The organism is Agrobacterium sp. 22-223-1, assembly GCF_053522385.1.
The window spans coordinates 287,035-343,409 of the sequence record NZ_JBNWCN010000003.1 but is presented as its reverse complement, the minus strand read 5'-3'; the positions used below and the strand labels follow the sequence as shown (position 1 = coordinate 343,409).

Below are 56,375 nucleotides of genomic sequence, written 5' to 3'. Positions count from 1 at the left end.
CCGGTGATCACCGAAAGCAGCGTCGTTTTTCCCGATCCGTTCGGACCGGTGACGGCAACCCGTTGCGGCCCGGTGATCTCGAAGGACAGGTCGCGAAGAACGGAGTGTCCGGCCTGATACCCTGCGGTCAGATTTTGCAGGCTGAGCACGTTTTTTGTCGCGTGCAGCCCGCTGGGCGGCAATGTGACACTGACGCCCTGCAGGATTTCGATCCGCTCACGCGCCGTCTTCAGGTCTTCCGTCGCCTCGGCTGTCAGGCGGCTGGCCAGATTGGCGTTGTCGCCGCTCGTCTTTTCGGCACGCCTTTTCATCGCACCGACAAGGATACGGGGCATGTCTCCCCTCGCCGCTTTTGCAGCACCCCTGCTATCACGGCGAGCCTTGCGCTCCAAGGCTTCCTGCGACCGGCGCTTGACATCCGACAGACGCTTTTCCGCATTCGCAAAGTCCTGTTCGGCGGCGGCCAGTTCCAGCGCTTTTTGTGCGCGGTAGTGGCTCCAGTTGCCGCCGTAACGGGTGGCGCCGAGCGTGGTCATTTCCACAATCGCATCGAGGGTTTCGAGAAGCTCCCGATCATGGCTGACGACGATCGCTCCGCCGCGCCAGCCCGCCAGAAAATCGGCAACGAAAATGCGTCCGTCCCGGTCGAGATTGTTGGTCGGTTCGTCGAGGATCAGGAAATCCGGCGCGGCATGAATTTGAGCCGCAAGTGCGGCCCGCGTGCGCTGTCCACCGGATAGCGCCGAAAGCGGTGTGGAGGGTAAGGCGTCCAACCCGACCTGCGCAAGCGCCCCGGCAATTTTCTCCTCCAGCATCCAGTCGATGTCTTCAAGCTCTTCCAGAGTGGCCGTTCCCGCCTGCGCACGGGCAAGCGCCTCCAGCGCATCGCGCGCTTCGAACAGGTCGGCGACGGTCTCGTCGGACACGACCTGCACGCTCTGGCGCAGCAGATTGACGCTGCCCGAGACGGACACCGTGCCCGCGGACGGCGACAGTTCGCCGGCGATCAGTTTCAGAAGCGTTGTCTTGCCGACACCGTTGCGCCCGACGAGGCCGGTGCGTTCAGGTCCGAAGCGAAGATTGATGTCGGAAAAGAGCGGATGACCGTCAGGTGTCGACCACGAGAGGTCCGAGAGAGTGATGGAATGCGGCATGGATATGGGTTCCCCTGATGACAAGGCGTTGCGGCTTTGTGATCGGGTGGAAATCCATGGTTCACCGTCCTGTTGGTGTTGCGCAGAACACGCCCTTACGCGAAAAAAGCGGCGTGTTCGTGGCGCGGGGTCAATGTTCGGGAAGGGAACGCCGGGAGGATACCCCCGGCGTTTCGTTTTTTCAGGCCACCAGGCCCTTGGTCAGCTCCAGCGCCTGCCGTTCGAACAGCCGGCGGTAGATGCCGTCATTGAGGCGGATCAGCGCCTGATGGTCACCCTCTTCGACAATCCTGCCCCTGTCGAAGACCAGCAGCCGGTCCAGCGCCCGGACGGTGGAGAGCCGATGGGCGATGACGAGCGTGGTGCGGCCGACCATCAGCCGCTCCATCGCCTGCTGGATCTGCACTTCGCTTTCGCTGTCGAGGCTGGAAGTGGCCTCGTCCAGTATCAGCACCGGCGCATCCGCAAGGAATGCACGGGCGATGGCGACGCGCTGACGCTCACCGCCGGACAGCTTGACACCGCGTTCACCCACCATCGTCTCATAACCCTTGGGAAGGGACATGATGAAATCATGGGCGCTGGCCTGTTTCGCCGCCTGCTCGATCTGACGCCGCGTGGCGTCCGGCCGGCCGTAAGCGATGTTTTCCGCCAGCGTGCGGTGGAACAGGATGGGCTCCTGCTGCACGATGGCGATCTGGCCGCGCAGGCTCGATTGCGTGACACCTGCGATATTTTGGCCGTCGATGCGGATCGCGCCCGACCTGATGTCGTAAAGCCGCTGGATGAGCTTGACGAAGGTTGTCTTGCCCGAACCGGAATGGCCGACCAGACCCACCCGTTCACCCGCCTTGATGGTGACCGAAAAGTCATCGTAAAGCGGCGTGGGATGCGCGCCATACTGGAACGTGACGTGATCGAAGACGATCTCGCCCTTTCCAATTTTGATAGGCCCCGCATCCGGCCTGTCCTCGATGCCGAGCGGCATCTTGTCCAGCAGCACCAGCTCTTCCATGTCGTTGACGGCGCGTTGCAGGTTGCGGATATCCTGCCCCACATCGCGCAGATAACCCTGCAGCACGAAGAACATCGCCAGCACGAAGGTAATGTCGCCCGGCGTCGCCAGCCCCTTTTGCCACATGATGAGGCCCGTGCCCAGAATGCCGGCCTGCATGGAGACCATCATGAAGCTCTGGATCGTACCGTTCAGCGTGCCACGCTTCCATGTCCTACGCGTGCGGTTGTCCCACTTCACCAGCACATGGCCCAGCCGCGTTTCTTCGCGGGTCTCGGCACCGAAGGCCTTGACCACCGAATTGCAGCTGATGGCATCCGCCAGCGCGCCGCCAAGTCTGGTATCCCAGGCATTGGCAAGCCTTGCCGCCGGCGACACATACCCCATGGAAAGGCCGACCGTGACGCCGATATAGATCAGCGATCCGAGACCGACGATCAGGCCCATGACCGGCCAGTAGCTGCCGAGCACGATGGTGGCGCCCACCAGCATGACGATGGATGGCAAAAGCGCGACGAGCAGCAGGTCGTTGAGCGAATCCAGCGCCCACATGCCGCGCGTGATCTTGCGGACCGTGGAGCCGGCGAAGCTGTTGGCATGCCAGTCGGTGGAGAAGCGCTGCACCTTGTGGAAGCCGTTATTGGCGACATCCGCCATGATTTTCAACGTCAACCGGATGATGCCGTTGAATATGAACCAGCGCAGCACAACGCTCACCAGCCCCAGCGCCACCACAATGACGAAGGCGCGCAGCGCCTTGTCTGCCCCGTTGCCACCGGCAATGGCATCGACGATCTGGCCGGAAAAGACCGGCACCATCACTTCGGCCAGCGTGCTGGCAATCACCAGAACGATGATGAAACCCACCAGCGCCGGCCGATGACGCCAATGGTTGAAAACAAAGCCGAGCACATGTCGATAGGCATCGGCGCGGAAATCGAGCTTCTTGCGAGTCATTTTTACCAGCCCAGCGCCATGTAATCGGCGACCGGTCCTCAAAACGGAAGTTGGATGGCACAGCCCGGGCGGGAGACGAAGTGATCCCGTCAGATCAATCGGGCTATGGGGGAAGTAAAACCGCATGTCGGGCGCGCGATGGCGGGCCGCGAATGGATATGACCTAGTGTCGGGTCATTCCCTGCGGGAGGGTTTCGAAGAATGCTGGTGTCATGCAACGCCTCCCTTTGTTCGATCTGACGCGGTAGTGAGATTTGTAACTCAGCCGTTGGAGCTTGCCAAGCGGGTTTTTGCAACCGGCTGGTGAGTGATGCGGAATGGCCACACCGGTTGGGTGCGTCACTATGAATCGCGGCCGATGCGACAACGGCATCGGCCACGATTTCGTCAGGTCGTTATTTCCGTCCGCAACCGGCAGGATGTGTGGCGGAAAATGAGGATGGTATCTGCCGTTACCGGTCAGTCCATCTGCACATTCGCGTCCTTGACCACCGGCCCCCACTTGGCGATTTCCGCCGCAACGTGGGTCTTCAGCTCATCCGGCGAAGAGGCGACGATCTTGGCGCTGAATTCCGCCATGCGTGCGGCAACCCCCGGATCGGCAAGCGCCTTCTTGGCCGCGGCATTCAGCTTGTCGACCACCTCAGGCGGCGTGCCGGCAGGCGCAAAGAGTGCATTCCAGGTATAGGTCTCATAACCCGGCACCGTCTCGGCGATTGTCGGCAGATCCGGGAAGGACGAGGCGCGCTCCTTGGTCGTGACGCCGAGCGCCCGCAACGTGCCGGATTTGATATGTCCGGACGAAGACGGCAGATTGTCGAACATGATGGAAATCTGGTTGCCGAGCAGATCGTTGAGCGCCGGGCCTGCGCCCTTGTAGGGAACATGCTGCATGCTGACGCCGGCCATGCTCTTGAACAGTTCGCCGGAAAGATGCAGCGGGGTGCCATTGCCGGAAGAGGCGTAGGCATGTTTGTCCGGTTCGGCCTTCAAGAGAGCGATCAGTTCCGCCACGCTGTTGACGTTGAGCTTCGGATTGACGACCAGCACATTCGGCACCACCACGAGCAGCGAAACCGGCGTGAAATCCTTTTCCGGATCGTAAGGCTTGGTCTTGAGAATGAGCGGGTTGAGGGCGTGGGTGGCAACCGTTCCCATCAGGATCGTATAGCCGTCGGGATCGGCGCGGGCTACGCGGTCGGCACCGAGATTGCCGCCGGCCCCGGCGACATTTTCAACGACGATCTGCTGGCCGAGCTCATCACCCATCTTCTGTGCGATAACACGCGCGACCACATCGGTGGAGCCGCCCGCCGCGAAAGGAACGACCAGAGTAATCGTTCGATCGGGGAAGCCCTGCGCGAGCGCAGCCGTTCCCAGCATTCCGAAAGAAACCGCCGCAGCGGCAAGTTTCAAAACCATGCGCCGTTTTGAAGACCGGTAAATCATGAACCCTCCTGTAACATGGCCTCCTCGCCATGGGCGCATAGTAGCTAAAATGCACCTCAGGGCAACCCGCAGGCGGCCGGCTGCTCCGGCAGGTTTCGGGAGAAAGAGGATCGTTATGATTTCAGTCGTTCTTCGACGACCCGCCAGTTGACCAGCTTGTCGAGCACGGCGCGAATATGGTCGGCCTTGCGATTTTCATAATCGACGTAATAGGCATGCTCCCATATGTCGATGCCGAGATAGGCCGGGCGACCGACAGCGACGGGATTTTTGCCGTCCTCATATCCGATCAGCGCGAGCCGGTCGTCGTCGCCGCGCGTGAGCCACACCCAGCCGGTGCCGAAGACCGTATCGGAAACATCGACCGCGCGTTTGATGAAACCATCATAGCCACCGAAGGCCTCCTCTACCGAAGCGGCGAGATCGCCCGTCGGCCGGTTCGGCCCGCCCGGTACGAACTGATCCCAATAGGCGACATGGTTCCACGCCTGTGCGGCATTGTTGAAGATCTTGACGTCCGCCGCCTCTTTCGACTTGGCGGATGTCGTCACGATATCCGCCAGCTCCATGTCGGCATAGGGCGTGCCGGCGGCAAGCGCATTCAGCTTGTCGTAATAGGCCTTGTGGTGTTTTCCATAATGAAGACCCACCGTTTTCGCCGAAATCACTGGCGCGAGATCGGCCTCGGCGAAAGGAAGTTTGGGCTGCATCAAGGGCAGTGCGGCACGCGCGACGTGCGGGCGGGGAAAGATTGCAGCGGCGGCGGTTGCTGCACCGGCGGTGAGAATCGTGCGTCTGGTGATGTCCATCGTATCCTCCTTATGAACGGTGATACGGGACTAACCCCGAACTGCCGTCCGGGTTTCCTCACATTGAAGGCAATTCTGTCTAAGGCCATGGTGATTTGCAGCAGGGACGCTGTATTCACACCCTCCCCAAGCGCGGATGGGCCTCACCGGGCCATATGGGAAAGGCCCTCCCGACGTGGAGAGGGCCTTGCCCGATCAGTATCGATAATAATCGCGACGATCGCGGTAGTCGCGATAATCTCTGCGGTCGCGCCACTCACGCCATTCCCGTCTGGCCTGACGCTCGCGCCATTCACGGCGAGCTTCCCAGCGGTCGCGCCGGTCCCAGCCGCGCTCATAACGCGGTCCGTTCGGACGGCAATAGCCGCGCGGAGTCAAATGGAAGCCGCGTCCGCAGGCATAATCCACCTTTTGAATGTGGGATGCCGAAGGTGCAGACGGTTGACCGACAGGCATGGCGTTGGCGCCGGTGCCGAACAGGGCGCCGAGAATTAATCCGGCGGTTAGAATCATCTTGCGCATCTTATCTCCCTCCTTGTGGGATGAGGGGATTTAGCGCCCCGCCGGGTGAACTGCGGCTGAATGAATCGTGATCTTTTCGTGGCAGCAGGCCACAGTTACGCCGAACATTCCGGCCTCTCGGCGGAACCCTACGGAGGTTCGGACATTTACCAATGCAAGCCAAAAAAAGGGAGAGCACCAATGGATTGGAACCGCGTTGAAGGCAACTGGAAGCAGATGAAGGGCAAGGTCAAGGAACAGTGGGGTAAACTCACTGACGATGACCTCGACGTCATCAACGGCAAGCGCGAACAGCTCGAAGGCAAGATTCAGGAGCGCTACGGTTACGAAAAGGACCGGGCCAAGAAAGACATCGACGACTGGTATGGACGTCAGCCCTGGTAAGACAAGACCCCGCTTCGGCGGGGTTTTTCTTTGCGCCAGATTCTCCGGTCAGCTGGCCGCGGCCAGAACGGCAGCAATGACGATCAGCAGAGGCCCCATCCATCTGAAGTGACGAACAACCGGCGGCTGACTGACCGTGTTTTTTGACAGCGGCAGATAACCAAAGCCGACACATGTCATCCACAGGCCGGCGCAAAACATGATGAATTCGTCAATATAGGCTGCGATCATCGCTCCCCTCCCTCCTAATTATCGCGGTCATCCTATCTGCCCGGAAACCGCTTTGGTAGAGCCCCTGCGCCTTCGGATCACCCGTGGGCACAGAGGACGGCAAGACCGGCCGGCATCAACCGTCACGAAAGCGTTATGGAAAGACATTAGAACCGCCGCCGGCCCGTTCAAAAAATGCACGGCTGTGCAACGACCGGCCAGAGCCTTCCCCGCATCTTTCCGGGGCCAGCGCTCAGCAGTTCCACTCGCGCCGAAAACATCGGAGACATAGATGAAACGCCGCACCTTTATGATGTCCGCCGCAGGCGCCGCCGCCGGTCTCGCCCTTGCACCGCGCATGAGCTTCGCCGCTCCGGGCACGATCGACTGGTACACCAGTTCGGATACGAATATCCTCGATTTCTGGTCCAATACGATCAAGCCCGCTTTTGAAGCCGCCAATCCCGGCTTGAAGCTCAACCTCGTCGATGCCGGCGACAGCGCCGGCATCACCGCCATCGGCGAACGCGCCATCGCCGCAAAGCAGACGGGCACCGATCCGCAGGCCGATTATTTCGAAACGGCCGATCCCCTGCTGCCCACCGGCGGCATCGATGCCGGCATCTATGTGAACATGGCGAAAGCCGGCCTCTCAAACTATTCGCGCGTCAATCCGCTCGCCATCCGCAGCGAATACAGCCTGCCCTATCGCGGCAGCCAGGTTCTGCTCGCCTATGACACCAGCAAGCTCAAGCCGGCGGATGCACCGAAAACCTGGGATGAGCTCGTCAAATGGATCAAGGCCAATCCCGGCCAGTTCGTCTATAACCGTCCCGACAAGGGCGGCTCTGGCGGTAACTTCGTCCGCCGCGCCATCCATCAGGCCAACGGCCTCGACCCCAAGGCCTTCACGGTCGACAATTACACCCAGGAAGCCGGCGACAAGGCTCTCGGCAAGGCATGGGCGCTGCTCAAGGACATCGCCCCGTCGCTCTATGACAAGGGCGCATATTCCTCCGGCAACACGCAGTCGCTGCAGCTTCTTTCGCAGGGCGTCGTCACCATGACCCCTGTATGGTCCGATCAGGTGCTGAAGGCCATCGATCAGGGCGTTCTGCCGCAAGAAACCGGCCTCGTCCAGCTTCAGGATCTGGCGCTTTGCGGTGATTTTTCGCGCGCCGTGGTGCTTGCCAACGGCGCCAATCGCGACGCCGCCCTGAAGCTCGCCAATTTCGTGCTGTCGGAAGAAATTCAGGGCGCGATCCTCACCGAACTCGGCGGTTTCCCCGGCGTTTCCTGGGACTATGTGCCGGCCGAACTGCGCAAGCGTTTTGCCGACATCATCCCGCAGACCATTCCGACCTTCCCGGCCGGCAAATGGGAAACCGCCATCAATGATGGCTGGTATCGCAACGTCGCTCCCAACGTCGACCGCAAGTCGTGACCGAGGTTGCGGAAGGAGCGGTTCGCCCGCTCATCGACGATACGGCAGGCAGGAGGCCAGTCGGCCTCCTGCTCGTCGCCATCCCCGTCTTCCTGATGATCTGGCTCGTCATCTGGCCTGCCATCAACGCCATCGGCCGCACCGTCTGGCGCACCGGAGCGAACGGTGAAACGGGTTTCGATCTTTCAAGCTACGGCTTCTTCTTCTCGGACCGCTACAGCCTCGACAATCTTGCCGTGACGTTGTGGACGACCATGGTCTGCGCGATCCTCCTGCTCGTAATCTGCCTGCCGATCGCGCTCTACCTGCGCTTTTCGCAAGGTCGCCTTTCGGCTTATGTGCAGGCGCTCGCCATCTTCCCGATGTTCGTGCCCTCGATCATCCTCGCCTTCGCCTTCATCCGCGTCCTCGGGCCCAACGGCATGGTGGATATATTGCTCAATGCGGTCGACCTGCCGAAAATCCGCACGCCCTATCTCACCCCGTGGGGACCGGTCATCGGTCTCGTCTGGGACAATATTCCGCTGACCGTTCTCATCCTGCTCGCGGGGCTTGGCAGCGTCGCCAACCAGTCGGTGGAGGCGGCGCGGGATGTGGGCGCAAATGCGCTTCAGGTCTTCTGGCATATCATCCTGCCGCGCATTTCCAATTCCATCCTCGTGGCGCTTTCCTTTTCGGTGCTCGGCATTTTCTCCTCCTTCACCCTGCCCTATCTTCTCGGACCGGCCTCTCCTGAAATGCTCGGCCCCTTCATGCAGCGCACGCTACGCGAAGTGCAGGATCCCATCGGCGCCATGACCCAGGCCGTCATCGCTTTCGGTTTCTGCATCGCATTCGGCCTGTTCTACGTGCGTTCGGTCGCACGCAACCAGGGGAAATGACATGACGACCCTCACGCCGGCGCGAACGCGCATGGACTGGCCCGGCATATTTTTCGCCACCCTTCTCACCGTCGCCATCGTCGGGCCGCTGCTTGTCGTGGGCACCTGGGCATTCACCGAGGTCTGGCGTTTCCCCAACGTCATTCCCCAGCAGTTCGGTTTCCGCTTCTGGGGCCAGACGCTCGGCCGCGCCGATGTCTGGAACGCGCTGATACTGAGCCTGCGGCTGACGACTGTGGTAACGCTGCTTTCAGCGGTGATCTGCCTTCCCGCCGCCTATGCCTTTGCGCGTATGAGCTTTCCCGGCCGCAACCTGCTGTTCTTCTCCTTCCTTGCGGGCCACGCCTTCCCGAAATTCGGGCTTCTGGTGGCGATTGCCGCCATTTTCCTGCAGCTCAACCTCATCGGCACGTTCTGGGGCGTCGTTCTCATCCAGCTCGTCGGCACGCTGATGTTCATGATCTGGATTCCCGTGGCGGCATTTCAGGCTGTCGACCGGCGCATGGAAGAGGCGGCCCGTGATGTTGGCGCCAGTCCGCTCAGGGTCTTCTGGTCGATTACGCTGCCGCAGGCGGGACCGACCATCGCCGCCGCCGTGCTGCTGAGCTTTGTCGGCACTTTTTACGAGACGGAAGGCGCATGGCTGATCGGTGCGCCCGGCATCCGCACGATGCCGGTGCTGATGATCAGCTACATCAACAACCAGATGGTCATCCAGTATGGCGCGGTCCTCTCCGTCCTGCTCTGGGTGCCGTCCTTCATTGCCCTCATGTTCGCCCGCCGCGTCATCGGTGGCGGCGCATTCGCCCGCGGTTTCGGCGGTTAGGAAATCATCATGTCCGTACTTCACATCCGCCAGGTCACGAAAACCTATTCCGGCGGGACCAAGGCAGTCGACAGCTTTTCGCTCGATGTCGCCGATGGCGAACTCGTCTGCCTTCTCGGCCCCTCCGGTTCGGGCAAATCGACGCTGCTGCGCATGGTCGGCGGCTTCGAGCAGCCGACGGGCGGGCAGATCACCATCGATGGCGAAGATGTCACCCACCTGCCGCCGGAGCGGCGGCCGACCGGCATGGTGTTTCAAAGCCACGCGCTCTGGAGCCACATGAACGTCTTCAAAAACCTCGCTTTCGGCCTCAAGCTGCGCCGCATGCCGGCTGCCGTCATCAGAGAGAAAGTGGAGGCGGTGCTCCAACTCGTCGGACTTTCCGGTTATGGCGAGCGCGCCACCGGCCAGCTTTCCGGCGGCCAGCAGCAGCGCGTAGCGCTCGCCCGCTCGCTGGTTCTCGAACCGAAAATACTCCTGCTCGACGAGCCCTTCGCCAGCCTCGACCAGCATCTGCGCGAGCGGCTGCGGGAAGAGGTGCGCGATATTCAGCAGCGTCTCGGCATCACCACGCTGTTCGTCACCCACGGTCAGGATGAGGCCCTCTCCATGGCAGACCGCATCGTCGTGATGGCGAACGGCAAGACCGAACAGATCGACCGGCCGAGCGTCATCTACCGCGAACCGCAGACCCCGTTCGTCGCCGGCTTCATCGGCACCATGAACCTGATAGAGGGCGCGGTTTCAGACGGAAATTTCATGCGCGCAGACTTCAGCCTGCCGCTCCCGGTCTCCGACGGACCGGCCATTCTCGCCGTTCGCCCTGAAGCCATCGATCTGACGATTTCCGAAACGCCGGAAGCAAGTGTGCACCGGGTGACGGATTATGGCACCCACGGCCTTGTCGACCTTGATCTTGCCGATGGTACAAGGATCAAATCCATGGTCGCTCACCCGGATATGTTTCAGGCGGGACAGGGCGTACAGATTTCGCCCCGTGCCGTCACGGCCTATCGCGACAACCGCCCAATCTACCGGAGCTGACATGAACCAGCCGATCCTTATCGACCGCGACGGCCACAGAACATGGCTCAAATGGCATCGCGCCCGCCGCCGCGCTGACGATCCAGTCTTTACCGGCGAGCGTATCATCGAGGCGATGCGGCTCGGTGCAAGCATCGAGGTCGATCTCGTTATTCATGCCGATCACGGCTGCGCCGTTTTGCATGACCGGACGCTGGAGCGGGAGACCACCGGCACCGGCCGGGTGCGCGACACATCCGCCGCCACCCTGCGTCAGCTCCACCTGCGCGAAAATGACGGCCACCCCATCGATGCGAAGGTAATGCTGCTCGAAGACCTTTGCGCCCTGCTTGCCGAGGGCACCGTTCATCCCGACGCCCTGCTCCAGCTCGATTTCAAGGAAGACCGGCAAGCGCTTACCCCGCAGGTGGTCGCCGGTTTCGGGGCGAGCGTTTCGCCAATAGCAAAGTCCGTGATCCTGTCGGGCGGCGATTTCGACGCCATCGCCACGCTTGCCGGCTCAGCCCCCGACCTTCGCACCGGATATGATCCCTGCCATCGCGGCACGCTAGCCGACCTGAAGGCAAGCGGAAACTATCCGGGCTTCATCGCAGACGCCCTTGCCACGGCACCCGATGCCGACATGATCTACCTCGCCTACGAGATCGTACTTGCCGCCGAGGATGCGGGTGTCGATATCATCGCCCCCATCCATGCCGCCGGCCGCCGGGTCGACGCGTGGACGATCAACAGCGTCACACCGCAATCCATAGAACAGGTGAAACGCCTCCTGCGGCTTAAGGTGGACCAGATCACCACCGATGATCCGCAAGGGCTCGCCGAGGTTTTCAGCCGATGACAGTCAATTACAGCACCATCCTCGACCATATGGTCGCCACCGCCCGCGAAGCCGGCGCATTGACGCTCGACCATTTCAGGCGCTTCCGCGAGATCGAGATCGGCGTCAAGGGACCGGGGGACTTCGTTTCCGATGCGGACAGGGATTCCGAAACGTTGATCCGCGACCGCCTGCTCGGGCAATATCCCTGGGGACTGACCGGCGAGGAATTCGCGCCCGTCGAAGGGGCGGATCAGGATCACCGCTGGCTGGTCGACCCCATCGACGGCACCACCAATTTCCTTTTCGGCCAGCACTATACAATCACCATCGCGCTTCGCCGCGGCAATGAAACGATCTGCGGGCTGGTCTACAATCCCGTTTCCGACGAGATGTTCACCGCGATCAAGGGAGACGGCGCCTATCTCAACGGCGAGCGGCTGCGGGTCAATGCCAGCACCGATGTCGCCCTGATGTGCGTCGGCACCGGCCTGCCCACGCCCAATCTCCAGCTTTATCCCGGCGCCTATCAGCGCCTAGACGCCGTTCGTGCGCCCATCGGCGCGGTCCGTGTGGTCGGCAGCGCCGCCAATTCCTGCGCTTACGTCGCCTGCGGCCGGCTGACCGGCTATTATGAGGAAACGGGCTTCGTGGACACGGCAGCCGGCATTCTGCTGGTGCAGGAGGCCGGCGGCATCGTGACCGACTGGTGGGGCCGCGGACCGGAATTCTATGAAAAGACCGGTACGCTCATCGTCGCCAATGCCGCGACCCATGCCTATCTTATGGAGCACCTGCGCGGCGTTCCGCCCAAGAACCCCGCATAGCGGTTTCCTCTTCGGAGCATCCATGCCGCAACAATCGTCTCAGGCCACCTGCACCAGGTGGCCGGGCGAAACCGTCCTGTAGTTTCGCACCGGCGTTTCATATCCCATGGCCCGTATCGGGCTTTTCAGCTCGTCATTGGATATGCCGCGCCTTATCCCGCGCCTTGCCGGGTCCGGCACCGGAACGGCGGACATCAGCTTTTTCGTATAGGGATGCTGCGGATTGTCGAAAACCGCCGCGCGCGGCCCGATCTCAACGATCTCGCCGAGATACATCACCGCCACCCGGTGGCTGACGCGCTCCACCACCGCCATGTCATGGCTGATGAACAGGAAGGCGAGGTTGAGGCTCTGTTGCAGGTCGAGCAGCAGATTGCAGACCTGCGCCTTGATGGAAACATCGAGCGCCGAGACGCTCTCATCGGCAACGATAACCTTTGGATCGAGCGCAAGCGCGCGGGCAATGGCGATGCGCTGACGCTGACCGCCCGAAAATTCATGGGGGTAGCGGCTGGCCATATCGGCGGACAGGCCCACCTTCTCGAGAAGATCGGCCGTCTTTTCCTTCGCCTGTCTGGTGCTGCCGAGTTTGTGTTTGATGAAGGGCTCGGAAATAGCCGTGCCTACCGTCATGCGCGGATTGAGCGACGAGAACGGGTCCTGAAAGATCATCTGCACGGATTTGCGCATATTGCGCAGGCCGACCGTATCGAGCCGCATCACGTCGTAACCGTCGAGCGACACGTCGCCGGCCGTCGGCTCCACAAGCCGCATGATCGAGCGGCCGGTGGTGGATTTTCCGCAGCCGGATTCACCCACCAGCGACAGCGTTTCACCCTGAAACAGATCGAAGGAGACGTTTTCGACGGCGTGAACCGCACCCGTCTGGCGTGCCAGCAGGCCGGAACGGATGGCAAAACGCGTCACCAGGTTTCGGACCGACAGAACCGGCGTCTGCCCGCTCGCAACTGTTCCGGCCACCTCCTGCGGCTCGCTCGAAAGGCCGGTTTTCATGTCGAGCACCGGAAACCGTGTCGGCCATTGCCGGTCGCGCATTGAGCCGAGCTTCGGCACCGCCGAAAGCAGCGCCCGCGTATAGGGATGCTTGCCACGCCGGAAGATGTCCTCGGTCGGTCCGGTCTCGACCTCATCGCCGCGATACATCACGATCGTCCGGTCGGCGATTTCGGCCACCACACCCATGTCATGGGTGATGAAGAGAACGGACATGCCCTCCTCTTCCTGCAACAGTTTTATCAGGTCGAGGATCTGGCCCTGAATGGTCACGTCGAGCGCCGTCGTCGGCTCGTCGGCGATCAGCAGTTTCGGCCGTGAAGCGAGCGCCATGGCGATCATCACCCGCTGGCGCATGCCGCCGGAAAACTGGTGCGGATATTCATCGAAACGGCCGGAGGCGTTGGGAATGCGAACCTTTTCCAAAAGCCGCACCGTCTCCGCCCGTGCCTCCTGCTTCGAAAGCCCCTTGTGCCGGATGAGGACTTCGGAAATCTGGCGGCCGATGGTGAAGATCGGATTGAGCGAGGTCATCGGCTCCTGAAAGATCATCGAGATATCGTTGCCGCGCACGCCGCGCATTTCTCTTTCGGAAAGCGCAAGAAGATCGCGCCCGTTGAGCAGCACTTCACCCTCGATCCGGCTGGAGGCCGGGGCAAGCAGGCGCATAAGAGACAGCGACGTCACCGATTTACCGGAGCCGGATTCGCCGACAATCGCGACGGTTTCGCCGGGCGCGACATCGAAGGACACGTTGCGCACCACGCTCTTCCACGCGCCATCGACGAGGAAGGAGGTGGTGAGGTTGCGGACGGAAAGGACTGGTTTTGTCTCCATGGTGTCACCGCCCTACCGCATAGGCCTGCATCAGCCGCGGTGTTGCAGCGGCACGCAGCAGACCATCCGCATCGCGACGCGCGGCGGTGAGCCGCCCGACCGACCATGCATCGGCAACCGTGACGCGGTGCCCGCGGCGGCGAAGCTCCTGCAAGGTCGCTTCGCCCACGGTGCTCTCCACGGTGATTTCACCCGGCGAACTGGTGCGCGGATAAAACGAACCCGGAAAATGCGCGGTATGGAACAGCGGCATGTCGATGGCGGCCTGCAGGTTCTTGCCGTGATGGGCATAACGCAGGAAGAAAGGCAGTTGCCACTGGTCCTGCTGATCGCCGCCCGGCGTGCCGAACACCATGGAGGGACGCCCCTGGTGAAGCGCAAGCGAAGGCGTCAGCGTGGTGCGCGGGCGTTTGCCCGGTGCAAGCGAAGTCGGCAGGCCTTCCTTCAGCCAGAACATCTGGGCGCGGGAATTGAGCGCGAAGCCGAGGCCCGGAACAGTGGGCGAGGATTGCAGCCAGCCGCCCGACGGCGTGGTGGAGACCATGTTGCCCCAGCGGTCGATGACATCGATATGCACCGTATCGCCGCGCTTCTCCGTCAGATGCGACATGGTCGGCTCGTAGACCGTGCCGGTGCCGCTCATCTCGGCCAGCATGGCCATGGTGGCGTCCACCTGCTTTTCATAACCCGGCACGGTGCCGGGGCGCAGCTCCAGCGAGGCCTCGCCGCTTATCAGCGCGCGGCGGCCGGCATTGTAGCCTTCGGACAGGAGATATTCCGTCGGGATCTGCCCGAATTCCGGATCGCCGTAATAGACCTCGCGGTCGGCAAAGGCGAGCTTCATGGCTTCGACGATGGTGTGGATGAAATCGGGACCGGAGGGGTCCATGGCCGCAATGTCGAAGCCTTTCAGAAGCGCAAGCGATTGCAGCAGAACCGGACCCTGCCCCCAGGCGGGCGTCTTGGCAATCGTCCAGTCGTGATAGTCGAGTGTCTGCGGCGCTTCGACGGTCGCGCTCCAATCCGCCATATCCTGCGCCGTCAGCACGCCCTTGTGCTTAGCACCGCTGGCATCCATGACTTCCGCGGTCCTCACGTAACCGTCAATAGCTTCCGCAACAAAACCCCGATAAAAGGCATCGCGTGCCGCCTCGATCTGGTTTTCACGGCCGGAGCGCGCTTCGGCTTCGGTGACGATCCGCTGATAGGTCGCGGCCAGAACCGGATTGCGGAAATTGGCGTGAGGCTCGGGTGCCGCGCCACCCGGCAGCCACGTCTCGTGGGATGTCGGCCATTCCTTCTCGAAGAAATCGGCCAGACCCTTGATGGTGGCGGAGACCCGCGGCAATGTCGGATGCCCGTGCTCGGCATAATAGATCGCGGGTTCCAGCACGTCGCGCACGCTCATCGTGCCATAGTCGCGCAGCATCAGCATCCAGCCGTCGAAGGCGCCGGGAATGACGGTGGCGAGCAGCCCGTCGCCGGGGATCAGCTTCAGCCCTTCCGACGTGTAATGTTCAATCGTCGCACCGCTCGGGGCCGGGCCCTGTGCGCAGATGACTTCCACCTTGTCCTTCTGCTTCGAATAAAACACGGCGGGCATATCTCCGCCCGGACCGCACAGATGCGGCTCGACAATCTGCAGGACGAAACCGGTGGCGACGGCCGTGTCGAAAGCATTGCCGCCTTTTTCGAGGATCGCCATGCCAACGGCCGATGCGATCCAGTGCGTTGAGGTGACGACGCCGAAGGTGCCAAGGATTTCAGGGCGTGTGGTGAATTCATTCATTCGGATATTCCTTGTAAAAGATCATGCTTCGCGCGGATCGAGCGCGTCGCGCAGGCCGTCGCCCAGAAGATTGAAGCCGATGACGACGAGGAAGATGGCGATGCCGGGCCACATCGTCATCCACGGCGCCTGGCTGAGGAAATTCTTCGCGGTATTCAGCATCGAACCCCAGGAGGGCGCCGGCGCCTGCTGGCCGAGGCCGAGGAAAGAAAGGCTCGCCTCAGCGATGATGGCGGTCGCCACCGTCAGGGTCGCCTGCACGATGATAGGGGCGAAGACATTCGGCAGGATGTAACGCGTCATGATGTCGATGTGGTTGAGGCCGATGGACCTTGCGCCTTCGACATAATCTTCGGTCTTGACCGCCAGCACCTGCCCGCGCGTCAGCCGCACGAAGATCGGCATGGCGGAAAGGCCTATGGCGATCATCGCATTGGTGAGGCTCGGTCCGAGGAAGGCGGCAAGCGCAATCGCCATGATGAGAAACGGCATGGCCAGCAAGGCTTCGGTGATGCGGGATATGACCATATCCACCCAGCCGCCGAAATAACCTGAAATCAGGCCAAAGGGCACGCCGATGACCACGGCGATCATCACCGAGACCACGCCCGCCATCAGCGAGGCGCGCGCGCCATAGATCATGCGGGAAAGGATGTCTCGGCCGAGATCGTCGGTGCCGAGCCAATGGGCGGCCGAGGGCGCCTTGCGGATCGCCGACCAGCTGGTCGCCACCGGATCGGCAATCGGCAGGATCGGCGCGGCGATGGCAAGGACGGCGAAAAACAGCACGATAACCATGCCGACAAGCGCCGATTTGTTGCGCTTCATCTTCTTCCAGGCGCGGCTTTCCTGCCGCGTTACCGCTACGGAGAGGTTTCGATCGAGAACGGTCATGATATCGGGGCCTCAGATCGTCGCCCTGAGGCGGGGGTTGAGCAGGACATAGGCAATGTCGGCCAGAAGGTTCATGAGGATGAAGCCGACGGCGGTGCAAAGAACGATGCCCTGCACGACGGCATAGTCGCGGGTGAACACTGCATCGACCGTCATCTTGCCGAAGCCGGGTATGGTGAAAATCTGCTCCGTCAGAACCGCCCCGGCCAGCAATTCGCCGAAGAGCAACGCCAGCAATGTGATGACGGGCAGAAGCGCATTGCGGAAACTATGCGACAGGATGATCTCGCGCGGAGAAAGACCCTTGGCGCGGGCGGTGCGGATATAATCGGAACTGAGCACCGCCACCATCGCCGAACGCGTATGGCGCATCAACGTCGCCGCAAGCGCGTTGCCCAGCACGAAGGCGGGCATGATCATGGTTTCGATGGAACGCACGGGATCGACAAAGATCGATTCATAACCGGATGCCGGCAACCAGCCGAGTTTGACCGACACCAGCAGGATCAGCATGATGCCGAGCCAGAAGTTCGGGATGGAGAGGCCGGAAAGCGCCACGATATTGGCCGTGTAGTCGATCCATGTGTTCTTCTTGACGGCGGCCAGAATGCCGATGGGAATGCCGATGACCATGGCAAAGAACATCGCCATGACAGCCAGTTGAATGGTGACCGGCAGCTTCTGGCCGATAAGCTCCAGCACCGGCTGGTTGGTGCGCAGCGAAATACCGAAATCGCCCGTCACGACGCCGCCCAGCCAGTTGACATATTGCAGCGGCACAGGGTCGTTCAGGCGATATTTCTCCCGCAGGAATTCAATCGTCGCCGGATCGCGCTCCTCACCAGCCATGGCAAGCACCGGGTCGCCCGGCAGCAGTTTCTGCAGCGAGAAGACGAAGATGGAGATGATCAGAAGCGTCGGGATCGCGACCAGCAGTCGCTTGCCGATATAAACAGGCATGGCATGGCCCTCGTTCGTGCCAATTCGTGAGGGCCGCACGGCAAGGCCGTGCGGCGCATGCGAAGCGTTCAGTCCTTGGAGACGCCGAGAAGGCGGATCATGCCATCCGGCGACGGCGCCCAGCCCTTGACCTTGTTGGAAATGGCATAGGCATAGGGCTGGTGACCGAGATAGATGATCGGCATGTCATCGTTGAGGATGACGCTCGCGGCATCGTATTTTTCCTTGCGCACCGCATCCTCGGTCGAGGCGCGGGCCTCGTTCAGCAGCTTGTCGACCTCGGGATTGCAATATTTCACATCGTTGATGCCGCCCTTGCAGGTGACGAACTGATGCAGATTGCCATCCGGATCGATACGTCCCGACCAGTCGGAACGGCTGAGCTGGTAGTTGCCGGCCGTCTGCTCGGACAGAAGCGTCGCAAATTCCGTGGCCTTCAGGGTGACGTTGAAGCCCGCTTCCGCGACCATCGACTGGATGACCTGCATCATCTGCGTCTGCGTCGTGTTGTTGGCGTGCTGAAGCTCGATGTCGAGCTTTTCGTAACCCGCCTCCTTCATCAGCTCTTTGGCCTTGTCGATATCGCGCGCCGGCACCGGCAGATTCTGGTTGAACCACGGGCTTGTGGGCGGGAAGGCCTGATTGCCTGCCTTGGAGGTGCCCTCGAACACGATCTGGCCGATCGCTTCCCGGTCTATCGCATAAGAAAAGGCCTGACGCAGGCGCTTGTCCTTGCCGAGCGGATTATCCGCACGCGAACCATTGTTGATATTGACATACATGGCCATGTAGCCCGGTCCGATGACATCCGCATAGGTCAGATTGGCATCGTTCTTGACGGACTCGGCATCGGAGGCCGAGATGCGCTCGGCGATATCGAGGTCTCCCGAGCGAAGATTAGCAAGCTTCACGGTCGTATCGGGGATCGGCAGATAAACGACCCTGTCGACCAGAATTTTGTCCTTGTCCCAATAATCGGCGAATTTCTCGAGCACGATACGGTCCTGCTGGATGCGCTCGACGAATTTGAACGGCCCGGCGCAGACCGGCTTCGAACCGAAATTCGCGCCCAGTTCCTTGGCCGCCTTCGGCGCGACGATCATGCCGGCGCGGTCGGAAAGCTGCGCAAGCAGCGTGACATCTGGCGTCTTCAGGGTGAATTTAACGTCCAGCGGCCCGGTGGCCTCGACCTTTTCGACCGAGGAAAGCTCGCTCTTGCGGCGGGATTCCGGCAGGGTCATGTTGCGCTCGATGGTGGCGACCACAGCCGCCGCATCCAGTGTCTCGCCGTCGTGGAATTTCACGCCGTCGCGGATCTTCATCGTCAGCACCTTGCCGCCCTCGGACCAGGCCCATTCGGTGGCAAGCTGGGGAACGATCTTCATGTCCTGCGAGATGTCGACGAGCTTGTCACACATGGCGGTGTAAACGATACGCCCGACGAAGGTGCGCGATTGCGCGGGGTCGAGAACGTCGGCGTCATCATTAAGGCCGATGCGCAATTCGGACGAGATGGCCGGCGTGGACAGGAATGCACCGGCCAATAAGGCGGCAGTCAATGTCTTGATTTTCTTCATGTTCTATCCTCTGGTCTGGTTATCTTTGTTTTCATTGGCCGGCCCGGAAAGGCCGGCAGGTCTGCCCTGCTGCCTATGAGGCCGGCGTGAGCGGATTGTCGGCATCGCCCGTGCTGCGGGCGGCAATCTCTTCTGCGGTTTTCTCCTCCAGAAAGCCGAGCGAGGTGGCGCGGATCAGCCTTTCCTGATGCATGAGAAGGTGCTGGCGCATCGCTTCGCCGGCTCTTGCGGGGTCGCGGTCGGCGATGGCATCGACGATCGCTATGTGCTGCTCGAAGGAAGCCTTGCCGTTCGTGCCGCTGCGGCGCGCCAGTTCCCGTATCGACTGCCACGCCTCGTCCTGGCGAATGCGGTTGACGACATCGAAGATGGACAGGAACAATTTGTTGCCGGCGCTCTGGGCGATCTGGCGGTGAAGCGAACCATCCCACAACTCTTTGGCGTCGGCATCCGTGCTCTGGCCGGTCTTCTGGACGAGGGCGCGCATGCGCTCCACCTCGGCGGGTTTGGCACGCATGGCCGCAAGCTGCGCCAGTTGCGGCTCGATGCGCAGACGCACTTCCATGATTTCCATGATATCCGTACCGGCGACCAGTTCCGTCACCTGGGCGGACCAATCGTCCGGCTTTTCGCCCACAAAGGTTCCCGCCCCCTGCCGTCGCCAGATCAGACCTTCGGCTTCCAGAACCTCAAGAGCACGACGGACTGCACGCCGGCCGACATTGAAGGTTTCCGCGAAGGCCCGTTCCGTCGGCAGGCGACGGTCTTTCGCAAGATCCTGCGTTTGAATGTACTCCCGCAACTTCGCCAGCGCGTAGTTGGAGTTATCGTTGGGGTTCACCGTCAAGTCGCACCATTTACTGAACCAATCTTATATTGGTTCATTTGGTGAGAAATTTTTGCCGTCGTCAAGCTTATTTTTGAGCGGCAATAATTGGCGCTCAAAATATGGGCATACGGCTTTTTTTTGAAGGTGAAGGGTGGGCGTCATAGACGCACCCACCCCTCCTAAAGATCAAGGAAGAGCCTGATGCGCCCCGACAGGCGCTCGCCGGGGGCAACCGTCCCTAGACCCTGCCCTTCCCGCTGCGCCTGCGGCAAACCAAGCGCTCCGGCGGCCATGGAAACGGGCTCAAGACAGAGATAGCGCTCCATGCGGTGCACGGCGAGATGGCCGAAAACAGGATCGGCCTTAAGCCGTAGTGAAAACCTGCCGAAGTCGACCTGTGCGCTTGACCAATCGGTGAAATGCAATGTGTATCCCGTTGCGGCGGGAATGGCGGGTTTCGGGCGAGGTGCCGGCGGCTGGCCGGTTGGCACGTTCTGCGCATCCAGTGGATGTTGCAGTTTGGCGTCCGTCCGCGCATCGCAACCGAGCCCGGCCGCCAGATAAGGATGCCAGCCCAGCGACATCGGCGCTGGCCCATTCGCGCGATTGGTTATCGACAGTTCGACGGTAAGGCTGGCATCTTCCAGCAGGAAAGACTGCTCGGCGCGGAAGGAAAAAGGCCACTCCCGGTCAGCCTCATAGTCCAGTACCAGTGAGACCCGATCCGAAGACAGATATGAAATCTCCCACGGCCGCCGATGAGCCGGGCCATGCATGGCGTCAGGCGCAAGCGCCGGATGCGGCAGCAGGTCATGGCGGACACCTGCGTGGACGAAGGACCCGCCATAGAGCCGGTTGTGATAGGGAAACAGCGGATATGCGCCAGCCCTCGGCCAATTGAACGGCTCGAACTCCTGCTCCGTTGTCGGCACCAGAATATCGCCGTAGTCGAAGTGCCGCAGATGGGTCATTCTGCCACCCCAGGCGGGGCGCAGGCAGGCAGAGAGCCGCCCGCAGGCAATCACAACCGTTTCAGGCGAAGGCATAGGAGCCGTCAGGCCGTTTCGGCACCCGTCTTTGCCAATGAACATAGCCATCTTCCTGCATGGCTTTTTCATCCATCTCGACACCCCAGCCGGGGCGGTCCGGCCTCAGTTCCAGATATCCGTCCTTCGGCAGATAGGGGTCGACGACATAGCGGGTTTCATCCTCGCGTTTTTCAAGATCGGTGCCGCCATAAACGTAGCATTGCCCTTTCGGCAGCCGGTATTCGAGAATGCGGAAATTCTGCTGGGCGGCGGAGAAGTGCACATTGACGGCGGTGGCGAGCGGTCCCATCGGGTTATGCGGCGCGATGCTGACGAAATGCGCTTCCGCCAGCGTGGCGATGCGGCGCATCTCCGAAATGCCGCCGACAACGCAGATGTCGGGCTGGATGATATCCGCACCCTTTACCTGAAGAAGGCGAAGGAACTCATTGCGATTATAGAGACTTTCACCGGTCGCCAACGTGCAGTTCAGCCCCTGTTTCAGGTCTCCCCACATCTCGATATTTTCGGGACGCAAAGGCTCTTCGAAGAACAGCGGGTCGTAAGGGGCAAGCGCATTGCCAAGCTGGCGGGCGGCCGCTGGCTCGAAAATCTTGGCATGGGCGTCGAAGGCGATGTCGTAGTCGGGCCGCACCGTTTCGCGAAGCGAGCGGAAATATTCGGCCGAACTGCGCACCACCTCCCCCCAGCGATGGGCGTGGATATCGAGGCGCCAAGGGCTGAGCTTGAAGGCCGTGAAGCCCCAGTCCTCGTTCAGCCGGTCGAACTCCTCCTTCGCCGCCGGCGCGTCCGGCGCGGTATAGACGCCGGCATAGACCTTGATACGGTCGCGTACTTCGCCGCCCAGCAGCTTGTAGACGGGCACGCCCGCCGCCTTGGCGGCGAGGTCCCAGAGGCAATGATCGAGCGCCGAGATTGCCGACAGACCGAGCGCTCCGGGCGGAAAGCGGTTCTGCTGGAGCAGGAGATTATAGAGATACTCCACCCGCGTCGGGTCCTGCCCGGCAAGGAAGCTATAGAGGTAGTCCAGCACCGGCGGCAGTGCGAGATCGGGGCCGTGATTGTAACACTCACCCCAGCCGGTCAAACCGTCATCGGTATCGAGGGCGACGATGACGCGGGGGCGGTCCTTGTCGCGGGTGACGAATACCCGCATGCGATCGATTTTCATGCTTCAGTCTTCCTCATGAATTGCAGCGTGCGGCAGGCCCGGCACTATCGGGCGACGGCCCCGTTCTTGACTTCGGATGGTTCGACGTAGCGGAATCTGCGGGTACGATCCCGGTCGCGCGGGTCAGGGCGCGGAATGGCGGAAAGAAGCGCCTGTGTGTAAGGGTGATCCGGCGCGTTGCAAACCTTTTCGGCCTCTCCCACTTCCACCAGCTTGCCGCGATACATCACCCCGACGCGGTCGCACATATAGCGGATGACGCCGATGTCGTGGCTGATGAAGATATAGGCGAGCCCCAGTTCATCCTGCAGCCGCATCAGAAGATCCAGCACCTGGAACCGCACCGAAACATCGAGCGCCGAGGTCGCCTCATCCGCCACAATGATGCGCGGCTTCAGCGTGATGGCGCGGGCGATGCCGATGCGCTGGCGCTGGCCGCCGGAAAAGGCGTGCGGGTAACGTTCACGCCCGGCAGGGTCGAGACCCACCTGCTCCATTAGCGCGCAGACGCGTTCATCCAGTTCCCTGCCCTTCGCAATACCGTTTACGAGCAATGGCTCGCCGATCACCTGCGCCACCGTCATGCGCGGATTGAGCGAACCGAACGGGTCCTGAAACACCATGCGTAATTCGCGCCGCGCGGCTTTCAGCTCCGCACCCTCGATTTTCGCCAAATCGACCACCGTGCCATCCGCACGGCGATAGAGCATCGCACCGCCGGTCGGATCGTAGAGGCGCATGATCGAGCGGCCCATCGTGGTCTTGCCGGAGCCGCTTTCGCCGACGATGCCGAGCGTTTCGCCGGGAAGCAGCCGGATCGATACGCCGTCCAGCGCCTTCATCTCGCCGAAATGCATGGAGAGGTCGTTGACCTCGAGGATGGGCGCGGCCGCAAGATCGAGCGGCGGGCGGGCCAGGCGGATTTCCGCCTTCTGCTCCAGCTTCAGAACGGAGCCGATCAGCATGCGGGTATAGGGATCTTTCGGATTGTGGAATATCTCGTCGACCGTGCCATATTCCTTGGCGACGCCGTGATGCATGACCAGCACGTCATCGGCAATCTGCGCCACCACGCCCATGTCATGGGTGATGAAGAGCACAGCCATGCCGTGCGCCTTTTGCAGCCGCGATATCAGGTCGAGGATTTCGGCCTGTGTGGTGACATCGAGCGCCGTCGTCGGTTCGTCGGCGATCAGGAGTTGCGGTTTGCAGGCCAGCGCCATGGCGATCATCGCGCGCTGGCGCATGCCGCCCGAATATTGGAAGGCGTAACGATCCAGCGCCTTTTCAGGGTTAGGGATTTCCACCTGCCGCAACAGTTCGATGGCCTCGGCCAGCGCCTCTGCCTTGCTCATCTTCAGATGCAGGCGCAGGACTTCGGTGATCTGGTCACCCACGGTATGCACGGGTGAAAGCGACGACATCGGCTCCTGAAAGATCATCGCGATGTCAGCGCCGCGCACCGAGCGGATGGCCCGGCTGCGCGGATCGAGCTTTGCCAGATCGAGAGACGTGCCGTCGGCGCGGTTGAGGATGATCGAGCCGGACGCAATGCGGCCGGGGCTGTCGATGATCTGCAGGATCGACCGGGCGGTAACGGATTTGCCGGAGCCGCTTTCGCCGACGACGCAGAGCGTCTTGCCGGGATCGATGGAGAAAGACAGGTCGTTGACGGCCCGGAAAACGCCGTTTCTGACCGGAAATTCGGTCACGAGATTACGGACTTCAAGCAGCGGCTTGGCTGGCTTCATGGAGAGAATGTCGCTCATCCGGGGCCTCACTTATTATAGGGGTCGGCTGCATCGCGCAGGCCGTCGCCGAGCAGATTGAGCGCCATGACGGCAATGACGACAGCCACACCGGGCAGGAACAGCCAGGGTGCAGTCGCAATCGAGCGGATATTCTGCGCCTCGCGAAGCAGCACGCCCCAGGAAATGGTGGGCGGCTGGAGGCCGAGGCCGAGGAAGGACAGCGATGTTTCCGCAAGGATCATGGCCGGCACTGCAAGCGTGACCGAGGCGATGATATGGCTCGAAAAACTGGGCAGCATGTGGCGGAAGATGATGCGCCCTTCCGGCACGCCATCCAGCCTGGCCGCAGCCACGAATTCTTCGGTCCTGAGCGACAGGAACCGGCCGCGCACGACACGGGCAAGCTGCGCCCAGCCGGTCAGGGACAGGATGATGGTGATCATCATATATTGCAGTGTGGCAGGCCAGCCCTGCGGCAGGGCGGCGGCCAGCGCCAGCCAGATGGGAATCGTGGGCAGCGATAGCACGAAGTCGATCACGCGCTGCATGACGAAATCGATGCGACCGCCGTAATATCCCGAAATGCCTCCCAGAACGACGCCGAGCAGCAACGAGAAGAACACGCCGACAAGACCGATGGACAGGGAGACCTGCGCGCCCTGCACCACGCGGCTGAAAACATCGCGCCCGAGACGATCCGCGCCGAAGAGGAAGAGCGGGCGCGTTTTATCGGTGGAGGCCAGCAGGTGGATATCCGTGGTGAACAGCCCGAATACGGAATATTCGTAACCGCGACCGAAAAGCTGGACCGGAATTTTCTTCGCCGTATCTTCGACGAAGACCGCCGCCAGCGTTTCAGGATTGCGGGTCAGCTTCAGCGGATAATAATGCAGCCCAAGCGAGAAACCCTCGGTCCTATCGATGAAATGGACGCGCTGCGGCGGGTGGAATGTGGCCCGCGCATTCTGCAACACCGGATCGTTGATGGCGAAGAAGCCGGGCACCAGCGCGACAATGTACATGGCGATGGTGATGAACAGGGCGGCCATGGCCAGCTTGTGGCGCTTGAAGGCCCACCAGATGAGCTGCCACTGCGAGGCGACGGCGGCGCGGTCCTGCCGGGCATTGGTGGTCATGGTGATATCGCTCATGGCGCCCTCCTATTCGAGACGGATGCGCGGATCGACCAGCGCAAGCAGGATGTCGCTGATCAGCGATCCGATCAGCGTCAGCGCGCAGATCAACAGTACAAAAGCGCCAGCGAGATACATGTCCTGCGCCATCAGCGACTGCAAAAGCAGCGGCGCGGCCGTTGGCAGGTTGAGCACGATGGCGACAACCACGGAGCCCGAAATGAGATTGGGCAACAGCCATGCGATGGTGGAGATGAACGGATTGAGCGCAATTCTGAGCGGATATTTCGTCAGCAGCTTGAACTCCGACAAGCCTTTTGCCCGCGCGGTGGTGACATAGGGCTTGGGCAACTCATCCAGCATATTGGCGCGCATGACGCGGATGAGGCTTGCGGTGGAAGACACCGCGAGAATGGCGACCGGCAGCCAGATATGGGCCATGAGGTCCATCATCTTGGCGATGCTCCATGAGGCGGTCTCGTATTCGGCTGAAAACAGCCCGCCGACATCGGCCCCGAACTCCACCGCCGCGACATACATCAGCACCAGCGCCAGCAGGAACGAGGGTATGGAAAGGCCGAAGAAGGAAAAGGCGGTGAAAAGATAATCGCCAATCGAATATTTGCGCACGGCGGAGAAGACGCCGATGGGAAGCGCGATGGCCCAGGTTGCAAGAAGGCTTGCGATGGCCAGAACCAGCGTCAGCGCCATGCGCTCCCAGATGAGGCCTGAAACCGGCTGCTGCCATTCGAACGAAATGCCGAAATCACCGCGGCTGACGATGCCCCATATCCATTTCAGATATTGAACGATCATCGGGTCATCGAGGCCGAAACGTTCGCGCAGCTGCGCCGCCGTATTGTGGTCGATGACCTCGTTCGAGGCGGCCAGTGTGGCGATATAAGTCGTTACATAGTCGCCGGGCGGCAGCTGGATCAGGACAAAGGCAAGGAAACTGACGGCAAACAGGGACGGTATCATCCACAGCAGGCGTTTTACGATAAAAAGCAGCATGTCGTTCTCGCAATCACATTGTGCCGCACGCGCCGCCCTCCACCAAGGAGACGGCTGTGGGTGGTCGAAACAACCTGAGAGGCGTCGCCGCGTTGCGGCAGCGACGCCCATGTGGCGATATCAGCTTGTGAAGGTGAACTGTTGCGGCAGCGCCGGGCCGGGATTGGGCCAGGTCCAGCTGTCGGGTTCCGTTTCCGGCACATTGCGCAGATTGTTGCGGATGATGCCGAAACCGCCCACAGCAAGGCAGAGGCCGATTGTCTCGAACTCCTCCGCCGCAATGTCGAAAATCTGCTTCATCTTCTCGCCGCGCTTGGCAAGGTCGGCCGTCGAGCGCGCCTCATCGAACAGCTTGAAGCGCTGCTTCTGGCTTTCCGGCGGCTCTTCGCCCTTCTGGCCATTCGACGTGTACCAGAGCGCCCACGGAATGGCGTAACGCGACCCCTGCGGGTGGAAAGCGAAGAAATCGCGCGGATCGAGCATCGGATCGAGACCGCCGGGACCGGGCCAGACGGCGGCATCATGGGCGTTGTCATCGCCGCGTGTATAATAGAGCGCGCGTTCGATGGTGTTGACCTTGATGTCGACGCCGATCTGCGCCCATTGCGCCTTCACCAGTTCCAGCGCATCGACCAGATCGGGATAGAGCGTCGGGATGACGTCAATCGAGAAGAAGACGGGCTGGCCGTCAGGCCGCAACCGCATGCCGTTGCCGTTCTTCTTGTCGTAACCGGCTTTGTCGAGAAGCTCGTTTGCCTTGTCCGCATCGTATTCGGTGAATTGCCGCGCCAGCTTTTCATTATACCAGGGATGTGTCGGGCGTGGCCCGGCCTGATAGCCCTCGCTCTGGCCGAAATAGACGATGTCGATGATTTCCTGCCGGTTGAGCGCGATGGACAACGCCTGACGGAACGACTTGTCGGCAAACATCTTGCGCATCGCCGGGTCTTTGTGGGTGATGTTCAGGTAAATCTGGCACTGCTGTGCGGCAGACGGCACCAGCGTCAGCAGGCGGTAGTCACCCTTTTTCATGTTCTGAGACAGGGTCGGCTTGTTGGCAAGAACGCTGATATGGCGCTCCTGAATGTCGATCTTGCCGGAAATGACGTTCAGCATCAGCGATTCGACATCCTGCGAAATGCCGAAATTGATTTCGTCGATATAGGGCAACTGGTTGCCTTCGGTATCGACCTGCCAGAAGTAAGGGTTGCGGGTCATAACCACGCGTGTCGCACCGCCGGAATAGGGTTCTTTCACCACCCATGGATCAAGCGTCGGCTTGTCGACATTCGACCAGCGGGACGGAATTTCGATATCGCCGCATTTGGCGCGGAACAGCTCGGTCCAGCTGGAGACACCCGCCGCCTTCACATCGGCATCGAGCGCCGTGTTGTATTTCGGCAGGAACTTGCTGCAATAGTGTTTGGGAAACAGCGTCGGATGCTGGCCGAGCGGCGTGGCGAGGTTTTCGAGATAAAGCGCATTCGGCGCGGCGAATTTGAACTTTACCGTGAAATCGTCGACTTTTTCGACATCGACCGCCTTACCGGCCACGGAAAGCTGCGCCGGCGTGGCGCTGTAAAGTTCCTTGTTCTTGATGCAGTCCTCGATGGCGAACACCACGTCATCGGCGGTGAAGGGGTGGCCGTCCGACCATTTTGCGCCTTCCAGCAAATGGAAGGTGAATTGCGAGGCATCGTCGTTGACTTCCCATTTCACCGCAAGGTTCGGCAGAACCTCGGTGAAATCCATGTTCCAGCGGACAAGGCCCTGATTGCCGACCATGCGCAGGATGCCGTTATGGTCCGACGAACCGCGCAGGCCACGGCGCAATGTGCCGCCATAGGTGCCGATTTTCTCGTGCGGCGTCACCACCATCGGATTTTTCGGCAGACGTTCGGCCAAAGGCGGCAATTTGCCGTCCTTTACCAGCGCCTCCAGTTCCGGCGCCTGCTTGCCGGCGGCAGCCCGCGCCGAGGTCCCGATGACGGAAAGGGCGGCCACGCCGCCAACACCCGCCATAAAGGTTCGGCGCGTTACGCCCAGTGAAAATGCTTCGCCATCGCGCATCGACAATCCTCCCAAAAAATCACCGGCAGCGAGACGGCTTCCACCGAACCGCGACGGCCCTCCCGGCCAGCCAGCACGCCGATCCTCCATCGGCAGGGGCAGACCATATGAGCGTTTTCAGATGATTACAAGTATTGACAGATTTTTACATCTTTTTTATTTGTAGGCCGGTTTTCAGGATCAGGCTTAAAGAAAAAATCGGCAGGACAGCCCTCTCGCTCACAAAAACCCCGGTATTTCTGTTGCGATTGAAATGCAGGAAACCCATTAACTTCAGCGATTTGCAACGGAAGGGCTGCTGATGGACAATCACACTGCATCTGCCGCCGCTCGAGGCGAGACTCGGCTGAGCGACATCATCTACGAAAAAATCGTGGGCATGATTTCGGACGGGCGGTTTCCCGTGAACGAGCGGTTGCCATCGGAACAGAATCTGGCGTCGCTGTTTGGCGCGTCGCGGCCGGTTGTGCGGGAAGCGCTGGAGCGGCTTCGGAACGACGAGCTTATCGTTTCGCAAAAGGGATCCGGCTCCTATGTACGCCAGCAGCCGGATTCTTCCGTGTTGCAACAGGTGCCGGTCGGCTCGCTGGCCGACGTGCAGCGTTTTTTTGAGTTCAGGGCCGGATTGGAGGCTTCCGCGGCTGAGCTTGCGGCGCGCAACTGGCAGGCAGCGGACAGAGTGCGTATCGAGCAGGCGATAGCCGCGCTGGAACAGTGTCTCGAGCGCAACGATCTCGGCGCGGAGGAAGACTTCGCCCTGCACGAAGCCATCGCGAAGGCGAGCCATAACCAGTTCCACATCACGGTGCGGATCTGGTTCAAGCCCCATTTCGCCATCGGCCAGTCGGTGACACGCAGCCTCAGCCTCAAGCGGACGCCGCAGCATGTGCGCGAAGTCCAGAACGAGCACACGGCCATCGTGGAAGCGATTTTTGCGCGGCGTGAGCAGGCCGCGCATGACGCGATGAAAGACCACATATTGAAGGCGCGCGCCCGCATGTTTCAGGGCGTCGGCAGCTAGGCCGCACCCTGCAATGTCGAAAACAGAATCATAAAGGGCGGATGAGGGAGAGGAACCAGTGAGCCAGCCACACGTCATAGAACCGAAGCTCCGTTCCCTGATCGATACCCCGCTGAAGGTCGGCGAATCGCCTGCCTGGGACGAGCGAACCGGCGATCTGTGGTTCGTCGATATTCTCGCGCCTGCCATTTTTCGCCTGCATCCCGGTGGAAAACTCGACAGATACGACATGCCCGCCCAGGTGGGCTGTCTCGGCCTTTGCGACAATGGCTTGATCGTGGCGGGCCTCAAAACCGGTGTGCATCTTCTCGATCCCGCCAGCGGCAAGCTCGATCTTCTCTGCGATCCGGACGACGGGCGGCCGGACAGCCGCCTCAACGACGGAAAGGTCGGTCCGGACGGCCATTTCTGGGTGGGGACCCGCGACGAGGCCGCGATACAGACAGGCAATGCCCGCCTCTATCGCGTCGCCCCGGATGGCGGCATCGAATGCATCATCGATGGCAACATGTTCACATCGAACGGGCTTGCCTGGAGCCCGGACGGCAGGCGCATGTACCATTCCGACAGCAGCGGCCTCATGTATCAGGCGTTCGATTTCGATGTCGCGACCGGCAGGCTCGGCCCGGCCGAACGCCTGCACGATTTCGCGCCGGATGAAGGCAGGCCGGACGGTGCGGCGACTGATTGCGAAGGCTGTTACTGGAGCGCCGGCGTTCAGGCGGGACGTCTCAACCGCTTTTCACCGGACGGCGAATTGTTCGAGGTCTACAGGCTGCCGTTCAAGGGGCCGACCATGCCGTGTTTCGGCGGTCCAGACCTCAAGACGATCTACCTCACAAGTCTCGTCACCGAGACGGACGGAATAACCACCGCAGGCACGGTTGTCGCATTCGATGCCCCGGTCGCCGGCACGCCCGTTCACAAATTCTCCATCTGAAGATGACTTTTGATCTTAAGGAACCCAGTTGATGACGACATTCGATTTTCGCCAGGCCCTGCAGGGCATCTCCGGCGTTCCGGTAACGGCTTACGATGCAAGCGGCGAAGTGGAGACCGGTGTTACAGCCGAGGTTTACGCCCGCGTCGCGAAGGCAGGCATCCACAATATCGTTGCGGCGGGCAATACCGGCGAATTCTACGCCTTGACGCCCGCGGAAATTCTGAAGGTTTATGAGGCTGCGATAAAAGGCGTCAGCGGCAAAGCCCCGGTTACGGCGGCAATTGGCCGCTCGCAGCGCGAGGCGCTCTCCATGGCGCGTCAGGCAAAAGAAATGGGCGCATCCGCCGTCATGTCGCATCAGCCGGTCGACCCTTTTGCAGCCCCGCAATCGCAGATCGACTATTTTATCGGCCTTGCGGAGGGCAGCGAATTGCCGCTGGTCGCCTATGTCCGGGCGGACGGCTTTTCGGTCGATGACATGGTAAGGCTCGCCGGCCACCCGAATGTCGCCGGCATCAAGTTCGCGACGACCGACATCATGCTTCTGTCGCGCGCGATTGCCGCTTCCGATCCGAACGGCGCTCTATATGTCTGCGGACTGGCTGAAAGCTGGGCGCCTGCCTTCGCGTCGGTTGGCGCGCGCGGCTTCACATCCGGTCTCGTCAATGTCGCGCCGCAATTTTCCCTAAAGGTCCATGACGCTCTGACGGCCGGCGATTTCCCGGCCGCACGGAGGATTATCGAAAGGATCGAATTGTTCGAACGGCTGCGGACACGATATCGCAACGGCGCAAACGTGACCGTGGTGAAGGAAGCCATGGAAATTCTGGGGATGAAGGTTGGCCCCGTGCGTGCGCCGGGACTTGCCCGTCTGGACAAAGAAGACCGCGCAACACTCGAAGGACTGCTTGCCAGCTGGCGTTGATGGACGCCGTACCGGCAAGCTGCACGTTTTCGCTTTTATCAGATCATATGCCGGCCATGAGCCGGCATATGCTTTCCGGGCCTGATGGCTCAGCCGAACAGCGCAAGGCTGCTCTTCACGGTAACCCATACGCCCCACAGAAGCGGAATACCGACAGCAACCCAGGCAAGTGCCGCCTTGGTGTCCAGCCCGCCACGTCCGATGCCGAAGGAGCCTGTCGGGCCGGCATTGGCGGCCGCCGTCTTTGCCTGCAGCGTCGCGACCTCCGCATCCGACATGAACCACTTGTCCGAAAGCGGCCGCACGAAGGCATTGGCCACGAGGCCAATCGCCAGCATGCCCGCCAGAATATACATGGTGCTGGTGTAGAGCGCGGGTCCTGGCGCCACGCCCGCCGCGATCTGCGCCTCACGGATGTAGTTGACGACGACAGGGCCGGCGATGCCCGCAGTCGCCCACGCCGTCAGCAGGCGGCCGTGGATTGCGCCGACGAACTGGGTGCCGAAAATATCGGCGAGATAAGCGGGAATGGTCGCAAAACCACCGCCATACATCGACAGGATGATACCGAAGGCGAGAACGAAGAGCGCCTTGTTGCCCATCGTCGCAAGCGTCGGCGCCAGCGCATAAAGGATGATGCCGAGAATAAAGAAGCAGAAATAAGTGTTCTTGCGGCCGATCTTGTCGGACATCGACGCCCAGAAGAAGCGGCCGCCGATATTGAACAGGGAAAGCAGCCCGGTGAAACCGGCAGCAATCGCCGCGATCTGCGCCTTCTGCCCGGCATCGAGATCCGCAAATCCCACGCCGGGTAAGCCGATCAGCGAGCCCGCGAAGATTTCCTGCAGCATGGGCGAGGCCATGCCGATAACGCCGATACCCGCCGAAACGTTGAGGCACAGCACCGCCCAGATGAGCCAGAACTGCGGCGTCTTATGTGCATCGCGCAGATGCACGTGGCGATGGGTTATCATGGCGCTTTTGGCGGAAGGCGCGGTCCAGCCTTCCGGACGCCAGCCCGACGGCGGAATACGGTAACCGAAAGCGCCCGCCATCATGAAGACGAAATAGATCAGGGCCATGACCACGAAAGTCTGCCAGACGCCGACCGAAACATCCGTCTTGAAGTTGTTCATCAGCAGATTGGCGAGCGGCGCGCCGATCATCGCACCACCGCCAAACCCCATGATCGCCATGCCCGTCGCCATGCCGCGACGGTCCGGAAACCATTTGATCAGGGTCGATACGGGCGAAATATAGCCAAGGCCGAGGCCGATACCGCCGATGACACCGGCGCCCAGCCACATCAGCCACAGTTGATGCGTGATGACGCCGATTGCCGCCACCAGAATGCCGCCGCACCAGCAGCAGGCGGAAACGAAGCCGGCCTTGCGCGGTCCCACTCTTTCCAGCCAGCCGCCCCAGATGGCCGCCGAGCAGCCGAGAAGAACGAAGAAAAGCGTATAGATCCAGCCAAGATCGGCCACGCGCCAGTTGCACTCAGTGGTGAACAGCGCACCCAGAAGGGTAAGGCTGGAGCAACTGGGGTCCGTGGCCGGCAGAGCCTTCGACAGCGGTAGCCAGAACACGCTGAAGCCATAGGCCATGCCGATGCATAGATGAATGGCAAGGGCCGCCGGCGGCACCAGCCAGCGATTGAAACCCGGTCTTGCGATTATTCGTTCGCGGTCCAAAAAACCGGCTTGCGCCGCCTCTCCCGCTGTCGCACCTGCTACTGCCATTGACATTACCTCCCTCGTGGATGTCTGGACATGTCACGTTCGCCCCGCCGGGCAAACACCGATATCGCCGAACGTCCCCCGTCCGGCCGAAAGTGTGATTTTGCGGTCGCGCCGCTCAAGCCTCTGTGCTTTCCGGGACGCTCGGTTCCGAAAGGGACTCGCCAGCAATTGGTCCTTTGCCGCCCGGCGCGCCCTTCGCATCGTCGCCGAGGCCGACGGCATCGGCCGCCGGATCGTCGGGCCGCTTGATCTTCTTCGACGCGGCAAGCACAAGCGGCAGAAAATCACCGGCCCCGGCATTCACCATCTCGAAGAACCGGCGTCGCATGCGCGGTTCCCAGAACTTGTTGATGTGGGTGGCGACACCTTCGATGCGAATATCTTCCGGCTGCGACAGAAAAAACGTCGCGATCTGGTTCGCCATTCTCACCAGCTTTTCATCGGTGTGGTTGAGCAACATGACCCCTTCCCCCGCGCCGGCTGCTGGCCGACGCCTCTGTGTGTGACAAGGCCGGGCGCACCCGGCCCTCCTTATTCCGCCGCTTCGAGCTTGCCGCTGATCCGCCGCGAACGGCGGCCAAGCGCATCATATTCCTCCTGCCATTCCGTCGGCCCGTTGGAAGGCGATACCTGCACGGCGGTCACCTTGTATTCCGGGCAGTTGGTCGCCCAGTCGGAAAAGTCGGTAGTGATGACGTTCGCCTGCGTGCCGGGGTGGTGGAAGGTCGTATAGACCACGCCTGGCGCCACACGGTCGGTGATCAGCGCCCGCAGCGTCGTATCGCCCGACCGGCTGGCGAGCTTGATCCAGTCGCCATCCTTCACGCCGCGTTGTTCGGCATCGTGCGGATGGATTTCGAGCCGATCCTCCTCATGCCAGACGACGTTTTCCGTGCGCCGTGTCTGCGCGCCGACATTGTATTGCGACAGGATGCGGCCGGTGGTGAGCAACAGTGGGAACCGCGGACCGGTGCGTTCGTCCGTCGCCACATATTCGGTGCGGATGAACTTGCCCTTGCCGCGCACAAAACCATCCACATGCATGATCGGCGAACCATCCGGGAATTTCTCGTTGCAGGGCCACTGCACCGAGCCCTTCTCCTCCAGATAGTCGTAGGAAACACCGGCAAAGCTCGGTGTCGTCGCCGCGATCTCGTCCATGATCTCGGACGGGTGTGCGTAATTCCACGCAAGCCCCATAGCCTGCGCCAGCTTCTGCGTCACTTCCCAGTCGGCATAACCGTTCTTCGGGGACATAACCTTGCGGACGCGGTTGATGCGGCGCTCGGCATTGGTGAAGGTGCCGTCCTTTTCGAGGAAGGTGGACCCCGGCAGGAAGACATGGGCGTAATTTGCCGTCTCGTTCAGGAAGAGATCGTGCACCACGACACATTCCATCGCGGCGAGACCGGCCGAAACGTGCTTCGTATCCGGATCGGACTGGAGAATGTCCTCGCCCTGAATATAGATGCCCTTGAAGCTACCATCCACGGCCGCATCGAGCATGTTGGGAATACGCAGCCCCGGCTCGTTGTTAAGCTTCACGCCCCAGAGTTTCTCGAAGATGTCGCGCGTCGCATCGTCGGAAATATGCCGATAGCCCGGAAGCTCGTGCGGGAAAGACCCCATGTCGCACGAGCCCTGAACGTTGTTCTGACCGCGCAGCGGATTAACGCCTACACCGGGGCGGCCGATATTGCCGGTCGCCATGGCCAGATTGGCGATTGCCATCACCGTGGTAGACCCCTGGCTGTGTTCGGTGACACCGAGCCCGTAATAGATGGCGCCATTGCCACCCCTGGCATAAAGGCGTGCGGCACCGCGCACCTCTTCTGCCGGCACACCGGTGAAGTTTTCGGTTTCTTCCGGGCTATGCTGAGGCTCGGCGACGAAAGCGGCCCAATCCTCGAATTCCGACCAGTCGCAGCGCTCGCGAATGAAGGCTTCGTTGAACAGACCTTCCGTGACGATGACATGCGCAAGCGCCGTCAGCACCGCAACATTCGTTCCGGGCTTCAGCGGCAGGTGGAAGGACGCCTCCACATGCGGCGTGCGAACGAGATCGATACGGCGCGGATCGATGACGATCAGCTTCGCACCCTGTCGCAGCCGCTTCTTCAGCCGCGAGCCGAAAACAGGATGCCCATCCGTCGGATTGGCGCCGATCACGAGCACCACATCGGACTGCTCGATGCTATCGAAATTCTGCGTGCCGGCGGAGGTGCCGAAAGCCTGGCCGAGACCGTAGCCCGTCGGCGAATGGCAGACGCGGGCGCAGGTATCGACGTTGTTATTGCCGAAGCCGGCGCGGATGAGTTTCTGGACGAGGAAGGTTTCTTCGTTCGTGCAGCGGGACGAGGTGATGCCGCCGATGGATTCCCGGCCATACTGGCCCTGAATACGCCGGAACTCCGAGGCAACATGGGAGAAGGCCTCCTCCCATGTGACTTCCCGCCATGGATCGCTGATCTTTTCGCGGATCATCGGGTTGAGAATGCGGTCCCTGTGGGTGGCATAACCATAAGCGAAGCGGCCCTTGACGCAGGAATGGCCGCGATTGGCCTGCCCGTCCTTCCACGGCACCATGCGCACCAGCTCTTCACCGCGCATTTCCGCCTTGAAGGAGCAGCCGACGCCGCAATAGGCGCAGGTCGTGACCAGCGAATGCTCCGGCTGGCCGATCTCGATCACCGATTTCTCCGTCAGCGTCGCCGTCGGACAGGCCTGCACGCAGGCGCCGCAGGAAACGCAGTCGGAATCGAGGAACGCCTCATGCGCGCCGGGCGACACACGGCTTTCAAAACCTCGTCCTTCGATCGTCAGCGCGAAAGTGCCCTGCACTTCCTCACAAGCGCGCACGCAACGGGAGCAGACGATGCATTTGGAAGGATCATAGGTGAAATAGGGATTGCTTTCATCCTTCGGCATCCAGCGCGCGTTAAGATCGCCATCGCCAGTGCGGGCCTTGACGTGGTTGTCGCCTTCGTATCCGTAGCGCACATCGCGCAGGCCAACGGCGCCGGCCATATCCTGCAGTTCGCAATCGCCATTGGCGGCGCAGGTCAGACAGTCGAGCGGGTGATCGGAGATATAAAGCTCCATCACGCCCTTGCGGATCTGCTTCAGCCGCTCCGTCTGCGTGTGCACGACGAGACCGGGGGCGACGGGCGTGGTGCAGGAGGCGGGGGTGCCGTTGCGGCCCTCCACCTCGATCAGACAGAGGCGGCAGGAGCCGAAGGCATCCACCATGTCGGTGGCGCAGAGTTTTGGAACATCGATACCCGCTTCGCGCGAGGCGCGCATGATCGAGGTTCCCGCAGGCACAGTCACCTGCCTGCCGTCGATGGTGAGCGTCACCATATCCGTTGCGTGGGATTTGGGGGTTCCATAGTCGAATTCTGTTACAAGGGCCATGGTGTTACTCCGCCGCTTCAACACGTGGGATGGGGGCAAAATCATCAGGGAAATGCCGGAGTGCGCTCATGACGGGATAGGGCGTGAAACCGCCGAGCGCACAGAGCGAACCGAATTTCATGGTTTCGCAGAGGTCTGCGAGGAGTGCCGTATTTTTCTCCGGCTCGATGCCGAGCGCGATCCTGTCCACCGTCTCGACGCCGCGTGTGGAGCCGATGCGACAGGGCGTGCACTTGCCGCAGCTTTCGACGGCGCAGAATTCGAGCGCGAACCGGGCCTGATGCAGCATATCGGCGGTATCGTCGAAAACCACGATGCCGGCATGGCCGATCAGGCCACCGGCGGCCGTGAAGGCTTCATAGTCGAAGATCGTGTCGAACAGCGAAACCGGGAAATAAGCCCCGAGCGGCCCGCCCACCTGCACCGCCTTGACCGGGCGGCCGGTGATCGTGCCGCCACCGATATCATTGATCAGCTGCCCGAGCGGCAGGCCGAAGGCGGTCTCGTAAAGCCCGCCATGCCGGATGTTTCCGGCAAGCTGGATGGGAATGGTGCCATGCGAGCGGCCGACGCCGAAATCGCGATAAAACGCCGCGCCGCGATCCATGATGACCGGAATAGAGGCGAGCGAAATCACATTGTTGACGACGGTGGGCCTGCCGAACAAGCCCTGCAAAGCAGGAAGCGGCGGCTTGGCGCGCACGGTTCCGCGCTTGCCCTCCAGACTGTTCAGAAGCGAGGTTTCCTCGCCGCAGACATAGGCGCCGGCACCCATGCGCACTTCGAGATCGAAGGCCCGCCCGGAACCAAGCACGGATGGGCCAATGATGCCTTCGCGGCGGGCGATTGCGATTGCCTGCTCCATGACCTTGATGGCGTAAGGATATTCCGAGCGCGTATAGATGAAACCTTTCGTCGCGCCGACGGCGAGGCCGGCAATCGCCATGCCTTCGATCAGCACGAAGGGATCGCCTTCCATGATCATGCGGTCGGCGAAGGTGCCGCTATCGCCCTCATCGGCATTGCAGACGATATATTTCTGGTCGGCCACCGCATCGGCGACGGTCTTCCATTTGATACCGGTCGGGAAACCCGCGCCGCCGCGTCCGCGCAGGCCGCTTTCGGTCACTTGCGCAACGATATCGGCCGGCGCCATGGCGACGGCTTTTTCGAGGCCTTTCAAGCCCTGATAGGCGCGGTAATCCGCAAGCGACAATGGATCGGTAACGCCGCAGCGGGCAAATGTCAGGCGCGTCTGGCTTTTCAGGAACGGAATGTCCTTCGTCGGCCCGAGACAGAGACGATGCTCGCCGCCGGTGAGAAAACCCGCATCGAAAAGTGAAGCAACGTCGCTGGCCTTGACCGGCCCATAGGCAATACGGCCATGTTCGGTGCGCACTTCCACCAGCACTTCAAGCCAGAGCATGCCGCGCGAGCCATTGCGGACAATATGAACCTCGAGGTTGCGGCTGGCCGCCTCGCGGCCGATTGCTTCGGCGACACGGTCTGCGCCAACGGCAAGCGCGGCGGAATCGCCTGGAACAAAAACGGTGACACTCATCGGCACGCCTCCGCCAGAATGTCGCCAAGACAGTGCTCATCCAGTCGCGCATGAAGCTCGCCATCCAGCATCAGCGCGGGCGCCTGTGCGCAAAGCCCGAGACAGAAAACCGGCTCCAGCGTGACGGAACCGTCGGCTGCGGTTTCGTGCCAGTCAAGGCCGAGCCGGTTCTTGATGGTTTCCGCAAGAGGCTCGCCACCCATCGACTGGCAAGCCTCGGCGCGACAGAGCTTCAGCACATGCCGGCCGGAAGGATGATCTCGAAAATCGGGATAGAAGGTCACGACGCCATGGACCTCGGCGCGCGATATATTCAGCGCGGATGCGACGATCTGCTTGGCGCTTTCCGGTATGTAGCCGAATTCTTCCTGCACCGCGTGCAGAATGGGCAGCAATGGCCCCTCCAGGTGGAGAAGTTCGTCAATGATGGCGGAAACACGAGCCGCCTCATCTGCGGCAACCGCACGGATATTCATAAGCCAGTCCTCCCAAACCGACAGGGGCAGGTATGGCGAACGGCACATGTTTCAGTGTCAGCGCAGCCCCTGCATGGTTCGGGAGAATGGCGAGGTCGGCCGGATCAGGTCAATAATGTGTTTTCGTCAACCGATAGGAAATTCCTATCAAAAGCCATCGCCGCTGCGCGCTGACGCGCCTCATGAAGAAGCGCAGAAACGAGTGGCGTGTGCGGTTCACGATAGGTCGCGATCAGCCCCACTAGGTGCTCCGCATCCGGCTCGGTAATCGGTATCATTCTGATCTGTTTTGGAAAACCGAATGATTCCGCTATGTTACGCGGCATTATTGAAGCCCATTGTCCGGTTCGGATATGCGAAAACAGCACAATCATGGAGTTGGACTCCAATGTCGGCTTCACCTCAACGCCCGCTTCAGCCATATGCTTGTTGATGATGCGGCGGTTCTGCATATCCGAAGTCAATAGGCATAACCTAAGACCTGAAACCTGCTTCCAGGTAACGCTTTCCTGATCGGCGAGCGGCGTTCCGGCTGCTGCAATCAGGTGATATCGCTCCGAATAGAGCGGTACCGTGGTCACTCGGCCAAGAGGTTCATTGTCGAGATAGCTGATTCCCGCATCGATCTCGAGGTTTTCGATCTGGCTCAGGACCTGAAGCGAGGTGCGTGACGTCACGGAAAAGGTCACGTCGGGATGCCGCGCCTGAAAGGATTCCGTCAATCGCGGCACCATCGCAAGGGCCGTCGGAATGACCGCAAGGCGGATGTGGCCCGCCAGACCCTTGCGCGCCGCACGCATTTCCTCACGCATGGTGCGCGTATCGGCGACGATGCGACGCGCCCATTCGAGAACACGCTGGCCCTCCGGTGTCAGCCCCTGATAACGCGCCGCACGCACCACAAGAACGACACCAAGCTGGTCCTCCAGCTGCCGGATCGCGGCCGAGAGACTGGGTTGGGAAACGCCGCACTCCTCTGCCGCGCGGCCAAAATGCCCTGCGCGCGCCAATGCAATGAAAAATTCCAGCTTGTCGATCATGCGTCCTCCCGCGTCGCTCGCGACCCTGCGATGGTGCGAGCAGGAGAACACTAGAACGAGGCGGGGAAGCCCGCAAATGAATGCCGTTGTTTTCCTGAAACCGCACGGGGTGGCGAGACTGGATTCCATCAGGCACGGGCAGTCATGGGCGCGACGTTCGGTCAACCACTCCAACCGCACTGGACGCAGCTTTATCGCGGCATTGACCCATCCGTCGTTTCGCCTGACCTGCCGCACAGCGCCGGGAAACGAAACCAATCGTCATCGCCGCCGCGATGCCCTACCCTCTCATTTTCTCGAGTTTGCGGCGGCAGGCAAAAGGTATTCGGCGCTTCAGCCGCAGGAACCTTCACTCGCCATCCGGCTTGATGAAGTCGGTCATCGGAGGCGCCTTGAGGACGAACTGGCGATCCGAGCTGATGTAATTATCGGCATGCAGGCGCGCGATGGGCTGATATCGGTCCGGATCGACATAACGCCCTTCCGCATCGAGGCAATCCTTGTGGACATGCATGTGCACCACTTCCCCCAGAACAAGGGTACGGCGTGGATAATCGATCAGGCGCTCCACACGGCATTCGAACGCGCAGGGCGATTCCGCCGCAAAGCTTGCATCGATCTTGCTGCAGGGCATGGCCGTCAGTCCGGCAATCGAAAGTTCATCGACCTCGCTGTCGAAACCGAGGCCGCAAACGAGCATCTGTTCGGACAGAGCCATATCGACCATGTTGATGACGAATTCGCCAGTGCGACGAATATTGGCCATCGTATCCTTCTCCTCGCCCGTCACACGCGGCTGGATGCCGAGAACAACGATCGGCGGATCATGGGAGAAAACGTTGAAAAAGCTCATCGGCGCGGCATTGTTGTGACCAGCGGCCGAGCGCGTCGTGACAAGCGCTATCGGCCGTGGACCGATAAAATTGGTCAACAAACGATAACGGCTTTGCGGCTCAAGCGCGGTAAAATCGAATTCCATGGGAGCACCTGATTTATTGTATACAATAATATTTCATATTGCAGACAATTACTCAATCGTCCTCCTCACGGGATAGCCGATTTTGCTGTATCGCATTTGCGAGCAAGGGAGGAGCAGCAAGCCAGAACGCATTCTCCAACCCAATGGACGGAGCCGCCATCCACGCATCGACTATAGGCGCAAAAACTCCCCGGCCTGGAGGGGTCCGGGGAGTAAACCTGACATCATGTCAGGAACTTTGACTGGAGCTAGTGACTCACCCGTTCGGAAACGGGGTGGATCTGAGTTGTCTAACCCTACTATGCTTTTTGTAGACTATTAGAACGCGCGCTCGAGACGAACGAAACCGGTCCAGCTGTCGCCAGCACCACTGTCGCGACCTTCGCGGCCGTCGACGTCCTGATAGGTCACCGCAACCTTCGTGGAGAGGCCGGAAGTGATCTTGTAGCCAGCAGCGACGCCAGCACGCCATGCATCGCGGTTGCCTACGAAGTCGTTGTTTGCGCCGATGTCGATCGTGCCAAAATACTGGAAGCCGGGGGTGATTGTCAGCTTATCGGTTGCCTTGATGGCGTATTCAGCTGCAACGGACCATTCGGATTCTTCGTAGTAGTAGTTGGCGCCGGAAGCCCATACGCCGGAGAGGCCGAGAGTGCCCGGACCGATGTCAGCCGTGAGGATTGCACGGATTGCACCGTTTTCCTGGTTGGTGTCGTACGCGCCTAGCAGGTTGGCCTTAACGCCGCCGAACTTGCCGCCGATGATAGCACTGACGCCGACATCGTTCGTGTTGGTCTTGAACTTGCCACCCTTTGAAACGCCAAGCTCTGATGTACCCTTGCGCGAGCCTTCCAGCTCTTCAGTAGCGGCACCAACGTAGAAGGAGCCGGCGTCGTAGGTGTAACGGATGGCGTTCAGACGGGTGCGGTTGGAGCTGAGCTGGTCATACTCGCCAGAGAGACCGTCATCCCACCAGTTGTAGTAAAAACCGACCTTCAGGCCGCTGAGTTCGATGAAAGCCTGATCGAGAACGATGTTACGGTCGGTGTCGTTGTCGGCCTGGCCGCGCAGACCGATGTAGCCGCGCAGAGCGCCGAGTTCAGTGTCGGTGCGGGTGTCGATGTTGAACTGACCGCGCGTCGCAGCATCCCAGTCGGAAGTGCCGGACTGGTTGCGACCGAAGTCCGTCTGGAAACGGACGTAACCGTCGAACTTCAGGCAGGTTTCGGTGCCGGGGATGTAGAAGAAGCCGGTGCCGAAAGCGTCGCAGACGCGAACATATTCCATGGCTTCCGGCTCGGCAGCGACGATGGCGTCAGCGGCCTGTGCGCCGGATACTGCTGCGAGAGCCGCAGCGGAGCCGATGAGAAGGCTCTTGATGTTCATTTGTAATCTCCAGTCAAAAATTTTTCAACGAATGCGCAAATTTGAGGGCTGGTCTTTCCCTGCCGCCCGCTTCCCTGCGCTGATTCAGCAAATGACAGAAGTTGCCGCAGACTCGCAATTTAAATCGACAAAATACAAATACAGACAAAGTACACAATTCAATTTCGTAGTAAAATTACAACAATTTAATAGTTTAAAATATAATATTTCTTATTATTATTTCAAAATAATAGAATTTATTACTTTTAAATATTGTCTTCAATTAATAAATTATAAGACACAAAAACAACAAACGCTCCAGTCAGGATCGGGAAGCGTCAACACGCGCGGGCATGGGGAAGCAAAGTGGTTTTCATCGAGGAAGAAGAAAGGATGCAGGCCGCAAAACGTCCGCCCGGCCTCTCCCTGTAAACCATATCTGGACGATCTGAAACAACCGGTCGCCCGAGGCAGCCTATAGGCGGTGTTCGGATAAGCCGGTCGCGAATATCGTCGTCTTCGCCAGCATGTCTTCGATCGCCTCTGCCGGCACCGGGCGACTGAAGTAATAACCCTGACCGTAGGGGCAGCCGGCATCACGCAGAAATGTCGCCTGCTCGCCGGCTTCCACACCTTCGGCAATAACATCGATGCCGAGAGATCCGGCAAGCTGGATCATGATCGAGACGATGGCGCTGTCCTTGGTCTTTTCCGGCAGATGGGTCAGGAACGAGCGGTCTATCTTCATGCAGGACAGCGGGAATGTCTTGAGCATGCCGAGGCAGGAATAACCGATACCGAAATCATCCAGCGCCAGACTGACACCCATCTGTTTGATGGCCCGCATGATCCGCACCGATGTTTCGACATCCTGAATGATGAGCGTCTCGGTGATTTCGATTTCCAGCAGGGATGGCGCAAGGCCGGTTTCCTTGAGCACCGACCTGATCTGCTGCACCAGCCCGCCCTGAAACTGCCGCGGAGAGATATTGACCGCCATTTTGACGGGCGACAGGCCGCCGGCGGCCCATGCCTGTGCCTGACGACAGGCCTTTTCGAGAATGCTTTCTCCGAGTTCGACGATGAGCCCGGTTTCTTCCGCAAGCCCGATGAATTCCGCAGGACCGAGCAGACCTTCCGTGGGGTGCTGCCAGCGCACCAGCGCCTCTACGCCGCTGATCCGGCCGCTGACAAGATCGACCTGCGGCTGGAAGTGTAGGACAAACTCGTCTCTCTTTACCGCCTTTCGCAGTTCCTCGATGCGGGTGAACTTCTTTCTCAGATCATCCGCCATATTCGGGGTGAAGGTGGCAATGCTGTCGCGCCCGGTATGTTTGGCCTCATACATGGCGAGATCGGCCGCCGCGACGATTTCCGCCGTGGTTTCCCCATGCTCCGGAAAAAAGGCCATGCCGATGCTACAGGTGACCTTGATATCGTAATTGCCGATACGCAATGGCTGCGAGACAGCGGCGCGGATGCGCTGCAGGCGGTTTTCGACATCGTCCCTGCGCTCTTCGAGAATGATGACGAACTCGTCGCCGCCCACCCTGAGAACGAGATCGTTCTTCCGGAGGCTTTTCGCAATGCGCTCGGCGGTTTTCGACAGCAACGCGTCGCCGATGCTGTGGCCGAGCGTATCGTTGATCTGCTTGAAATTGTCGAGATCGAGAAAACCGATACCGACCCTTCGGTTCGCCTTTGCCGCCGCCGCCAGTATTTCCGGCAGTCTCGTATCGAGGAAACGGCGGTTCGGCAGCCGGGTCAGCATGTCGTGATCCGCCAGGAAGGCGATATGTTCCGCCGCCCTTTTGCGGTCGATCGCCAGCCCCGCCATGCGCGCCGCCGCACCTATGAATTCCACCAGCGCCGCATCCGGCTGGCGGCCGGCCAGCATGCACCAGACGAAACCATGCGCCTTGCCCTCGCTGGCGGGAATATCGACACTGAAGGCCATGTGTTCTGCCGGCTGGATAAGGCTCTCAGGATCGCTGACACTGGAGACAAGTGCGACCAGCCCCTCCTGCTGCGCAAGCGCCGGCGAGGCGTAAACGGAAGGTTCCCCTTCCGCCGCATCGAACACCCGCACCGCGCAGGCCAGTCCGGTCGCGAGATTTTCGATGGCCTTGACGAATTCCTCAAGAAAATCCTCGATACGCGCTGCCGCGACGATCATTTCCAGAATATGCGCCTGCGCCTGAAGCAGTCTTTCCGAGGCCTTTTTCTGGGTTATGTCCCGCGAGGCGCCGACCACGCCGATGATGTTGCCGGCCTTGTCCTTCAGCGGCACGCGCGACATCATGAGCCAGCGGTCGATATCCCCGCGCATGGCGCGCTCTTCGTAACCGAGATCCGGTTCGCCGGTGCGCATCACTCGCGCCTCGGTATCGGGAATGCCGGCACGCCGCGCCGCTTCGCCGTGAATATCGTAGTCGGTGAGCCCGATCAGTTGCTCGACCGTGTCAAAGCCGTTTTCGGTGACGATGGCGCGATTGGCAAAAAGAAAGCGCCCTTCCAGATCCTTGGCATAGATAAAATCCGGCACGTGGTCGATCATCGCTTCCAGAAGCGCGTGCCGGTCGGAAGGATTGCTGTTTTCGCTCATGTCACGAGTGGCGGACGGGGTGACATCGCGCTTTTTTCGCGACATCCGGTTTTCTTCGGGTGTCTTCGGGCCTTTGGAACGCACCTCTCCGCCTCATCATTTTATAAGGAAGCAGAATAGTAGGATTATACGTATTATATAAATATGAACAACGGCGGGAGATTGCCGGGAAACCCGCCTTTTGCAGCAGCCTCCCTGAAGCCCTGCCGGCTTGAATCAAAACGGCGCAACCGAAGCTGCGCCGTCAAGGCCACAGGCGGCAATTCGTTGACGGTCACACCACCGGTGTCGGCAGTTCTTTCCCGGCAAAATGGGCATCGAGATTGGCGAGAACGAGATCGGCCATGGCGCGCCGCGTCTGGTGCGTGCCGCTGCCGACATGCGGCGCGAGCGTGACATTGTCGAAGGCGAAAAGCGCTTCCGGCACACGCGGCTCATCCTCGAAGACATCCAGCGCAGCACCTGCGATCGTGCCGTTCGCAAGCGCTTCGACCAGCGCCTTTTCATCCACCAGCGAACCGCGCGCCACATTAACGAGCACACCCTGGGGCCCGAGAGCCTTCAGCACATCCGCATCGACGATATGGCGCGTTTCGGCAGTAGCGGCGGCGGCGATGATCAGCACGTCGCAATTGGCGGCAAGCGCCTCGATGCTGTCATAATAATCATAGGCGACATCGCGGCGGTTTCTGGCGGTGTAGGAAATGCGCGCATCGAAACCTTCCAGCCGCTTTGCGATTGCCTGACCGATGCGGCCGAGGCCGAATATGCCATAACGGCGGCCGGCCACGCGGGTGGAAAGCCCCATATCGCCCTTCAGCCATTGGCCGGTGCGCACATGCTGGTCGGCCTGCGGCAGCTTGCGTGCCTGCGCCAGAACGAGGCCGAGCGCGAGGTCGGCGACATCGGCGGTCAGCACGTCAGGCGTGTTGGAGACGCGGAAACCGCGCTGTTTCGCGTCAGTCAGATCGACCTTGTCGAAACCGACGCCGTTGATGGCGACAATTTCAAGATTGGGAAGTGCAGCGCCGATATCCGCCGGAAGGCCGATATGGCCGCCGGTGACGACGCCGCGGATTGAAGCACCCTTTTCAGCAAGGAACGCCGCCTTGTCAGCAGCCTCGAACAGGCGATGCACGGTGAAGCGCTCCGCGAGTTCTTCTTCCAGTGCCGGGATGAGCGGGCACAATTGCACGATTTCAGTGGTCATGAAGTTTCCTTTGCGCCGGTGAACTACTTCACATCGGCCTTGACGAATTGCCGGAGTTCCGGCGTTTGCGGGTTGGCGAAGAGTTCGGAAGAACGGCCCTGCTCCCAGATCTTGCCCTTGTGCATGAAGATGGTTTCGGTCGCCACGCGGCGCGCAAAGGCCATTTCATGGGTGACGAGGATCATGGTCATGCCGTCTTTGGCGAGGTTTTCCATGACAGTCAGCACTTCCTCAGTCAATTCTGGGTCGAGCGCCGAGGTCACCTCATCAAACAGCATCACCTTCGGCCGCATGGCGAGCGAGCGGGCAATCGCCACGCGCTGCTGCTGGCCGCCGGAAAGCTGATCCGGATAGGAATCGAATTTCTCCGACAGGCCGACGAGTTGCAGAACCTCGCGGGCAATATCCTTCGTTTCCGATTTCGCCACATCCTTGACGATACGCGGCGCGAGCATGATGTTTTCGCCGACCGTCAGATGCGGGAAAAGATTGTAGCTCTGGAATACGATGCCGACATCGGTGCGCAGCTTGCGCAGCGCCTTGGCATCTTCCCCGATGGCGTGACCGGCGATTTCGATGCGGCCCGAATTGATCTTCTCCAGTCCGTTCATGCAGCGCAGCAGCGTGCTCTTGCCCGAGCCCGAGCGGCCGATAAGGGCGAAGACTTCACCGCGGCCGACCGTCAGCGACACGCCTTTGAGGACTTCCAGAGCGCCAAAGCTCTTGTGAACGTTTTCAACGATTACTTCCGGCATGAAGCCTCCTTTCCAGCCAACGCGACAGCTGGGACAACGGGTAGCAGACGATGAAATAAAGCACGGCCACGGCGACGAAGACGCGGAACGGCTGGAACGTGGCATTGTTGATGAGCTGCCCCGCTCTCGCCAGTTCGACGAAACCGATGATCGATGCGATGGACGTATTCTTGACGACCTGAACGGCAAAACCGACGGTCGGCGGTAGCGAAATGCGGATCGCCTGCGGCAGGATGACGTAGCGATATTGCTGGGCGCGGGTGAGAGCCAGCGATTCCGACGCTTCCCATTGCTGCTTCGGCACCGCCTGGATGCAGCCGCGCCAGATTTCCGCGAGATAACCCGATGTATAGATCGTCATCGAGGCGCCGGCGGCAAAGAGCGGCGGCAGTTCCAGCCCGGCAAGGCTGAGGCCGTAATAGGACAGGAACAGGATCATCAGCACCGGAATGCCCTGGATCACCTGGATATAGGTGCCGGCGGCAATGCGCAGCGCCTTGAAATTCGAGGTGCGGGCGAGCGCCACGAAGAAGCCGACGATGCCGCCGCCGATAAGCGCAATGATCGTCAGAAGCACGGTCCATTGCAGGGCGGTCAGCAGGAAGCCGAATTCGTTCCAGCCGAAAGTTCGAAGAGTCATGACTGCACCTCCGGCATGGCGGTCATCGTCTTGCGGGCAACGCGACGGCCGAACAGCCACATGCCGACGAGGGCAAGAATGAGCCGCAGGCTGAGCGCCAGCGCAAGATAGATGAGCGTGACGACGATATAGACCTCAAAGGAGCGATAGGTCTGCGATTCCACGAAGGCTGCGGCAGCCGCAAGCTCATGGGTGGAAATGGCCGAACATATGCTCGATGCCAGCATCATCAGCACGAACTGGCTGCACAGCGAGGGATAGACTTTGGCGATGGCCGGCACGATGATGACGTGGCGATAGATCTGGTACTTGGTGAAACCCAGCGCCTCGCCCGCCTCGATCTGCGACTTGTGCACCGCCTCGATGCCGGCGCGGATGATTTCCGTCGAATAGGCGGCAAGATTGATCGTCATGCCGATCAGCGCCGCCGTATCCGCCCCTACCCTGAAGCCGAGGCCCGGCAGGCCGAAATAGACGATGAAAAGCTGCACGAGAAACGGCGTATTGCGGATGACTTCCACATAAGCGTCCACGATGATGCGGACGATGCCGCCATTGATGGACCGCAGCGAGGCCAAAAGAATGCCGAAAGCGCAGCCGAGCACGATGGACAGGACCGACAGCTTGATCGTCAGCCATATGCCGTTCAGAATCTCGTTCTGATACTGGGCGAGCGCGCCGAATTGGAATGTATAGGACATGCGTCACTCCGTTGACATTTCCCGGGCCCGCCGAAAATCTTCCCGGCGGGCGCGTTGAAAGGCTCAATCAGAAGCTTGGCAATTGCGGCAGCGGACGGCCGGTCCACTTCACCGAGATGCGGTCGAGATCGCCGGACATCTTCATGAGGTAGATGGAGGTGTTCAGCCATTGGCGCAGCTCGAAGTCCTCAAGCTTGGTCGCCATGGAGTTGCCCTGCTGGAAGAAGGTGAAACCAACCTGCAGACCGGCTTCCGGACGCTGCTTGATGATCGCCTCACCAACCGTGGACGGCAAGGCGACAGCATCCACCTGACCGGCGAGCAGTGCCTGGGCGCTGGTGGAATCGTCTTCGTAAACGACGATTTCAAGACCTTCGACATTGGCCTTGCGCAGCGCGGTTTCCTGCGAGGAACCGCGATTGACCGAAACGCGCTTGCCCTTGAGGCTGTCGAGATTTTCGAACTTCTGGTCCTTGCCGGAAATGATGTCCATGTTGAAGGCGCTGTAAGGCTGCGTGAACATCACGGTCTTGGCGCGCTCGCCGGTCGGCGCAAGCGTCGCAACAAGGAAGTCGACCTTGCCGGTCTGGAGTGCGGGAATACGCGCAGGCGGTGTCAGCGGTACCAGTTCCACCGGCAGCGACAGGTAGGAGCCGATGAGATTGGCGACATCGACGTCGTAACCGGAAGGATTGCCCTTCTCGTCCACCATGCCCATCGGCGGCGCACCGGTCAGAACACCGATCTTGACCTTGCCGCGCGCCGTAATCTCGCTGAGCGAGACGGCATGGGCGGACGTGGTTGCGGCAAGCGTTGCTGCTGCAACACCGACGGCAACGGTCATGTTCTTCAGAAATCTGGATATGCTCATGGTTTCTCCTCCAACCTTATAAGTGGCTGCCCAGAATGGAACAGCGGCCTTGCGCAAACCGAAAAATGTTCTCGATAACATTTTAACGCGATTGACTAAAAACTCCTCCCAAGAAACCGCGAAAGCAAAAAACCAGATGAATTTCCCATGAAATTCAATGTTTTCGGCTGGTTATCGATTTTCCTCTGTTCGACACCGTTTCACGTTCTTGGCAGGATCAATAATGCATGTTATCGGTATCATTGCAAGTCCGATCTACAGAACTGTTTCGGTCGGCAATCATTCGGGAGGAAACATGTATACACGCTCGGCAATTTTCGAAGGCAGGATTCACCCCGGCCGGGAGGAGGAGTTTTTCCGCATCGTCGAGGAGAAATTGCTGCCGGTCTGGAAACGCATGCCGAATGCACAGGCGGTTCGGGTGATGCGTACCGAGCGCACCGATCCGGACGCGGCCTCGATCATCATGGTGCAGGAAATCGACTATCCGTCGATGGAGGCGGTGGAGGAAGCGCTGGTTTCCCCCGTCCGGCTGGAAGGCCGGGTGCTGACGGATGAGATGATGAGCATGTGCGACGGGCGTTTTTATCATCTGGTCTATAGCCGCGTCGCATAAATCCGGTGCACGCCGCATCGATCTGCAATCATACGGCGTGCTTTCCCTTATTGTCTTCGTGTATGTCTTGTCCTGAACCGGTTCGAGTTTAGGGAGACATGCTTTGGTGGAGCGCACGCCCTTGGCCGCAGCGTTAGTCACGTCAAAAAAAGCTACCATGAGCGATGTCTCGAAACTCGCGGGCGTCTCCAAGATGACCGTTTCGCGGGTGCTGGCCGATCCCGCCCTAGTGTCGGAAGAGACACGCCAGAAGGTGATGAAAGCCATCGAGAAGCTGGGTTATGTGCCGGATCGAATCGCCGGTTCGCTCTCTTCCCGGCGCACCAACTTCATCACCGCCATCCTGCCGACGCTCACCAACTCCAACTTCGCCGATAGCGCACAAGGGCTTGCCAATGCGCTGCGCGCCGCCGATTACCAGTTGCTGATCGGCTACACCATGTACGATCTGCAGGAGGAAGAACGCGTCATCCGCACCATGATGGAGCGCCGCCCCGATGCCATCGTCGTCGCCGGCACGGTGCATACCAAGATGGCGAGCGAGGTGCTGATGCGCGCCGGTATCCCGATCGTGGAAATCTGGGATGTTCCCGAACACCCGATCGACCATGCGGTCGGTTTTTCCAACTACGAAGTGGGAAGAACTGCCGCCAAGCATCTGATATCGCTTGGCTTCAAGAGAATCGGCGCGCTCGGATCGAGGGCCGATGGCGATGTGAAGGACTGGCGCGGCGAAAGCCGCCTGCTCGGTTTTGGCGCGGCCCTGCGGGAAGCCGGCATTGCCGACGATCTCATCATCCGCGAGGGCAGCGCCCCGGTCTCCTATGACCACGGGGCAAAGACCCTCGGCTCGCTACTGGCCAAGGCCCCGGATGTCGAGGCCATCTTCGCCGTATCGGATATTTCCGCCGTCGGCGCGCTGATGGAATGTCATCGACGGGGAATCAGTGTCCCGGACCGCATTTCCATCCTCGGCTTCGGCGACTTCGATATCGGCCGGCAATGTTACCCTGCAATTTCAACGATCCGCGTCGATGCCCAGATGATCGGCCGCAGGGCTGGCGAGTTGCTGCTTTCGATACTGGAGGCGGAAAAGGATGCCATTGTTCCCGAAGGCGCAAGGGTGGATGTCGGCTTCGAGCTGATCGTGCGGGAGACGACGAAGCGGCTGGGTGGGTGATCCACTCTCTTCCCTCATTCCTGTGCTTGTCACAGGGATGAGGGAGACGAGACGTGTCCTCCTTACCGCGCACCCCACGTATCCGTCAGACGATACCCTTCCGGCCACGGATCGGACGGGTCGAGCATGTGCTGGTGGATACCGGTGATCCAGCCGCGACCGGAGATTTCCGGCAGGATGGCTGGACGGTCGCCGACCGTTGTCGTTCCAAGAATACGGCCGGTGAAGGTTGAGCCGATCAGCGACACCGCCGTCAGGGCTTCGCCCTCCTTCATTTCGCCACGCGCATGCAGCACCGCCATGCGGGCCGAAAGTGCCGTGCCGGTCGGCGAACGATCCACCTTGCCCGGCTGGATGGCGACGGCCGCCCCTGCCCGCAGGCCTTCGGCCGTGCGCTCCACCTTGCCCGCAAACAGGCAGAAGGAAAAATGCCGCCAGTCCGGGTTTTCGGGATGGTCGAAGCCCAAAGCCTTGTTGGCGGCATTGGTGATACGCACACCGAGGCGGGCAATCTCATGCGCCTCTTCCGGCTTCAGGCTAAAGCCCATCGCCTCGGCGTCGACGATGACAAAGCTGTCGCCGCCATAGGCGGTGTCCACTTTCAGCGTACCGAGACCTTCCACCTCGAGTTCGACGTCGAGCTTTGCGGCAAAGCTCGGCAGGTTCTGCACGAAAATGCGCTCGGCCTTGCCGTTGCGGCATTCGGCGCGCACCTTCACCAGCCCGCCCGGCGCTTCCAGCAGCATATGGGTTTCCGGCTCCTGCATCGGTACGATGCCGCCATCCAAAAGTACGGTGGAAACGCAGATGGAGTTGGAGCCGGACATGGGCGGCGTGTCTTCCGGTTCCATGATGATGAAGGCGGCATCCGCATCGGGATGTTTCGGCGGCACCAGCAGGTTGACGTGCCGGAACACGCCGCCACGCGGCTCGTTGAGCACGAAATTGCGCAGGGTCTCATCGCGGGCGATGAAGCGGCTCTGCTCCCAGATCGTCTCGCCCGGCGGCGGCTTCACTCCACCGACGATCACGTCCCCGACTTCCCCTTCCGCATGGGCGGAAATCACATGAACGGTCTTGATACTGCGCATTCAAAACTCCTTAGGAAAGCCATGAAGGAAGAAGGGATGGAGCACGGCCGGTCAGCGCGCTTTCCACGCAATCGGCAAGGCTGCCGAAGCGCACTGCGCGACCGCTGAGGCCGGGTCCGTAATGGGCGTATTTGCCGGAATTGGTCATCAGGGCACGGGTCTTCGTCGGGAAGACCGGCTCGGAAATGGAGCACCAGCAAAGATCAGGCAGCACCTGCACGCCGCTGTCGTGCAGGCTTTGCAGGGTGCCGTCCTGCCCGGCCGCATCGATGACCTGCTGGCCGGCTGTGACGATGACGGCGACATCCGCGTGACGCCGGCGGCCGGCAAATTCAGCCGCAAGCGCGTGGCACTCCTCCAGCGAGGCATGCGGGCTGCCGATGGCGACAAGTTGCACCTCTTCCGGTCCCTCATTGAGAAGCGACCAGCCGGCGGCCATATCGGAGGGTGAGACAGTAACGGTATCAGCCGTTTCGAGAGGCGGAAGACCGGCTTCCGGTGTTACGCCCTCTATATGAAGCATGGGCGCAGCGGATGTGGTGCCGAAAGCCGCGCAGAGCGCCTTTAGATCATCCCGAGACGGCTTCGCAGGGCCAAGGCCGCGCAGCAGCGGAATGCAATCCGGCGCGGCCTTGCCCGCAAGATAACCGACGAGCGGCCAGAAGGCATCATCCACGCCCTGCGGCAACGCCACATTGACGATGCGCTGAGGACGGCGATTTTCCTCCAGATAGACGCCGGCAAGCGGCGCCCTGCCCGTCAGCGCGATGCAGAGATCGAGAAAATCCGGGTGTTTCGCCGTGCGCGCGCCAAGCACCGTATTGGCGAAGATCACCGCGTTCGATTCGGCCCAGGCGATCATGTCGCCGGCCTGCGGCGCGCTGTCGAGCAGGTAAGGCGAACAGGTGAAAGTCGGGCGACAGCCCATGCGCACATAGGCATCCGCCAGCCTTGCGGCCGGGTCGCCGAAATCCTCCGGCATGCCCTGCGAACGCCAATGCGCCTTGTCCACCGAAATGGCGTTCATGGTCGTCGGCACCCGTACCTTCGCCCCCATCTCCGCCATTTTTTCCGCGAAGGTGAGATTGGCGGGGCTGGCATAGATGCAACCGTCAATATGGCCCTGCGTGACATCGACAAGCGCAGATGCCCCCTGCTGGGCGGCCATGGCGACGGTGATGCGCATGGCCTGCTGCACGGCGACGCCATCGCGTCCTTCGAGCATGGCCCGGTCGTCATCCCCAAGATCGAGATGCGCCGTCGCCGGCGGCGTGAGGGCAAGGGAAACGCCATCGGCTTCGATGGCCGTCTCATCGATACGGACATGAACGGCCTTGGAAAACCGGGCGAAATTTTCCGCGTCCAGGCGCAGCACCGGCAAAGGCTTGCCGAACATTTCGGCGGCGATCAGCGCGCCCAGCGTCAGCACGTCCTCGGCCTCGCAGAAGACCAGCGCCGAGGGCGCACGGCCCGTCAGGATAAGATCGAGCAAGACGCCCGAACCGGTACAGGAGCCACGGCTGGTGGGCATGAACAGCGCGCCGCCGGTGAGACAGATGCCATGCAATGGGTGGTGCACATCGATGACCCTGCCGGTGGCGGGATCGACCCCGCCCCAGAAACTCAGCGCTTCGGTCGTCGCAATCACGGGACCTTCGGCCGAACCGGCCAAAATGCTGCGGGCTTCAGGAACGGCTGTTGTCGAGAGGGAAGAAGACATCGGAAATCCCCGTCAGAAGCGTTGCGGCGAAAATGCCCTTGTATCGATGGCGGGTTTTTGCCCCGTCAGAAGATCAGCGACGATGCGGGCCGTGCCCGCCGATTGCGTCAACCCCAGATGCCCGTGGCCGAAAGCGTAGACCACCCGCGCCGTGTGCCTTGCTTGGCCGATGGCCGGCAGGCTGTCCGGCAGCGAGGGGCGAAAGCCCATCCACTGCTTGCCGCCTTCAGTTTTCAGGCCCGGGAGGAAGGCTTTCGCCTTGGTCAGCAGCGCTTCGGAACGGGCGAAATTGGCCGGGAGCTCCAGCCCGCCCAATTCCACCGCGCCACCAACGCGGATGCCGGAGGAAAGCCGCGTGACGACGAAACCATGGCCGCCGAAGGTCACCTGCGTGCGCAGATCAAAGGCGCCAGACGGCAGGGTCGTATTATACCCCCGTTCGGTTTCCAGCGGAATTTTTTCCCCGAGCGAACGGGCGATGCGATGCGAAAAGGCGCCGGCTGCCAGCACCACCCTGGCGGCCTTGCGGGTGCGCCCATCATGGCTCACTACCTCGACGCCGTCTTCCAGCGGCCTGAGCGAAGCGATATCGAGGCATTCGATACGGCCGCCAATGGTGCGGAAATGGTCGGCCAGCGCCAGCGTATAAAGCTTGGGGTCGGCGATGGAATACCAGCCGGGCGTGAACGTGCCGCAGGTGAAACGCGGCGCGATGCCGGGCTGTATCTCCGCCATCTGTTCGGCATTGAGATGCCGGAACTCGATGCCGTGCCGCTCGCGCGCCTTCCAGCCGGGAAGCGAGGCTTCGAATTCCGCCTCGCTTTCATAGACCTGGAGGTTGCCCTCCTTGCGCAGCATGGCGATGGTATCGGTCTTTTTCAGGAACGGCTCCAGCTCGGCCTTCGCGAGATCCATCAGCGCGGTCTGGGCGGCGGTGGAATGTTCCACCTTCGAAGCGGCGCAGGCCCGCCAGAAGCGGAACATCCATGGCGCGATCTTCAGTGCGTAGGAAGGCGGCACGCTGAGCGGACCGAGCGGATCGAGCAGCCACTTCGGCGCCTTCCACAGAATGCCGGGCGATGCCAGCGGCAGAATATCGGTGAAAGCGAAGGCACCGGCATTGCCGGCGGACGCGCCCGCCGCCGGTCCCTCGCGGTCGATGACCGTGACCGACAGGCCACGGCCCTGCGCCGCAATTGCCGCCGAGAGGCCGACGACGCCGGCCCCGATGACGATGACATCATTGGCTGGCATTACCGCACGCTCGCCAGGAATTTCTGCGTTTCAGCATGCTGCGGCGCGCCGAACAGCTGGTCCGGCGTGCCGATTTCCGCCATCACACCCTGATGGAAGAAGGCAACGCGATTCGAGACATCACGCGCGAAGGCCATTTCATGGGTGACGCAGATCATCGTCATGCCCTCATCCGCCAGCATCTTCAGCGTATCGAGCACTTCGCCCACCAGCATCGGGTCGAGCGCCGAGGTGACTTCGTCGAACAGCATATATTCCGGCGACATGGCAAGCGCACGGGCAATCGCCATACGCTGCTGCTGACCGCCCGACATGCGGTTCGGATAGACCTTCAGCTTTTCGGCAAGACCCACATGGGTCAATTGCTTTACCGCGATCTCCTCGGCCTGCTCCCTGGAAATCCCGAGCACCTTGCGCGGCGCCAGCATGACATTTTCAAGCACTGTCAGATGCGGAAACGCGTTCCACTGCTGGAAGACGATGCCGACCTTGCGGCGCAGCTTGTTGAGGTCCGTGGACTTCGCATGCACTTCCGTGCCGTCGATGACGATCTTGCCGCTATCGATCGGCTCCAGGCCGTTGATGCAGGTGAGCAGGGTCGACTTGCCGGAACCGGAGCCGCCGATGATGGTGACCACCTCGCCCTTGTTGACGGTGAGGTTGATCCCTTTCAGAACCTCCAGCGGGCCGAAGGATTTGCGGACGTTTTCGATCTCAATCATTGGGGGACCACCGTCTTTCGAGATACCCGCCGAAACGGGCGATGGGGAAGCTGATAAGGAAGTAGATGGCGCCGCAGATCATCAGGATCGTCAGCGGTTCCTGCAGGCGGGTGACGAGAATCTGCGAGGCGCGCAGAAGCTCGATGAGGCCGAGCCACAGCACCAGCGCCGAATCCTTCATGACACCGAGCGTGAGCCCGATCCATGCGGGCAGCGACACTCGGGTAGCAAGCGGCAGCACGATGTAGCGCATGTCCTGCGACCAGGTCATGCCCAGCGAACGGCAGGCGCGGCGCGTATTCGACGGTACGGCATCAATGCCGCCGCGCACGATCTCGGTGCAATAGGCCGCCGTATAAAGCGACAGCACCACGCAGGAGGTGGTGAAAGGCGGCCAGCCGAGCTTGGCGATCGACTGGAAAGCATTGCCGAGCACGAGCTGGATGAGCAGCGGCACGGAACGGAAAATATCCAGCACGAAAGTCAGCGGCAGCGACCAATAGGGGCCGAACTGGAAACGGATGATACCGAAGATGATCCCCATGATGGTGCCCGCCGTGACGGCGACGGCGGTGACGGCAAGCGTCATGCCGGCACCCTTGGCCAGGAAGGCGAGATCACTCCAGGTGAGAGCGGTTTCAAACATGGCTCACCTCTCTCAATAACGGAACAGACGCGCGGCCAGCAGACGGGCGGCGAGCGTGACGATCTTGGCGATCACGTAATAGATGACCGCGGCGAGCGCGAAGAATTCGAAGGTGCGGAACGAGCGCGCATTGAGCGCCTGCGTGACGCCGGCGAGATCCGTATTCATGCCGACCGTGACGCCGAGCGAGGTCATGAGAATTGCCCACACCATCTGGTTGGTGGCAGGCAGGAACGCAACGCGCAGCATCTGCGGCAGGATGATCAGCCGGAAGGTTTGCATCGAGGTCATGCCGAGCGAACGGCCGGAGCGCGTCTGCGTATCGGGAATGGCCTTTAGCGCGCCGCGGAAATTTTCCGCGAGATAACCGGCATTGTTGAAGGCGATACCGACCAGAAGCGCGGTATAGGGGCTCAAATGAATGCCGAAATTGCCAAGGCCGAAATGGGCCATGTAAATCTGGAACAGCGC

At 60.8% G+C, this 56,375-nt stretch carries 51 protein-coding genes (2 of these 51 only partly in view); 13 read left to right on the top strand and 38 right to left on the bottom strand.

The window, feature by feature from the left end; genetic code table 11:
* The 5 genes from ACQZ60_RS16940 to ACQZ60_RS16920 all read right to left on the bottom strand — a co-directional run.
* Nucleotides 1-1,154, bottom strand: partial view of an ABC-F family ATP-binding cassette domain-containing protein gene (locus ACQZ60_RS16940; protein ID WP_448735687.1) — the 5' portion only. It extends 454 nt beyond the left edge of the window; only the first 1,154 of its 1,608 coding nucleotides appear in the window; it begins with the start codon at nucleotides 1,152-1,154; its stop codon lies off the left edge, out of view.
* 181 nt (nucleotides 1,155-1,335) lie between these two features.
* Nucleotides 1,336-3,126: an ABC transporter ATP-binding protein gene (locus ACQZ60_RS16935; RefSeq protein ID WP_104680043.1), complete on the bottom strand. Its 1,791-nt coding sequence runs from the start codon at nucleotides 3,124-3,126 to the stop codon at nucleotides 1,336-1,338.
* A gap of 459 nt (nucleotides 3,127-3,585) precedes the next feature.
* The gene (locus ACQZ60_RS16930) at nucleotides 3,586-4,575 is read right to left on the bottom strand and encodes a Bug family tripartite tricarboxylate transporter substrate binding protein (protein ID WP_078053875.1); all 990 of its coding nucleotides are present in this window, start codon (nucleotides 4,573-4,575) and stop codon (nucleotides 3,586-3,588) included.
* A gap of 113 nt (nucleotides 4,576-4,688) precedes the next feature.
* Nucleotides 4,689-5,384, bottom strand: a complete 696-nt coding sequence (locus ACQZ60_RS16925; RefSeq protein WP_448735686.1) for a superoxide dismutase — start codon at nucleotides 5,382-5,384, stop codon at nucleotides 4,689-4,691.
* Between the two features lie 195 nt (nucleotides 5,385-5,579).
* Nucleotides 5,580-5,906, bottom strand: a complete 327-nt coding sequence (locus ACQZ60_RS16920) for a GCG_CRPN prefix-to-repeats domain-containing protein (protein ID WP_020810616.1) — start codon at nucleotides 5,904-5,906, stop codon at nucleotides 5,580-5,582.
* A gap of 180 nt (nucleotides 5,907-6,086) precedes the next feature.
* Between ACQZ60_RS16920 and ACQZ60_RS16915 the strand changes: the two genes are divergently transcribed.
* Nucleotides 6,087-6,290: a CsbD family protein gene (locus ACQZ60_RS16915; protein ID WP_065657719.1), complete on the top strand. Its 204-nt coding sequence runs from the start codon at nucleotides 6,087-6,089 to the stop codon at nucleotides 6,288-6,290.
* 48 nt (nucleotides 6,291-6,338) lie between these two features.
* Here ACQZ60_RS16915 and ACQZ60_RS16910 read toward each other — a convergent pair whose 3' ends face one another.
* Nucleotides 6,339-6,521 (bottom strand): hypothetical protein, encoded by a 183-nt coding sequence (locus ACQZ60_RS16910; protein WP_065657718.1) that lies wholly within the window; start codon nucleotides 6,519-6,521, stop codon nucleotides 6,339-6,341.
* Nucleotides 6,522-6,792: 271 nt separating this feature from the next.
* Here ACQZ60_RS16910 and ACQZ60_RS16905 point away from each other — a divergent pair, with 271 nt between their 5' ends.
* Genes ACQZ60_RS16905 through ACQZ60_RS16880 form a run of 6 tightly spaced genes read left to right on the top strand, consistent with a single transcriptional unit; the run spans nucleotide 6,793 to nucleotide 12,339 of the window.
* Nucleotides 6,793-7,944, top strand: coding sequence for an extracellular solute-binding protein (locus ACQZ60_RS16905; protein WP_448735685.1), 1,152 nt, complete (start codon nucleotides 6,793-6,795; stop codon nucleotides 7,942-7,944).
* Nucleotides 7,941-8,825, top strand: coding sequence for an ABC transporter permease (locus tag ACQZ60_RS16900; protein ID WP_448735684.1), 885 nt, complete (start codon nucleotides 7,941-7,943; stop codon nucleotides 8,823-8,825). The genes ACQZ60_RS16905 and ACQZ60_RS16900 overlap by 4 nt, the downstream gene beginning before the upstream one ends.
* A gap of 1 nt (nucleotide 8,826) precedes the next feature.
* Nucleotides 8,827-9,651, top strand: coding sequence for an ABC transporter permease (locus tag ACQZ60_RS16895; protein WP_271045644.1), 825 nt, complete (start codon nucleotides 8,827-8,829; stop codon nucleotides 9,649-9,651).
* Nucleotides 9,652-9,660: 9 nt separating this feature from the next.
* The gene (locus tag ACQZ60_RS16890) at nucleotides 9,661-10,695 is read left to right on the top strand and encodes an ABC transporter ATP-binding protein (RefSeq protein WP_443406532.1); all 1,035 of its coding nucleotides are present in this window, start codon (nucleotides 9,661-9,663) and stop codon (nucleotides 10,693-10,695) included.
* A 1-nt stretch (nucleotide 10,696) separates the two neighbouring features.
* On the top strand, nucleotides 10,697-11,533 hold the full coding sequence (locus ACQZ60_RS16885; protein WP_448735683.1) for a glycerophosphodiester phosphodiesterase: 837 nt from the start codon (nucleotides 10,697-10,699) through the stop codon (nucleotides 11,531-11,533).
* Nucleotides 11,530-12,339, top strand: coding sequence for an inositol monophosphatase family protein (locus ACQZ60_RS16880; RefSeq protein WP_448735682.1), 810 nt, complete (start codon nucleotides 11,530-11,532; stop codon nucleotides 12,337-12,339). Before ACQZ60_RS16885 ends, ACQZ60_RS16880 begins: the two co-directional genes overlap by 4 nt.
* Nucleotides 12,340-12,378: 39 nt before the next feature.
* Here ACQZ60_RS16880 and ACQZ60_RS16875 read toward each other — a convergent pair whose 3' ends face one another.
* The 12 genes from ACQZ60_RS16875 to ACQZ60_RS16820 all read right to left on the bottom strand — a co-directional run bounded on the left by ACQZ60_RS16875 (nucleotide 12,379) and on the right by ACQZ60_RS16820 (nucleotide 28,427).
* A complete protein-coding gene (locus ACQZ60_RS16875; RefSeq protein ID WP_174040648.1) occupies nucleotides 12,379-14,190 on the bottom strand; it encodes an ABC transporter ATP-binding protein in 1,812 nt (603 codons plus the stop codon).
* A gap of 4 nt (nucleotides 14,191-14,194) precedes the next feature.
* Nucleotides 14,195-15,979, bottom strand: a complete 1,785-nt coding sequence (locus tag ACQZ60_RS16870) for a gamma-glutamyltransferase family protein (protein ID WP_448735681.1) — start codon at nucleotides 15,977-15,979, stop codon at nucleotides 14,195-14,197.
* 21 nt (nucleotides 15,980-16,000) lie between these two features.
* Complete coding sequence (locus ACQZ60_RS16865) at nucleotides 16,001-16,873, bottom strand: ABC transporter permease (RefSeq protein ID WP_448735680.1); 873 nt, start codon at nucleotides 16,871-16,873, stop codon at nucleotides 16,001-16,003.
* A gap of 12 nt (nucleotides 16,874-16,885) precedes the next feature.
* Nucleotides 16,886-17,833: an ABC transporter permease gene (locus ACQZ60_RS16860; protein WP_020810606.1), complete on the bottom strand. Its 948-nt coding sequence runs from the start codon at nucleotides 17,831-17,833 to the stop codon at nucleotides 16,886-16,888.
* Nucleotides 17,834-17,901: 68 nt separating this feature from the next.
* Nucleotides 17,902-19,410: an ABC transporter substrate-binding protein gene (locus tag ACQZ60_RS16855; RefSeq protein ID WP_003521672.1), complete on the bottom strand. Its 1,509-nt coding sequence runs from the start codon at nucleotides 19,408-19,410 to the stop codon at nucleotides 17,902-17,904.
* Between the two features lie 73 nt (nucleotides 19,411-19,483).
* Entirely contained in the window at nucleotides 19,484-20,257 is a 774-nt protein-coding gene (locus ACQZ60_RS16850) for a FadR/GntR family transcriptional regulator (protein WP_448735679.1), read from the bottom strand.
* A gap of 161 nt (nucleotides 20,258-20,418) precedes the next feature.
* Entirely contained in the window at nucleotides 20,419-21,285 is an 867-nt protein-coding gene (locus tag ACQZ60_RS16845; protein ID WP_448735678.1) for an aldose epimerase family protein, read from the bottom strand.
* A complete protein-coding gene (locus ACQZ60_RS16840) occupies nucleotides 21,272-22,459 on the bottom strand; it encodes a galactarate dehydratase (RefSeq protein ID WP_137005748.1) in 1,188 nt (395 codons plus the stop codon). The genes ACQZ60_RS16845 and ACQZ60_RS16840 overlap by 14 nt, the downstream gene beginning before the upstream one ends.
* A gap of 44 nt (nucleotides 22,460-22,503) precedes the next feature.
* Nucleotides 22,504-24,228 (bottom strand): ABC transporter ATP-binding protein, encoded by a 1,725-nt coding sequence (locus ACQZ60_RS16835; RefSeq protein ID WP_448735677.1) that lies wholly within the window; start codon nucleotides 24,226-24,228, stop codon nucleotides 22,504-22,506.
* Between the two features lie 8 nt (nucleotides 24,229-24,236).
* On the bottom strand, nucleotides 24,237-25,361 hold the full coding sequence (locus tag ACQZ60_RS16830; RefSeq protein WP_448735676.1) for an ABC transporter permease: 1,125 nt from the start codon (nucleotides 25,359-25,361) through the stop codon (nucleotides 24,237-24,239).
* Nucleotides 25,362-25,370: 9 nt separating this feature from the next.
* Nucleotides 25,371-26,357, bottom strand: coding sequence for an ABC transporter permease (locus ACQZ60_RS16825; RefSeq protein WP_003521681.1), 987 nt, complete (start codon nucleotides 26,355-26,357; stop codon nucleotides 25,371-25,373).
* A gap of 120 nt (nucleotides 26,358-26,477) precedes the next feature.
* The gene (locus ACQZ60_RS16820; RefSeq protein WP_035260480.1) at nucleotides 26,478-28,427 is read right to left on the bottom strand and encodes an ABC transporter substrate-binding protein; all 1,950 of its coding nucleotides are present in this window, start codon (nucleotides 28,425-28,427) and stop codon (nucleotides 26,478-26,480) included.
* A 301-nt stretch (nucleotides 28,428-28,728) separates the two neighbouring features.
* Here ACQZ60_RS16820 and ACQZ60_RS16815 point away from each other — a divergent pair, with 301 nt between their 5' ends.
* Genes ACQZ60_RS16815 through ACQZ60_RS16805 form a run of 3 tightly spaced genes read left to right on the top strand, consistent with a single transcriptional unit; the run spans nucleotide 28,729 to nucleotide 31,316 of the window.
* Entirely contained in the window at nucleotides 28,729-29,448 is a 720-nt protein-coding gene (locus ACQZ60_RS16815) for a FadR/GntR family transcriptional regulator (RefSeq protein WP_003521683.1), read from the top strand.
* A 58-nt stretch (nucleotides 29,449-29,506) separates the two neighbouring features.
* The gene (locus ACQZ60_RS16810) at nucleotides 29,507-30,388 is read left to right on the top strand and encodes an SMP-30/gluconolactonase/LRE family protein (RefSeq protein ID WP_080858062.1); all 882 of its coding nucleotides are present in this window, start codon (nucleotides 29,507-29,509) and stop codon (nucleotides 30,386-30,388) included.
* A gap of 31 nt (nucleotides 30,389-30,419) precedes the next feature.
* Nucleotides 30,420-31,316, top strand: coding sequence for a dihydrodipicolinate synthase family protein (locus ACQZ60_RS16805; RefSeq protein ID WP_448735675.1), 897 nt, complete (start codon nucleotides 30,420-30,422; stop codon nucleotides 31,314-31,316).
* An 89-nt stretch (nucleotides 31,317-31,405) separates the two neighbouring features.
* Here ACQZ60_RS16805 and ACQZ60_RS16800 read toward each other — a convergent pair whose 3' ends face one another.
* The 8 genes from ACQZ60_RS16800 to ACQZ60_RS16765 all read right to left on the bottom strand — a co-directional run bounded on the left by ACQZ60_RS16800 (nucleotide 31,406) and on the right by ACQZ60_RS16765 (nucleotide 41,914).
* Nucleotides 31,406-33,058, bottom strand: a complete 1,653-nt coding sequence (locus tag ACQZ60_RS16800; RefSeq protein ID WP_003521686.1) for an OFA family MFS transporter — start codon at nucleotides 33,056-33,058, stop codon at nucleotides 31,406-31,408.
* A 115-nt stretch (nucleotides 33,059-33,173) separates the two neighbouring features.
* A complete protein-coding gene (locus ACQZ60_RS16795) occupies nucleotides 33,174-33,518 on the bottom strand; it encodes a formate dehydrogenase subunit delta (RefSeq protein WP_448735674.1) in 345 nt (114 codons plus the stop codon).
* Between the two features lie 71 nt (nucleotides 33,519-33,589).
* Nucleotides 33,590-36,472 carry a formate dehydrogenase subunit alpha gene (gene fdhF, locus ACQZ60_RS16790; RefSeq protein ID WP_448735673.1) on the bottom strand — a complete coding sequence of 961 codons (2,883 nt, stop codon included), beginning with the start codon at nucleotides 36,470-36,472 and terminating at the stop codon, nucleotides 33,590-33,592.
* Between the two features lie 4 nt (nucleotides 36,473-36,476).
* Entirely contained in the window at nucleotides 36,477-38,033 is a 1,557-nt protein-coding gene (locus tag ACQZ60_RS16785) for a formate dehydrogenase beta subunit (protein WP_174013310.1), read from the bottom strand.
* Nucleotides 38,030-38,509, bottom strand: coding sequence for a formate dehydrogenase subunit gamma (locus ACQZ60_RS16780; RefSeq protein ID WP_448735672.1), 480 nt, complete (start codon nucleotides 38,507-38,509; stop codon nucleotides 38,030-38,032). The genes ACQZ60_RS16785 and ACQZ60_RS16780 overlap by 4 nt, the downstream gene beginning before the upstream one ends.
* 104 nt (nucleotides 38,510-38,613) lie before the next feature.
* The gene (locus tag ACQZ60_RS16775; protein ID WP_003521693.1) at nucleotides 38,614-39,549 is read right to left on the bottom strand and encodes a LysR family transcriptional regulator; all 936 of its coding nucleotides are present in this window, start codon (nucleotides 39,547-39,549) and stop codon (nucleotides 38,614-38,616) included.
* 349 nt (nucleotides 39,550-39,898) lie between these two features.
* A complete protein-coding gene (locus tag ACQZ60_RS16770; protein ID WP_448735671.1) occupies nucleotides 39,899-40,528 on the bottom strand; it encodes a flavin reductase family protein in 630 nt (209 codons plus the stop codon).
* A 318-nt stretch (nucleotides 40,529-40,846) separates the two neighbouring features.
* Entirely contained in the window at nucleotides 40,847-41,914 is a 1,068-nt protein-coding gene (locus ACQZ60_RS16765) for a porin (RefSeq protein ID WP_142845729.1), read from the bottom strand.
* Here ACQZ60_RS16765 and ACQZ60_RS16760 point away from each other — a divergent pair.
* The gene (locus tag ACQZ60_RS16760) at nucleotides 41,907-42,374 is read left to right on the top strand and encodes a hypothetical protein (protein ID WP_448735670.1); all 468 of its coding nucleotides are present in this window, start codon (nucleotides 41,907-41,909) and stop codon (nucleotides 42,372-42,374) included. The genes ACQZ60_RS16765 and ACQZ60_RS16760 overlap by 8 nt on opposite strands.
* Here the strand turns inward: ACQZ60_RS16760 and ACQZ60_RS16755 are convergent.
* The 6 genes from ACQZ60_RS16755 to ACQZ60_RS16730 form a co-directional block, all read right to left on the bottom strand.
* A complete protein-coding gene (locus tag ACQZ60_RS16755) occupies nucleotides 42,369-44,543 on the bottom strand; it encodes a putative bifunctional diguanylate cyclase/phosphodiesterase (protein WP_448735669.1) in 2,175 nt (724 codons plus the stop codon). The two genes, ACQZ60_RS16760 and ACQZ60_RS16755, sit on opposite strands and share 6 nt — an antisense overlap.
* A 229-nt stretch (nucleotides 44,544-44,772) precedes the next feature.
* Nucleotides 44,773-45,708 (bottom strand): 2-hydroxyacid dehydrogenase, encoded by a 936-nt coding sequence (locus ACQZ60_RS16750; RefSeq protein WP_448735668.1) that lies wholly within the window; start codon nucleotides 45,706-45,708, stop codon nucleotides 44,773-44,775.
* A gap of 23 nt (nucleotides 45,709-45,731) precedes the next feature.
* Entirely contained in the window at nucleotides 45,732-46,463 is a 732-nt protein-coding gene (locus tag ACQZ60_RS16745; protein WP_003521699.1) for an amino acid ABC transporter ATP-binding protein, read from the bottom strand.
* The gene (locus tag ACQZ60_RS16740; RefSeq protein ID WP_003521700.1) at nucleotides 46,444-47,103 is read right to left on the bottom strand and encodes an amino acid ABC transporter permease; all 660 of its coding nucleotides are present in this window, start codon (nucleotides 47,101-47,103) and stop codon (nucleotides 46,444-46,446) included. The genes ACQZ60_RS16745 and ACQZ60_RS16740 overlap by 20 nt, the downstream gene beginning before the upstream one ends.
* Nucleotides 47,100-47,804, bottom strand: coding sequence for an amino acid ABC transporter permease (locus ACQZ60_RS16735; RefSeq protein WP_142174556.1), 705 nt, complete (start codon nucleotides 47,802-47,804; stop codon nucleotides 47,100-47,102). The genes ACQZ60_RS16740 and ACQZ60_RS16735 overlap by 4 nt, the downstream gene beginning before the upstream one ends.
* A gap of 67 nt (nucleotides 47,805-47,871) precedes the next feature.
* A complete protein-coding gene (locus ACQZ60_RS16730; protein ID WP_046801225.1) occupies nucleotides 47,872-48,675 on the bottom strand; it encodes a transporter substrate-binding domain-containing protein in 804 nt (267 codons plus the stop codon).
* Nucleotides 48,676-48,970: 295 nt separating this feature from the next.
* Between ACQZ60_RS16730 and ACQZ60_RS16725 the strand changes: the two genes are divergently transcribed.
* The gene (locus ACQZ60_RS16725; protein WP_003505663.1) at nucleotides 48,971-49,291 is read left to right on the top strand and encodes a hypothetical protein; all 321 of its coding nucleotides are present in this window, start codon (nucleotides 48,971-48,973) and stop codon (nucleotides 49,289-49,291) included.
* A gap of 157 nt (nucleotides 49,292-49,448) precedes the next feature.
* The gene (locus ACQZ60_RS16720; RefSeq protein ID WP_125146216.1) at nucleotides 49,449-50,471 is read left to right on the top strand and encodes a LacI family DNA-binding transcriptional regulator; all 1,023 of its coding nucleotides are present in this window, start codon (nucleotides 49,449-49,451) and stop codon (nucleotides 50,469-50,471) included.
* A gap of 62 nt (nucleotides 50,472-50,533) precedes the next feature.
* Here the strand turns inward: ACQZ60_RS16720 and ACQZ60_RS16715 are convergent, their stop codons facing one another.
* The 6 genes in view from ACQZ60_RS16715 to ACQZ60_RS16690 are tightly spaced (at most 12 nt apart) and all read right to left on the bottom strand, a layout consistent with a single transcriptional unit that may run on beyond the window.
* Nucleotides 50,534-51,562: a trans-3-hydroxy-L-proline dehydratase gene (locus tag ACQZ60_RS16715; RefSeq protein WP_448735667.1), complete on the bottom strand. Its 1,029-nt coding sequence runs from the start codon at nucleotides 51,560-51,562 to the stop codon at nucleotides 50,534-50,536.
* A gap of 10 nt (nucleotides 51,563-51,572) precedes the next feature.
* Nucleotides 51,573-53,282, bottom strand: a complete 1,710-nt coding sequence (gene lhpI / locus ACQZ60_RS16710; protein ID WP_448735666.1) for a cis-3-hydroxy-L-proline dehydratase — start codon at nucleotides 53,280-53,282, stop codon at nucleotides 51,573-51,575.
* Nucleotides 53,283-53,294: 12 nt separating this feature from the next.
* Nucleotides 53,295-54,536 (bottom strand): NAD(P)/FAD-dependent oxidoreductase, encoded by a 1,242-nt coding sequence (locus ACQZ60_RS16705; protein WP_174040626.1) that lies wholly within the window; start codon nucleotides 54,534-54,536, stop codon nucleotides 53,295-53,297.
* Nucleotides 54,536-55,258: an amino acid ABC transporter ATP-binding protein gene (locus tag ACQZ60_RS16700; RefSeq protein WP_433822877.1), complete on the bottom strand. Its 723-nt coding sequence runs from the start codon at nucleotides 55,256-55,258 to the stop codon at nucleotides 54,536-54,538. The genes ACQZ60_RS16705 and ACQZ60_RS16700 overlap by 1 nt, the downstream gene beginning before the upstream one ends.
* Entirely contained in the window at nucleotides 55,251-55,904 is a 654-nt protein-coding gene (locus tag ACQZ60_RS16695) for an amino acid ABC transporter permease (RefSeq protein ID WP_065657686.1), read from the bottom strand. Before ACQZ60_RS16695 ends, ACQZ60_RS16700 begins: the two co-directional genes overlap by 8 nt.
* A 12-nt stretch (nucleotides 55,905-55,916) precedes the next feature.
* Nucleotides 55,917-56,375 carry the 3' portion of an amino acid ABC transporter permease gene (locus tag ACQZ60_RS16690; protein ID WP_078053901.1) on the bottom strand. The gene runs 207 nt beyond the window's last position, so the window shows 459 of its 666 coding nt (coding positions 208-666); its start codon lies beyond the right edge, outside the window; it ends in the stop codon at nucleotides 55,917-55,919.

What these genes read in the sequence shown, in the direction of transcription:
- ACQZ60_RS16935 (WP_104680043.1), bottom strand. Translation starts at nt 3,126, where the DNA reads ATGACTCGCAAGAAGCTCGATTTCCGCGCCGATGCCTATCGACATGTG.
- ACQZ60_RS16930 (WP_078053875.1), bottom strand. Translation starts at nt 4,575, where the DNA reads ATGATTTACCGGTCTTCAAAACGGCGCATGGTTTTGAAACTTGCCGCT.
- ACQZ60_RS16925 (WP_448735686.1), bottom strand. Translation starts at nt 5,384, where the DNA reads ATGGACATCACCAGACGCACGATTCTCACCGCCGGTGCAGCAACCGCC.
- ACQZ60_RS16920 (WP_020810616.1), bottom strand. Translation starts at nt 5,906, where the DNA reads ATGCGCAAGATGATTCTAACCGCCGGATTAATTCTCGGCGCCCTGTTC.
- ACQZ60_RS16915 (WP_065657719.1), top strand. Translation starts at nt 6,087, where the DNA reads ATGGATTGGAACCGCGTTGAAGGCAACTGGAAGCAGATGAAGGGCAAG.
- ACQZ60_RS16910 (WP_065657718.1), bottom strand. Translation starts at nt 6,521, where the DNA reads ATGATCGCAGCCTATATTGACGAATTCATCATGTTTTGCGCCGGCCTG.
- ACQZ60_RS16905 (WP_448735685.1), top strand. Translation starts at nt 6,793, where the DNA reads ATGAAACGCCGCACCTTTATGATGTCCGCCGCAGGCGCCGCCGCCGGT.
- ACQZ60_RS16895 (WP_271045644.1), top strand. Translation starts at nt 8,827, where the DNA reads ATGACGACCCTCACGCCGGCGCGAACGCGCATGGACTGGCCCGGCATA.
- ACQZ60_RS16890 (WP_443406532.1), top strand. Translation starts at nt 9,661, where the DNA reads ATGTCCGTACTTCACATCCGCCAGGTCACGAAAACCTATTCCGGCGGG.
- ACQZ60_RS16885 (WP_448735683.1), top strand. Translation starts at nt 10,697, where the DNA reads ATGAACCAGCCGATCCTTATCGACCGCGACGGCCACAGAACATGGCTC.
- ACQZ60_RS16880 (WP_448735682.1), top strand. Translation starts at nt 11,530, where the DNA reads ATGACAGTCAATTACAGCACCATCCTCGACCATATGGTCGCCACCGCC.
- ACQZ60_RS16875 (WP_174040648.1), bottom strand. Translation starts at nt 14,190, where the DNA reads ATGGAGACAAAACCAGTCCTTTCCGTCCGCAACCTCACCACCTCCTTC.
- ACQZ60_RS16870 (WP_448735681.1), bottom strand. Translation starts at nt 15,979, where the DNA reads ATGAATGAATTCACCACACGCCCTGAAATCCTTGGCACCTTCGGCGTC.
- ACQZ60_RS16865 (WP_448735680.1), bottom strand. Translation starts at nt 16,873, where the DNA reads ATGACCGTTCTCGATCGAAACCTCTCCGTAGCGGTAACGCGGCAGGAA.
- ACQZ60_RS16860 (WP_020810606.1), bottom strand. Translation starts at nt 17,833, where the DNA reads ATGCCTGTTTATATCGGCAAGCGACTGCTGGTCGCGATCCCGACGCTT.
- ACQZ60_RS16855 (WP_003521672.1), bottom strand. Translation starts at nt 19,410, where the DNA reads ATGAAGAAAATCAAGACATTGACTGCCGCCTTATTGGCCGGTGCATTC.
- ACQZ60_RS16845 (WP_448735678.1), bottom strand. Translation starts at nt 21,285, where the DNA reads ATGCCTTCGCCTGAAACGGTTGTGATTGCCTGCGGGCGGCTCTCTGCC.
- ACQZ60_RS16840 (WP_137005748.1), bottom strand. Translation starts at nt 22,459, where the DNA reads ATGAAAATCGATCGCATGCGGGTATTCGTCACCCGCGACAAGGACCGC.
- ACQZ60_RS16835 (WP_448735677.1), bottom strand. Translation starts at nt 24,228, where the DNA reads ATGAGCGACATTCTCTCCATGAAGCCAGCCAAGCCGCTGCTTGAAGTC.
- ACQZ60_RS16830 (WP_448735676.1), bottom strand. Translation starts at nt 25,361, where the DNA reads ATGAGCGATATCACCATGACCACCAATGCCCGGCAGGACCGCGCCGCC.
- ACQZ60_RS16825 (WP_003521681.1), bottom strand. Translation starts at nt 26,357, where the DNA reads ATGCTGCTTTTTATCGTAAAACGCCTGCTGTGGATGATACCGTCCCTG.
- ACQZ60_RS16820 (WP_035260480.1), bottom strand. Translation starts at nt 28,427, where the DNA reads ATGCGCGATGGCGAAGCATTTTCACTGGGCGTAACGCGCCGAACCTTT.
- ACQZ60_RS16815 (WP_003521683.1), top strand. Translation starts at nt 28,729, where the DNA reads ATGGACAATCACACTGCATCTGCCGCCGCTCGAGGCGAGACTCGGCTG.
- ACQZ60_RS16805 (WP_448735675.1), top strand. Translation starts at nt 30,420, where the DNA reads ATGACGACATTCGATTTTCGCCAGGCCCTGCAGGGCATCTCCGGCGTT.
- ACQZ60_RS16800 (WP_003521686.1), bottom strand. Translation starts at nt 33,058, where the DNA reads ATGGCAGTAGCAGGTGCGACAGCGGGAGAGGCGGCGCAAGCCGGTTTT.
- ACQZ60_RS16795 (WP_448735674.1), bottom strand. Translation starts at nt 33,518, where the DNA reads ATGTTGCTCAACCACACCGATGAAAAGCTGGTGAGAATGGCGAACCAG.
- fdhF (WP_448735673.1), bottom strand. Translation starts at nt 36,472, where the DNA reads ATGGCCCTTGTAACAGAATTCGACTATGGAACCCCCAAATCCCACGCA.
- ACQZ60_RS16785 (WP_174013310.1), bottom strand. Translation starts at nt 38,033, where the DNA reads ATGAGTGTCACCGTTTTTGTTCCAGGCGATTCCGCCGCGCTTGCCGTT.
- ACQZ60_RS16780 (WP_448735672.1), bottom strand. Translation starts at nt 38,509, where the DNA reads ATGAATATCCGTGCGGTTGCCGCAGATGAGGCGGCTCGTGTTTCCGCC.
- ACQZ60_RS16775 (WP_003521693.1), bottom strand. Translation starts at nt 39,549, where the DNA reads ATGATCGACAAGCTGGAATTTTTCATTGCATTGGCGCGCGCAGGGCAT.
- ACQZ60_RS16770 (WP_448735671.1), bottom strand. Translation starts at nt 40,528, where the DNA reads ATGGAATTCGATTTTACCGCGCTTGAGCCGCAAAGCCGTTATCGTTTG.
- ACQZ60_RS16760 (WP_448735670.1), top strand. Translation starts at nt 41,907, where the DNA reads ATGTTCATTTGTAATCTCCAGTCAAAAATTTTTCAACGAATGCGCAAA.
- ACQZ60_RS16765 (WP_142845729.1), bottom strand. Translation starts at nt 41,914, where the DNA reads ATGAACATCAAGAGCCTTCTCATCGGCTCCGCTGCGGCTCTCGCAGCA.
- ACQZ60_RS16755 (WP_448735669.1), bottom strand. Translation starts at nt 44,543, where the DNA reads ATGTCGCGAAAAAAGCGCGATGTCACCCCGTCCGCCACTCGTGACATG.
- ACQZ60_RS16750 (WP_448735668.1), bottom strand. Translation starts at nt 45,708, where the DNA reads ATGACCACTGAAATCGTGCAATTGTGCCCGCTCATCCCGGCACTGGAA.
- ACQZ60_RS16745 (WP_003521699.1), bottom strand. Translation starts at nt 46,463, where the DNA reads ATGCCGGAAGTAATCGTTGAAAACGTTCACAAGAGCTTTGGCGCTCTG.
- ACQZ60_RS16740 (WP_003521700.1), bottom strand. Translation starts at nt 47,103, where the DNA reads ATGACTCTTCGAACTTTCGGCTGGAACGAATTCGGCTTCCTGCTGACC.
- ACQZ60_RS16735 (WP_142174556.1), bottom strand. Translation starts at nt 47,804, where the DNA reads ATGTCCTATACATTCCAATTCGGCGCGCTCGCCCAGTATCAGAACGAG.
- ACQZ60_RS16730 (WP_046801225.1), bottom strand. Translation starts at nt 48,675, where the DNA reads ATGAGCATATCCAGATTTCTGAAGAACATGACCGTTGCCGTCGGTGTT.
- ACQZ60_RS16725 (WP_003505663.1), top strand. Translation starts at nt 48,971, where the DNA reads ATGTATACACGCTCGGCAATTTTCGAAGGCAGGATTCACCCCGGCCGG.
- ACQZ60_RS16720 (WP_125146216.1), top strand. Translation starts at nt 49,449, where the DNA reads ATGAGCGATGTCTCGAAACTCGCGGGCGTCTCCAAGATGACCGTTTCG.
- ACQZ60_RS16715 (WP_448735667.1), bottom strand. Translation starts at nt 51,562, where the DNA reads ATGCGCAGTATCAAGACCGTTCATGTGATTTCCGCCCATGCGGAAGGG.
- lhpI (WP_448735666.1), bottom strand. Translation starts at nt 53,282, where the DNA reads ATGTCTTCTTCCCTCTCGACAACAGCCGTTCCTGAAGCCCGCAGCATT.
- ACQZ60_RS16705 (WP_174040626.1), bottom strand. Translation starts at nt 54,536, where the DNA reads ATGCCAGCCAATGATGTCATCGTCATCGGGGCCGGCGTCGTCGGCCTC.
- ACQZ60_RS16700 (WP_433822877.1), bottom strand. Translation starts at nt 55,258, where the DNA reads ATGATTGAGATCGAAAACGTCCGCAAATCCTTCGGCCCGCTGGAGGTT.
- ACQZ60_RS16695 (WP_065657686.1), bottom strand. Translation starts at nt 55,904, where the DNA reads ATGTTTGAAACCGCTCTCACCTGGAGTGATCTCGCCTTCCTGGCCAAG.